At 71.8% G+C, this 54,686-nt stretch carries 51 protein-coding genes (1 of these 51 running past the window's edge); 35 read left to right on the top strand and 16 right to left on the bottom strand.

The genetic code is table 11. The features are described 5' to 3' along the window. Positions 1 to 270 precede the first annotated feature (270 nt). Positions 271 to 957, bottom strand: a complete 687-nt coding sequence (locus ACLQ29_RS31000) for a hypothetical protein (protein ID WP_425774914.1) — start codon at positions 955 to 957, stop codon at positions 271 to 273. Positions 958 to 1,026: 69 nt separating this feature from the next. Here ACLQ29_RS31000 and ACLQ29_RS30995 point away from each other — a divergent pair, with 69 nt between their 5' ends. Genes ACLQ29_RS30995 through ACLQ29_RS30985 form a run of 3 tightly spaced genes read left to right on the top strand, consistent with a single transcriptional unit; the run spans position 1,027 to position 5,425 of the window. Beyond that, positions 1,027 to 3,645, top strand: a complete 2,619-nt coding sequence (locus ACLQ29_RS30995) for a valine--tRNA ligase (protein WP_425774913.1) — start codon at positions 1,027 to 1,029, stop codon at positions 3,643 to 3,645. Next, positions 3,642 to 4,976, top strand: a complete 1,335-nt coding sequence (locus ACLQ29_RS30990) for a bifunctional folylpolyglutamate synthase/dihydrofolate synthase (RefSeq protein ID WP_425774912.1) — start codon at positions 3,642 to 3,644, stop codon at positions 4,974 to 4,976. The genes ACLQ29_RS30995 and ACLQ29_RS30990 overlap by 4 nt, the downstream gene beginning before the upstream one ends. Further along, positions 4,973 to 5,425, top strand: coding sequence for a DUF4233 domain-containing protein (locus ACLQ29_RS30985; protein WP_425774911.1), 453 nt, complete (start codon positions 4,973 to 4,975; stop codon positions 5,423 to 5,425). The genes ACLQ29_RS30990 and ACLQ29_RS30985 overlap by 4 nt, the downstream gene beginning before the upstream one ends. 66 nt (positions 5,426 to 5,491) lie before the next feature. Here the strand turns inward: ACLQ29_RS30985 and ACLQ29_RS30980 are convergent, their stop codons facing one another. Beyond that, positions 5,492 to 6,982, bottom strand: coding sequence for a VOC family protein (locus ACLQ29_RS30980; protein ID WP_425774910.1), 1,491 nt, complete (start codon positions 6,980 to 6,982; stop codon positions 5,492 to 5,494). 141 nt (positions 6,983 to 7,123) lie between these two features. Between ACLQ29_RS30980 and ndk the strand changes: the two genes are divergently transcribed. After that, positions 7,124 to 7,549, top strand: a complete 426-nt coding sequence (ndk, locus tag ACLQ29_RS30975; RefSeq protein ID WP_393375664.1) for a nucleoside-diphosphate kinase — start codon at positions 7,124 to 7,126, stop codon at positions 7,547 to 7,549. 77 nt (positions 7,550 to 7,626) lie between these two features. On the opposite strand, the gene sigJ is transcribed toward ndk, so the two are convergent. Beyond that, positions 7,627 to 8,502, bottom strand: a complete 876-nt coding sequence (sigJ, locus tag ACLQ29_RS30970) for an RNA polymerase sigma factor SigJ (protein WP_425774909.1) — start codon at positions 8,500 to 8,502, stop codon at positions 7,627 to 7,629. Then, positions 8,499 to 8,939, bottom strand: coding sequence for a carboxymuconolactone decarboxylase family protein (locus ACLQ29_RS30965; RefSeq protein WP_425774908.1), 441 nt, complete (start codon positions 8,937 to 8,939; stop codon positions 8,499 to 8,501). The genes sigJ and ACLQ29_RS30965 overlap by 4 nt, the downstream gene beginning before the upstream one ends. A gap of 518 nt (positions 8,940 to 9,457) precedes the next feature. On the opposite strand from ACLQ29_RS30965, the gene ileS reads away from it, so the two are divergent. Together ileS and ACLQ29_RS30955 are read left to right on the top strand one after the other, a co-directional pair. Further along, the gene (ileS, locus tag ACLQ29_RS30960; RefSeq protein ID WP_425774907.1) at positions 9,458 to 12,604 is read left to right on the top strand and encodes an isoleucine--tRNA ligase; all 3,147 of its coding nucleotides are present in this window, start codon (positions 9,458 to 9,460) and stop codon (positions 12,602 to 12,604) included. Positions 12,605 to 12,700: 96 nt separating this feature from the next. Then, positions 12,701 to 13,390, top strand: a complete 690-nt coding sequence (locus ACLQ29_RS30955) for a lysophospholipid acyltransferase family protein (RefSeq protein ID WP_425774906.1) — start codon at positions 12,701 to 12,703, stop codon at positions 13,388 to 13,390. Between the two features lie 76 nt (positions 13,391 to 13,466). On the opposite strand, the gene ACLQ29_RS30950 is transcribed toward ACLQ29_RS30955, so the two are convergent. Next, positions 13,467 to 14,150 carry a hypothetical protein gene (locus ACLQ29_RS30950; RefSeq protein ID WP_425774905.1) on the bottom strand — a complete coding sequence of 228 codons (684 nt, stop codon included), beginning with the start codon at positions 14,148 to 14,150 and terminating at the stop codon, positions 13,467 to 13,469. A gap of 25 nt (positions 14,151 to 14,175) precedes the next feature. Between ACLQ29_RS30950 and ACLQ29_RS30945 the strand changes: the two genes are divergently transcribed. From ACLQ29_RS30945 to ACLQ29_RS30890, 12 genes are all read left to right on the top strand, one after another. Beyond that, entirely contained in the window at positions 14,176 to 14,550 is a 375-nt protein-coding gene (locus ACLQ29_RS30945) for a hypothetical protein (RefSeq protein ID WP_425774904.1), read from the top strand. 416 nt (positions 14,551 to 14,966) lie between these two features. Continuing rightward, positions 14,967 to 17,015 carry a TIGR03960 family B12-binding radical SAM protein gene (locus ACLQ29_RS30940; protein ID WP_393375647.1) on the top strand — a complete coding sequence of 683 codons (2,049 nt, stop codon included), beginning with the start codon at positions 14,967 to 14,969 and terminating at the stop codon, positions 17,013 to 17,015. A gap of 256 nt (positions 17,016 to 17,271) precedes the next feature. Then, positions 17,272 to 17,712: a hypothetical protein gene (locus tag ACLQ29_RS30935; RefSeq protein WP_425774903.1), complete on the top strand. Its 441-nt coding sequence runs from the start codon at positions 17,272 to 17,274 to the stop codon at positions 17,710 to 17,712. A gap of 10 nt (positions 17,713 to 17,722) precedes the next feature. Continuing rightward, complete coding sequence (locus tag ACLQ29_RS30930; RefSeq protein WP_425774902.1) at positions 17,723 to 19,186, top strand: WXG100 family type VII secretion target; 1,464 nt, start codon at positions 17,723 to 17,725, stop codon at positions 19,184 to 19,186. A gap of 10 nt (positions 19,187 to 19,196) precedes the next feature. Continuing rightward, positions 19,197 to 20,642: a type VII secretion-associated serine protease mycosin gene (gene mycP / locus ACLQ29_RS30925; protein ID WP_425774901.1), complete on the top strand. Its 1,446-nt coding sequence runs from the start codon at positions 19,197 to 19,199 to the stop codon at positions 20,640 to 20,642. 148 nt (positions 20,643 to 20,790) lie between these two features. Continuing rightward, positions 20,791 to 21,603 (top strand): TIGR03936 family radical SAM-associated protein, encoded by an 813-nt coding sequence (locus ACLQ29_RS30920; RefSeq protein WP_393375639.1) that lies wholly within the window; start codon positions 20,791 to 20,793, stop codon positions 21,601 to 21,603. Between the two features lie 131 nt (positions 21,604 to 21,734). Continuing rightward, positions 21,735 to 24,815 (top strand): Rne/Rng family ribonuclease, encoded by a 3,081-nt coding sequence (locus ACLQ29_RS30915; protein WP_425774900.1) that lies wholly within the window; start codon positions 21,735 to 21,737, stop codon positions 24,813 to 24,815. A 117-nt stretch (positions 24,816 to 24,932) separates the two neighbouring features. Beyond that, positions 24,933 to 25,424, top strand: coding sequence for a hypothetical protein (locus ACLQ29_RS30910; RefSeq protein ID WP_425774899.1), 492 nt, complete (start codon positions 24,933 to 24,935; stop codon positions 25,422 to 25,424). Between the two features lie 166 nt (positions 25,425 to 25,590). Then, entirely contained in the window at positions 25,591 to 25,905 is a 315-nt protein-coding gene (gene rplU / locus ACLQ29_RS30905) for a 50S ribosomal protein L21 (RefSeq protein ID WP_007464063.1), read from the top strand. An 11-nt stretch (positions 25,906 to 25,916) separates the two neighbouring features. Next, positions 25,917 to 26,171: a 50S ribosomal protein L27 gene (rpmA, locus tag ACLQ29_RS30900; protein WP_007464062.1), complete on the top strand. Its 255-nt coding sequence runs from the start codon at positions 25,917 to 25,919 to the stop codon at positions 26,169 to 26,171. A 93-nt stretch (positions 26,172 to 26,264) separates the two neighbouring features. Beyond that, positions 26,265 to 27,734: a GTPase ObgE gene (gene obgE, locus ACLQ29_RS30895; RefSeq protein WP_425774898.1), complete on the top strand. Its 1,470-nt coding sequence runs from the start codon at positions 26,265 to 26,267 to the stop codon at positions 27,732 to 27,734. A gap of 70 nt (positions 27,735 to 27,804) precedes the next feature. Continuing rightward, entirely contained in the window at positions 27,805 to 28,254 is a 450-nt protein-coding gene (locus ACLQ29_RS30890; RefSeq protein WP_425774897.1) for a GNAT family N-acetyltransferase, read from the top strand. Between the two features lie 121 nt (positions 28,255 to 28,375). On the opposite strand, the gene ACLQ29_RS30885 is transcribed toward ACLQ29_RS30890, so the two are convergent. Continuing rightward, entirely contained in the window at positions 28,376 to 28,867 is a 492-nt protein-coding gene (locus ACLQ29_RS30885) for a DUF4383 domain-containing protein (protein WP_393375623.1), read from the bottom strand. A gap of 230 nt (positions 28,868 to 29,097) precedes the next feature. On the opposite strand from ACLQ29_RS30885, the gene ACLQ29_RS30880 reads away from it, so the two are divergent. Genes ACLQ29_RS30880 through ACLQ29_RS30870 form a run of 3 tightly spaced genes read left to right on the top strand, consistent with a single transcriptional unit; the run spans position 29,098 to position 31,032 of the window. Then, positions 29,098 to 29,919: a hypothetical protein gene (locus ACLQ29_RS30880; RefSeq protein WP_425774896.1), complete on the top strand. Its 822-nt coding sequence runs from the start codon at positions 29,098 to 29,100 to the stop codon at positions 29,917 to 29,919. A gap of 31 nt (positions 29,920 to 29,950) precedes the next feature. Further along, on the top strand, positions 29,951 to 30,418 hold the full coding sequence (locus ACLQ29_RS30875) for a phage holin family protein (protein ID WP_425774895.1): 468 nt from the start codon (positions 29,951 to 29,953) through the stop codon (positions 30,416 to 30,418). Then, on the top strand, positions 30,415 to 31,032 hold the full coding sequence (locus ACLQ29_RS30870) for a DUF3618 domain-containing protein (protein WP_425774894.1): 618 nt from the start codon (positions 30,415 to 30,417) through the stop codon (positions 31,030 to 31,032). The genes ACLQ29_RS30875 and ACLQ29_RS30870 overlap by 4 nt, the downstream gene beginning before the upstream one ends. Before the next feature lie 138 nt (positions 31,033 to 31,170). Here the strand turns inward: ACLQ29_RS30870 and ACLQ29_RS30865 are convergent, their stop codons facing one another. Then, positions 31,171 to 32,253 carry a glycosyltransferase gene (locus ACLQ29_RS30865; protein WP_425774893.1) on the bottom strand — a complete coding sequence of 361 codons (1,083 nt, stop codon included), beginning with the start codon at positions 32,251 to 32,253 and terminating at the stop codon, positions 31,171 to 31,173. A gap of 135 nt (positions 32,254 to 32,388) precedes the next feature. Beyond that, positions 32,389 to 33,633 (bottom strand): cytochrome P450, encoded by a 1,245-nt coding sequence (locus ACLQ29_RS30860; RefSeq protein ID WP_425774892.1) that lies wholly within the window; start codon positions 33,631 to 33,633, stop codon positions 32,389 to 32,391. 160 nt (positions 33,634 to 33,793) lie between these two features. Between ACLQ29_RS30860 and ACLQ29_RS30855 the strand changes: the two genes are divergently transcribed. Beyond that, positions 33,794 to 34,195 (top strand): hypothetical protein, encoded by a 402-nt coding sequence (locus ACLQ29_RS30855; protein ID WP_425774891.1) that lies wholly within the window; start codon positions 33,794 to 33,796, stop codon positions 34,193 to 34,195. Between the two features lie 58 nt (positions 34,196 to 34,253). Here ACLQ29_RS30855 and ACLQ29_RS30850 read toward each other — a convergent pair whose 3' ends face one another. Further along, on the bottom strand, positions 34,254 to 34,472 hold the full coding sequence (locus ACLQ29_RS30850) for a DUF397 domain-containing protein (RefSeq protein WP_334510463.1): 219 nt from the start codon (positions 34,470 to 34,472) through the stop codon (positions 34,254 to 34,256). A gap of 69 nt (positions 34,473 to 34,541) precedes the next feature. Here ACLQ29_RS30850 and pepN point away from each other — a divergent pair, with 69 nt between their 5' ends. Then, positions 34,542 to 37,058 carry an aminopeptidase N gene (gene pepN / locus ACLQ29_RS30845; protein ID WP_425774890.1) on the top strand — a complete coding sequence of 839 codons (2,517 nt, stop codon included), beginning with the start codon at positions 34,542 to 34,544 and terminating at the stop codon, positions 37,056 to 37,058. 184 nt (positions 37,059 to 37,242) lie between these two features. Here the strand turns inward: pepN and ACLQ29_RS30840 are convergent, their stop codons facing one another. Beyond that, positions 37,243 to 38,457, bottom strand: coding sequence for an FAD-dependent oxidoreductase (locus tag ACLQ29_RS30840; protein ID WP_425774889.1), 1,215 nt, complete (start codon positions 38,455 to 38,457; stop codon positions 37,243 to 37,245). Between the two features lie 152 nt (positions 38,458 to 38,609). Next, positions 38,610 to 39,359, bottom strand: a complete 750-nt coding sequence (locus tag ACLQ29_RS30835) for a PadR family transcriptional regulator (protein ID WP_425774888.1) — start codon at positions 39,357 to 39,359, stop codon at positions 38,610 to 38,612. Positions 39,360 to 39,721: 362 nt separating this feature from the next. Here ACLQ29_RS30835 and nadD point away from each other — a divergent pair, with 362 nt between their 5' ends. The 5 genes from nadD to ACLQ29_RS30810 all read left to right on the top strand — a co-directional run bounded on the left by nadD (position 39,722) and on the right by ACLQ29_RS30810 (position 43,172). After that, on the top strand, positions 39,722 to 40,318 hold the full coding sequence (nadD, locus tag ACLQ29_RS30830; RefSeq protein ID WP_357378495.1) for a nicotinate-nucleotide adenylyltransferase: 597 nt from the start codon (positions 39,722 to 39,724) through the stop codon (positions 40,316 to 40,318). Between the two features lie 110 nt (positions 40,319 to 40,428). After that, positions 40,429 to 40,836: a ribosome silencing factor gene (gene rsfS / locus ACLQ29_RS30825; protein ID WP_393375596.1), complete on the top strand. Its 408-nt coding sequence runs from the start codon at positions 40,429 to 40,431 to the stop codon at positions 40,834 to 40,836. Then, positions 40,833 to 41,492 (top strand): histidine phosphatase family protein, encoded by a 660-nt coding sequence (locus tag ACLQ29_RS30820; RefSeq protein ID WP_425774887.1) that lies wholly within the window; start codon positions 40,833 to 40,835, stop codon positions 41,490 to 41,492. The genes rsfS and ACLQ29_RS30820 overlap by 4 nt, the downstream gene beginning before the upstream one ends. 48 nt (positions 41,493 to 41,540) lie before the next feature. After that, entirely contained in the window at positions 41,541 to 42,395 is an 855-nt protein-coding gene (locus ACLQ29_RS30815; protein ID WP_425774886.1) for a DegV family protein, read from the top strand. 3 nt (positions 42,396 to 42,398) lie between these two features. Continuing rightward, the gene (locus ACLQ29_RS30810) at positions 42,399 to 43,172 is read left to right on the top strand and encodes an SDR family NAD(P)-dependent oxidoreductase (protein WP_393375590.1); all 774 of its coding nucleotides are present in this window, start codon (positions 42,399 to 42,401) and stop codon (positions 43,170 to 43,172) included. Positions 43,173 to 43,200: 28 nt separating this feature from the next. On the opposite strand, the gene ACLQ29_RS30805 is transcribed toward ACLQ29_RS30810, so the two are convergent. Then, positions 43,201 to 43,422, bottom strand: a complete 222-nt coding sequence (locus ACLQ29_RS30805) for a GntR family transcriptional regulator (protein WP_425774885.1) — start codon at positions 43,420 to 43,422, stop codon at positions 43,201 to 43,203. A gap of 659 nt (positions 43,423 to 44,081) precedes the next feature. Between ACLQ29_RS30805 and ACLQ29_RS30800 the strand changes: the two genes are divergently transcribed. After that, positions 44,082 to 44,456, top strand: coding sequence for a VOC family protein (locus ACLQ29_RS30800; protein WP_425774884.1), 375 nt, complete (start codon positions 44,082 to 44,084; stop codon positions 44,454 to 44,456). 121 nt (positions 44,457 to 44,577) lie between these two features. Here ACLQ29_RS30800 and ACLQ29_RS30795 read toward each other — a convergent pair whose 3' ends face one another. Both ACLQ29_RS30795 and ACLQ29_RS30790 read right to left on the bottom strand, forming a co-directional pair. Further along, positions 44,578 to 44,781 carry a hypothetical protein gene (locus ACLQ29_RS30795; RefSeq protein ID WP_425774883.1) on the bottom strand — a complete coding sequence of 68 codons (204 nt, stop codon included), beginning with the start codon at positions 44,779 to 44,781 and terminating at the stop codon, positions 44,578 to 44,580. 50 nt (positions 44,782 to 44,831) lie between these two features. Further along, complete coding sequence (locus ACLQ29_RS30790; RefSeq protein WP_425774882.1) at positions 44,832 to 45,155, bottom strand: hypothetical protein; 324 nt, start codon at positions 45,153 to 45,155, stop codon at positions 44,832 to 44,834. Positions 45,156 to 45,686: 531 nt separating this feature from the next. On the opposite strand from ACLQ29_RS30790, the gene ACLQ29_RS30785 reads away from it, so the two are divergent. From ACLQ29_RS30785 to ACLQ29_RS30770, 4 genes are all read left to right on the top strand, one after another. Continuing rightward, positions 45,687 to 46,502, top strand: coding sequence for a helix-hairpin-helix domain-containing protein (locus ACLQ29_RS30785; protein WP_425774881.1), 816 nt, complete (start codon positions 45,687 to 45,689; stop codon positions 46,500 to 46,502). A gap of 44 nt (positions 46,503 to 46,546) precedes the next feature. Beyond that, positions 46,547 to 48,922 (top strand): ComEC/Rec2 family competence protein, encoded by a 2,376-nt coding sequence (locus ACLQ29_RS30780; protein ID WP_425774920.1) that lies wholly within the window; start codon positions 46,547 to 46,549, stop codon positions 48,920 to 48,922. A gap of 192 nt (positions 48,923 to 49,114) precedes the next feature. After that, the gene (gene holA, locus ACLQ29_RS30775; RefSeq protein ID WP_425774919.1) at positions 49,115 to 50,095 is read left to right on the top strand and encodes a DNA polymerase III subunit delta; all 981 of its coding nucleotides are present in this window, start codon (positions 49,115 to 49,117) and stop codon (positions 50,093 to 50,095) included. Continuing rightward, complete coding sequence (locus ACLQ29_RS30770; RefSeq protein ID WP_425774880.1) at positions 50,092 to 50,511, top strand: hypothetical protein; 420 nt, start codon at positions 50,092 to 50,094, stop codon at positions 50,509 to 50,511. The genes holA and ACLQ29_RS30770 overlap by 4 nt, the downstream gene beginning before the upstream one ends. A 132-nt stretch (positions 50,512 to 50,643) precedes the next feature. Here the strand turns inward: ACLQ29_RS30770 and rpsT are convergent, their stop codons facing one another. Both rpsT and ACLQ29_RS30760 read right to left on the bottom strand, forming a co-directional pair. Continuing rightward, positions 50,644 to 50,910 (bottom strand): 30S ribosomal protein S20, encoded by a 267-nt coding sequence (rpsT, locus tag ACLQ29_RS30765; RefSeq protein ID WP_357077052.1) that lies wholly within the window; start codon positions 50,908 to 50,910, stop codon positions 50,644 to 50,646. Between the two features lie 219 nt (positions 50,911 to 51,129). Then, positions 51,130 to 52,071, bottom strand: coding sequence for a phosphotransferase family protein (locus ACLQ29_RS30760; RefSeq protein WP_425774918.1), 942 nt, complete (start codon positions 52,069 to 52,071; stop codon positions 51,130 to 51,132). Positions 52,072 to 52,177: 106 nt separating this feature from the next. Here ACLQ29_RS30760 and ACLQ29_RS30755 point away from each other — a divergent pair, with 106 nt between their 5' ends. Both ACLQ29_RS30755 and lepA read left to right on the top strand, forming a co-directional pair. Then, positions 52,178 to 52,714, top strand: a complete 537-nt coding sequence (locus ACLQ29_RS30755; RefSeq protein WP_425774879.1) for a DUF4240 domain-containing protein — start codon at positions 52,178 to 52,180, stop codon at positions 52,712 to 52,714. A gap of 114 nt (positions 52,715 to 52,828) precedes the next feature. After that, a protein-coding gene (lepA, locus tag ACLQ29_RS30750; protein WP_425774878.1) for a translation elongation factor 4 crosses the window boundary here: on the top strand, positions 52,829 to 54,686 show its 5' portion. 20 nt of this gene lie beyond the right edge of the window; the window shows 1,858 of its 1,878 coding nt (coding positions 1-1,858); it begins with the start codon at positions 52,829 to 52,831; its stop codon lies beyond the right edge, outside the window.

Below are 54,686 nucleotides of genomic sequence, written 5' to 3'. Positions count from 1 at the left end.
AGGGTGTGGGAGAGTAGGACGCCGCCGGACAATCTTTCAGATAGGGCCACCCCCAACGGGGTGGCCCTATCTGCGTTTGCCCCACGTGTCGGTTGGTCAACTCGGGATCATTGAAACGGCGGTGTCCGCGGCCGCTTGACACCCCGACATCAGCAAAGCTGAGTCGATTACCGCAGCTTGGGCGCCGGCGGTCCCGGGCGAGGCCGGGGAGGGTCCCGGGGGACGGTACGGGCGGTCCCGGGCGAGGCACGGGCGGCCGGTGGGGTCGGGTCAGTCGCGGGTCTGCATGTCCTTGCGGAGGTCGTGGAGCAGGGTCCCGGCGTCGGTGACCGACCTGGCGGGGAACATCGCCATCACCACGCTGCCGTGGTCGGCCCACCCGCACACCGCGAAGTCACCACCCTCGCCGCTCGTGCTGCCGCACTTCAGCACGCCGCCCAGGTCACCAGCGGGCATCTCGCGGAGGCCGCTCACCGCGCCGGTCTCGTCCGACAGGAGGCGGAACAGGCTCTCCAGGTCCCGCTCGGGCTGCCAGAGCAGCGTCGTGCCGCCGAAGATGAGCACGGAGCGCTTCTCGTCGGCCGGGTCGCGATAGACGGTGCCGAAGCTGCGGTCCAGTTCGATGTCCGCCGCCAGACCGCTGCGCAGGTAGTCGGCCGTGCTCTTCGCTCGATCGCTGTCGTCCCGGGTCAGGCCGGCCACCTGTGGGGGCGAGGCGATCTCGGTTTCCTTCTGCTGCGCCACCCGCCACCCGGCGACGCCCAGCACGCCGGCGCCCGCCAGGCCGACCACCAGCGCGATCGTCCAACCGATCTTGCGTCGTCTCGACCAGCCGCCCACGCGCTCGTCGGGGTCGCCCCCGGAGTCCCGGGTGCTCAGCTGGATCGGCTCTTCGGTCAGCTCGACCGGCTCGCGGCCGCCGTCGCGCGACCGCTCGGTGAGATGTGCGTCGGACATAGCCGACACCGTACGCGAACCACAGGTGGCGCACGTCAGGTCCGCGGAAGCCCTCCGTAGACTTGTCAGGTGACCGAGAGACTGGATGCCCGACGCCCCGACGCCCCGACCCTTGCCGGCCAGTACCAGCCCGGCGAGGTAGAGCAGCGACGGTATGAGCAGTGGGTAGCCGCTGGGCACTTCCGGGCCTCCGCCGACAGCGACAAGCCCCCGTTCGCCATCGTCATCCCGCCGCCGAACGTCACCGGCTCGCTGCACATGGGCCACGCGTTCGAGCACACGCTGATGGACGCGTTGACCCGGCGTAAGCGGATGCAGGGCTTCGAGGCGCTGTGGCTGCCGGGCATGGACCACGCCGGCATCGCCACCCAGAACCTGGTGGAGCGTCAGCTCGCCGCCGAGGGCCTGTCCCGACACGACCTCGGCCGGGAGAAGTTCGTCGAGCGGGTCTGGCAGTGGAAGGCCGAGTCCGGCGGCGCGATCCTGGGGCAGATGCGACGCCTCGGCGACTCCGTCGACTGGGACCGTGAGCGTTTCACCATGGACGAGGGGTTGACCCGCGCCGTCCAGACGATCTTCAAGAAGCTCTTCGACGAGGGCCTCATCTACCGGGCCAACCGGATCATCAACTGGTGCCCGCGTTGCCTCACCGCGCTCTCCGACATCGAGGTCGAGCACACCGACGACGACGGTGAGCTGATCTCCATCCGCTACAGCGACGAGGTCGTGGTGGCCACCACCCGGGCCGAGACGATGCTCGGCGACACCGCCGTGGCGGTGCACCCGGACGACGAGCGCTACCAGCACCTGATCGGCACCGAGGTCGAGCTGCCGCTGACCGGCCGCCGCATCCCGATCGTCGCCGACGCGCACGTCGACCCGTCGTTCGGCACCGGCATGGTCAAGGTGACCCCGGCGCACGACCCGAACGACTTCGAGATCGGCCAGCGGCACGATCTGCCCGCGATCACCGTCATGGACGAGCGCGGCGTGATCACCGTGCCCGGCCCGTTCGAAGGGCTGGACCGGTTCGAGGCGCGGCCCGCCATCGTGGCCGCGCTGCGCGAGCAGGGTCGGATCGTCGCGGAGAAGCGGCCGTACGTGCACGCGGTCGGGCACTGCTCGCGGTGCAAGACGACAGTCGAGCCGCGGCTGTCGTTGCAGTGGTTCGTCAACACCGGGCCGCTGGCCCAGGCCGCCGGCGACGCGGTGCGCGACGGTCGGGTCCGCATCGAGCCGGCCGAGCTGGCCAAGCGCTACTTCGCCTGGGTCGACAACATGCACGACTGGTGCATCTCCCGCCAGCTGTGGTGGGGGCACCGGATCCCGGTCTGGTACGGCCCGCAGGGCGAGATCGTCTGCGTCGGTCCGGACGAGCAGCCGCCGACCGGCGACGGCTGGCGGCAGGACGAGGACGTGCTCGACACCTGGTTCTCCAGCGCGCTCTGGCCGTTCTCTACGCTCGGCTGGCCGGAGCAGACCCCGGACCTGGCCAAGTTCTATCCGACAAGCGTCCTGGTCACCGGCTACGACATCCTGTTCTTCTGGGTCGCCCGGATGATGATGTTCGGCCTGTACGCGATGGACGGCAAGCAGCCGTTCGACGTGGTCGCCCTGCACGGGATGGTCCGCGACGAGCACGGCAAGAAGATGTCCAAGTCGTTCGGCAACGTCGTCGACCCGCTGGACTGGATCGACCGGTTCGGTGCCGACGCCACCCGCTTCACCCTGGCCCGGGGCGCGAACCCCGGGCAGGACGTGCCGGTCAGCGAGGAGTGGTGCCAGGGCTCCCGCAACTTCTGCAACAAGCTCTGGAACGCCACCCGGTTCGCCCTGATGAACGGCGCGCACACCACGGGTGACCTACCGCCCGCCGAGCGGCTCTCCACCGTCGACAGGTGGATCCTGTCCCGGCTGGCGCACGTCACCGCCGAGGTCGACGAGCAGTTCGAGGCGTACGAGTTCGCCAAGGTGTGTGACCTGCTCTACCACTTCGCCTGGGACGACGTCTGCGACTGGTACGTGGAGCTCAGCAAGCCGGTGCTCGCCGAGGGCGGTGAGCGGGCCGAGATCAGCCGCCGGGTGCTCGGGCACGTGCTGGACCAGTTGCTACGGCTGCTGCACCCGGTCATCCCGTTCGTCACCGAGGAGCTGTGGGTCGCGCTGACCGGCGGCGAGACGGTGCAGACCGCCGCCTGGCCGGTTGCCGACCGGTCGCTTGTCGACGACGCCGCCGAGGCCGAGCTGGCCAGTGTGCAGCGCGTGGTCACCGAGATCCGACGGTTCCGCTCCGATCAGGGGCTGCGCCCGACCCAGCGGGTGGCCGCCCGGTTGGACGGGCTGACCGGGGCGGGCATCGACGCCCACGAGCCGCTGATCCGTTCCCTGGTCCGGCTCGACCCGGCCGGCGACGATTTCCAGGCCAGCGCCACGCTGGCCATGCCCGGCGCCGTCGGTGTCGCGTTGGACACCCGGGGGTCGATCGACGTGGCCGCCGAGCGGGCCCGGCTGACCAAGGACCGCGCGGCGGCCGAGAAGGAGGTCGCGCAGGCTCGGGCGAAGCTCGACAACCCGGCCTTCATCGGTAAGGCCCCCGAGCCGGTGGTCGCGAAGATCCGCGACCGGCTCGCCACCGCCGAGGCCGACCTGGTCCGGATCGACGCTGCTCTGGAGACACTTTCCTCGTGACCGACCGTACCGATTTCGCCGCCGTCGAGGCCGAGCTGAACGCCCGTGGTTTCACCCGCATGGTCTTCGAGCTGGACCGGATCGAGTCGCTGCTGGACCTGCTCGGCAGCCCACAGCGGGCGTACCCGGCGATCCACCTGACCGGCACCAACGGCAAGACCTCCACCGCGCGGATGATCGACTCGCTGCTGCGGGCGCACGGGCTGCACACCGGCCGGTACACCAGCCCGCACCTGGAGACCGTCCGGGAGCGGATCAGCCTGGACGGGGAACCGGTGAGCGAGGAGCGGTTCGCGGCGGTGTACCGGGAGATCAAGCCGCTTGCCGAGCTGGTGGACGCGCGGTCGGACGAGCCGCTGACGTACTTCGACATGACGACCGCATTGGCGTTCGCCACGTTCGCCGACGCGCCTGTCGACATCGCGGTGGTCGAGGTGGGCCTCGGCGGCGCCGAGGACGCCACGAACGTCATCCAGGCCGGGGTCTGTGTGATCACCCCGATCGGGCTGGACCACACCGAGTGGTTGGGTGACACGCTCCAGGACATCGCGCTGGCCAAGGCCGGCATCATCCACCCGGGCGCCACGGTGATCGCCGCCGCGCAGGAGGAGGAGGCAGCCCGTCCCCTCCTCGATCGCAGCGCCGAGGTCGGGGCCACCATCGCCCGGGAGGGCGCCGAGTTCGGCGTACTGGGTCGGGCGGTCGCGGTCGGCGGTCAGGTGCTCAGCCTGCAGGGCCTGGGCGGCGTCTACGACGACGTGTTCATTCCCCTGCACGGCGCCCACCAGGCGCAGAACGCCGCGGTGGCGCTTGCCGCGGTGGAAGCGTTCCTGGGTGCCGGGGCCCGACGCCAACTCGACGTCGAGACGGTCCGGGAGGGTTTCGCCTCGGCCAGTTCCCCGGGTCGACTGGAGCGGGTCCGCAACGCGCCGACGGTCCTGCTCGACGGCGCGCACAACCCGCACGGCATGAAGGCCACCGTCACCGCGCTCCAGGAGGAGTTCGCGTTCAGCAAGCTGGTGGCGGTTGTCGGCGTACTCGCCGACAAGGACGCGGAGGCCATGCTGGAGCTGCTGGAGCCGGTGGTCGACCAGGTGGTGGTCACCCGCAACAGCTCGCCACGGGCGATGCCGACCGAGGAACTCGCCGCGCTGGCCGCCGAGATCTTCGGCGACGAGCGGGTGGACTCGGCCGAGGAGATGCCGGACGCCATCGAGCTGGCGGTGGCGCTGGCCGAGGAGAACGTCCCCGGCGAACTCAGCGGGGTCGGGGTGCTGGTCACCGGGTCGGTGGTGACGGTCGCCGACGCTCGTCGGCTGCTGAAGCGATGACCGACCCGGAGCGGGACCTCCACGCCACCGGTGACCCGGCCGACCAGGGCGTCACCGGCTCGCCGGCTGATCAGAGCGCGCCGCCGGAGGAGCCCGTCGCCGGGCAGCCTCGACGCTCCGGGTTGCGCAACCCGGAGCGGGCGGTCCGCGGCCTGGGCGCCGGCACACTCAGCCTGGAGGCGCTGGTGCTGCTGCTGGCGATCCAGCCGATCCGCGTGGTCGGCGGTGATCTCGGTGGTGCCGCCATCGGTGCCGTGGTGGCACTGGCGGTGGTCGCCATCGTTCTCGCCGGCATGATGCGCCGCGCCTGGGCGTGGCACGCCGGCACGGTGCTCCAGGGCCTGCTGCTGTTGGGCGGCCTGCTGCACTGGTCGCTACTCGGCCTGGGCATCATCTTCGCCCTGGTCTGGGCGTACGCGCTGCACGTCCGGCGGGTCATCCTCGGCTGACGCCGGACCGGTCAGCGGCCCGGCGGCACGGCCCGGGTCAGGCCTCGGCGCGTTCGCGCCACTGGGTCAGGCCTCGGCGCGTTCGCGCCACTGGGTGAGGGCGATGCCGTGGCCGTCCGGGTCGCGGAACGCCGCCGCCCACACCTCCAGCTTCGAGCCCCGGTTGACCACCCGGGGCGCGTACGTGAATCGGACGCCCGAGCCGCGTAACCGTTCGTACGCCGCTTCGATGTCGTTGACCTCGAGGTTGACGTGCACCAGCCGGCGGCTGATGGGCGCGGCTCCGGTCACCTCGCGCAGGACGAGCCGGGTCGTGCCGGAGGCGAGTACGGCGTTGCCGGCGCCCTGGTCGACCTCGGTGAAACCAAGCACGTCGCGGTAGAAGTCGAGCGACCGGGACAGGTCGGTCACCAGCAGGGTGAGACCCACCCCGCTGATCGGCGCGGCCGGGTCCGCAGCCGCATCCCCGGCCAAGCCGAAGATCGCCTCGTCCAGTTCCGCGTCGGTGACGGTCTCCCGCGCCGCCCCGACCGGGGAGGGATCGTCCAGCGGAAGATCCAGGGGGTCCAGCGGGTCGGTCGCGCCCGGACCGGACCGCTGCGCGGGCGGCGGGTCGGCGAACCGGTCGTCGGCCGGGGGCGCGTCGAACCGGTCGGCAGCCGGCATCTCGGTGCGGTCGGCAGGCGGCGCGTCGAACCGGTCGGCAGGCGGCATCTCGGTCCGGTCGGCCTCGGGTAGGTCGGTCCGGTCGGCGGCGGGCTCGTCGAACTGCTCCTCGGCGGGCGGGCGCGGCGCAGGGGTGGCCCGCCGCGGCAGCCCGCTCTTGGCCTGCTGCTCGACGAGGACGCCCTCCAACACCACGGGGCCGCCCGGACTCTGGTGCATCACCACGTGCTCGCGCTCCTCGGACCTGCCGCCCGGGTCGTCGCGCACCGGGTCGGGGCGGACCGGATCGGGGCCGAGCGGGTCCTGGAACCGGTCGCCCAGTGGGTCGCCGAAGTCGTCCCGGAAGTCGTCGTCCGAGGGCCGGTCGGCCCACGGCGGGGCATCCTGCTGGATCAGCACGTCGTCCATGGCCTCGGCCTCGGCGAACTCCGGCGGGAGGTCGGCGACGGCGGCGGCGGTCTCGGCGTGGGTGGGCACCTCGTCCCAGAGGACCTTCACGTGCCGCTGGTCGTCCAACGCGACCCGGATCGGCAGGGTCTGGCCCAGCGACGGCCACTTGGAGACCGGCACCCTCGGCTCGATGATCTTCTTGGACCGGGGTGGCAGGCCGGGCGCGTCGAGCACCAGTTGCAGCTCGCAGCGGCCGAACGCGTACTGGGTGGGTGGTTCGGAGGCGCTGTGCACGTGCCCGACACCCACCACCCAGGTGCGCCCGCCACCGCGGACGGTCGCCAGCGCGATCGCCAGCACCAGCAGGGCGACCCCGAGAGCCACGATGGCCCAACTGGTCATGCCCAGCCCGAAGAGGACGACGAAGGTGGCCACGGTGCCCAGCACCGTGCCGACCAGCTTGCGTACCGGCGCGATGGGCCGGTTCCCGCCATTCGCCACAGTGGACCTCCCGGGGTCAGGGCCAGGCTAGGCCGGATCGGCCACCGGGCGAAAGACCGGCCGCCGCGCCGGCGCCGGGACCGGGTCGCTACGCTGACCGTACCGATCCCGAGCGTTCAGCGTGCACAGGAGGAACCCAGCGTGTCCAGCAACAGCCCGGATGAGCGCAGCCTCGTTCTGATCAAGCCCGACGCGGTCCGCCGTGGCCTGGTCGGCGAGCTCCTCTCCCGCTTCGAGCGCAAGGGGCTGCGGATCGACGCGATGGTGCACCGGACGATGGACGCCGCGCTCGCCGACGAGCACTACGCCGAGCACGTCGACAAGGCGTTCTACCCACCGCTGAAGGACTTCATGACCAGCGGTCCACTCGTCGCGCTCGTGCTCTCCGGAGACCAGGTCATCGACGTGGTCCGTGGGCTGGTCGGGGCCACCGACGGGCGTCGGGCCGCCGCCGGCACCATCCGGGGCGACCTGTCGCTGTCCAACCGGGAGAACCTGGTGCACGCCTCCGACTCGACGGACAGCGCCAAGCGCGAGATCGCGCTCTGGTTCCCCGAGCTGGGCTGACACTCCCCGAGCTGAGCTGAGCTGAGCTGGGCTGGGCTGACGCGACCCGTCCGGGGCTGGCCGCCGGCACCGGGGGTTCAGTCGGCCGGCGGCACTTTCGTCGGGTTACCGACCACGTAGATCCCGGTGATCCGTCCGTCGGCCGCGGCGATGGTGAGCGTGTACCGGCTGCCGTCCGCACGGGTGATCAACACCGCGGGTTCCCCGTTCAGCTCGATCGGCTGCACGGTCATGGGACGGCCCGGGCCGTAGATCCCGGCGTAGAACCTGGCGATCCGGTCCGCGCCGGTGACCGGGTTGCGGGCGGCCCGGACCCGGCCACCGCCGTCGTTCCAGGCCGTGGCGTCCGCCGCGACCAGGCCGGTGAGCCTCGCCAGGTCACCGTCGCGGGCGGCGGCGAGGAACGCGTCCAGCAACCGTTCCCGTTCGGCCCGACTGGCGGTGAAGCGCCGCTGTTCCTGATGGATCCGGGTGGTCGCCCGGTGGTGGAGTTGGCGACAGTCCTCCGGGGTCCGGTCCAGGATCTCGGCGATCTCGGCGTACGGGACGTCGAAGGCTGTGTGCAGGACGTACACCGCCCGTTCCGGCGGGGTGAGCCGCTCCAGGACGTGCAACAGGGCGGTGGAGAGCGAGTCGCGCAGCTCCGCGCGGTCCAACGGTCCGAATGGCGAGGGCGCGGTCGGCACCGGCTCGGGCAGCCAGGTGCCGACGTACGTCTCGCGGGCCGCCTGCCGGGCCCGCAGTCGGTCCAGGGCCAGCCGGGTGACCACCCGGGACAGGTACCGGCGCGGTTCCTCCACCGCCGACCGGTCCACGCCGTGCCAGCGCAGGTACGCCTCCTGGAGCACGTCCTCCGCGTCGTGCCGGCTGCCGAGCAGGCGGTACGCGAGCCCGAGCAGCATCGGCCGGTGCGCCTGGAGCGCACCGGCCGCGTCTGATGCCGCAGTGGTCATGCGAGGGCTGGAGGCTCCAACCGCATGGTCACCCCGATCCGGTTCCACACGTTGATTGTGGCAATCGCGAGGACGAGATCGGCCAGTTCCTTCTCCGACCAGACCTTCGCGGCGGCGTCCCACACCTCGTCCGGCACGCCGTGCTCGCCGAGCCGGGTGACGGCGTCGGTGAGATCCAGCGCGGCCCGCTCCCGTTCGTCGAAGAACGGCGACTCCCGCCAGGTGGCCACCGCGAACAGCCGTCGGCTCGACTCACCCTTGGCGAGCGCGTCCTGGCTGTGCATGTCGACGCAGTACGCGCACCCGTTGATCATCGACGCTCGCAGTTTCACCAGCTCAAGCACCGTCTGGTCGACGTTCGACTGGACGTACTTCTCCAGCCCCATGACCGCCTCGTACGCCTTCGGCGCCACCGCGCCGGGATTCATCCTCTGCATGGCTACCTCCCCTGATCGGTTGGACACCAACACGACGGACCAGCAGGGGCGAACCGTGACAGCCGAGCCTGTGACCCCGGTCATGCCCCGACCAACCCCCAACCCCGGCCCACCCCGCCCACCCTTCAGTCCGTTGATCATGAGGTTGTCGTCGCGACACGCCGGAGCGGACAGCGCTAACCTCATGATCAACGGGGCCGGGCCGGGGGGTTGGGCCGGGGCGGTTGGGTGGTGGGGTTGTTGGTCGGCGGTGTGGCGGTGGGCGGGTCTTGTATCGTTGGGCCTCGTACGGCGATGACCCGGCTATCACCGGTGAGCCTCCGGAAGAACGGCCGGGTGACCGGCCCAGTAGAACCGGACGGGTGCGGCCCGTCACAGCCGGTAAATGAGCGGGCGGTCGATCGTGACCGCCAAGCGGGGTGGTACCGCGGATCACCCGGGCGCGCCGTCGAGGCGTACCCGGAGGTTCGTCCTCGCAGACCCACGTTGAGTGAGCTGCATGAGGAGAGCGACCCCCGATGGCCTATCCGTTGCACGACCCGACCGCCGCCGGTGTCCCGGCGAGCCCGGACCTGCCCGCGGTCGAGCGCCGGGTGCTGGAGCACTGGACGGCCGACAAGACCTTCGAGGCCAGCGTCGAGGCCCGCCCGGCTGGCGACGACGGCAAGAACGAGTACGTCTTCTACGACGGCCCGCCGTTCGCCAACGGGCTGCCGCACTACGGTCACCTGTTCACCGGGTACGTCAAGGACGTGGTGCCGCGCTACCAGACCATGCGCGGGCGGCACGTCGAGCGGCGCTTCGGCTGGGACTGCCACGGCCTGCCCGCCGAGGTGGTTGCCGAGAAGCAGCTCGGCATCACCAGCAAGGCGGAGATCATCGACCTGGGCGTGGCCCGGTTCAACGAGGCCTGCCGCACCTCCGTGCTGGAGTTCACCCAGGACTGGGAGCGGTACATCAACCGGCAGGCCCGCTGGGTCGACTTCGCCAACGACTACAAGACCCTCGACCTGGACTACATGGAAAGCGTCATGTGGGCCTTCAAGACCCTGCACGACAAGGGTCTGATCTACGAGGGCTTCCGGGTGCTCGCGTACTGCTGGCGCTGTGAGACGCCGCTGTCGAACACCGAGACCCGGATGGACGACGTCTACCGCGACCGGCACGACCCGACGTTGTCGGTGTGGTTCGGGCTGACCGCCGACGAGTCCGCGCCGGAGCTGGTGCGGGGGCCGGTCAAGCTGGGCGTCTGGACCACCACGCCGTGGACCCTGCCGTCGAACCTCGCGCTCGCCGTCGGCCCGGACATCGAGTACGCGGTGCTCGAACGCGACGGCGAGCGCTACGTCGTGGGCGCCGCGCGGCTGGCCGCGTACGCCAAGGAGTTGGACGGATACGAGCTCCTCGGCACGGTGTACGGCCGGGACCTGGCCGGACGCCGCTACACCCCGCTGTTCGACTTCCTGGTCGAGCAGGCCGGCGACAACGCGTACCAGGTGCTCGGCGCGGAGTTCGTCACCACCGAGGACGGCACCGGGATCGTCCACCTGGCCCCGGCCTTCGGTGAGGACGACCAGAACGTCTGCAACGCCGCCGGCATCCCCACCATCGTCACGGTGGATGACCACACCCGGTTCACCGCGCTGGTCCCGCCGTACCAGGGTGAGCAGGTCTTCGACGTCAACAAGCCGGTGATCCGGGAGTTGAAGGAGCGGGGGGTGGTGCTCAAGCAGGACACCTACACCCACTCGTACCCGCACTGCTGGCGCTGTGACACCCCGCTCGTCTACAAGGCGGTGTCCTCGTGGTTCGTCGCGGTGACGCAGTTCCGGGACCGGATGGTCGAGCTGAACCAGGAGATCAACTGGACGCCCGGTCACATCAAGGACGGCTCGTTCGGCAAGTGGCTGGCCAACGCCCGGGACTGGTCGATCAGCCGGAACCGGTTCTGGGGCTCGCCGATCCCGGCGTGGAAGTCCGACGACCCGAACTACCCGCGCCTGGACGTCTACGGCTCGCTCGCGGACATCGAGCGGGACTTCGGCGTACGCCTCAGCGACCTGCACCGGCCGGCGGTGGACGACCTGGTCCGCCCCAACCCGGACGACCCGACCGGGCAGTCGATGATGCGCCGGGTGCCGGAGGTGCTGGACTGCTGGTTCGAGTCCGGGTCGATGCCGTTCGCCCAGGTGCACTACCCGTTCGAGAACGCGGACTGGTTCGAGCACCACTACCCGGGTGACTTCGTCGTCGAGTACATCGGGCAGACCCGCGGCTGGTTCTACACGATGCACGTGCTGGCCACCGCGCTGTTCGACCGCCCGGCGTTCCGCAACTGCCTGAGCCACGGCATCCTGCTCGGCTCGGACGGGCGCAAGATGTCCAAGAGCCTGCGCAACTATCCGGACGTCTACCACGTCTTCGACGCGTACGGCTCGGACGCGATGCGGTGGATGCTGATGTCCTCGCCGGTGTTGCGCGGCGGCGACATGGCGGTCACCGAGGCGGGCATCCGCGACGCCGTCCGCCAGGTGCTGCTGCCGCTGTGGAACGTCTGGTACTTCTTCACGCTCTACGCCAACGCCGACGGGCACTCCGCGCGCCGGCGCACCGACTCGACGCACCTGCTCGACAGGTACGTGCTGGCGAAGACGAACGAGTTGGTCGCCACGGTCGGCGCGCAGATGGACGCGTACGACATCTCCGGCGCGTGCGCCACCGTGCGGTCCTACCTGGACGCGCTGACCAACTGGTACGTGCGCCGCTCCCGGGACCGCTTCTGGTCCGGCGACGTCAACGCGTTCGACACCCTCTGGACGGTGCTGGAGACGCTCTGCCGGGTGGTGGCGCCGCTCGCGCCGTTGACCGCGGAGGAGATCTGGCGCGGCCTGACCGGTGAGCGGTCGGTGCACCTGACCGACTGGCCGGAGGCGACCGAGTTCCCGGCCGACCACGACCTGGTCGCCGCGATGGACGCCACCCGGGCGGTCGCCTCGGCGGCGCTGTCGCTGCGCAAGGCAAAGGGGCTGCGGGTGCGGCTGCCGCTGTCCAAGCTGACCGTGGCCTCGCCGGCGGCGGAGCAGTTGCGCCCGTTCGCCGACCTGGTCACCGACGAGGTGAACGTCAAGGCGGTCGAGTTCAGCACGGAGCTGTCCGCGTACTGCGAGCAGGTGTTGACAGTGGTGCCCCGGGCGCTCGGTCCGCGGGTCGGTAAGCAGGTCCAGCAGGTGATCAAGGCGGTCAAGGCGGGCGACTGGGAGCTTGTCGACGGCGCCCCGGTGGCGGCCGGTGTCACCCTCGCCGAGGGTGAGTACGAGCTGCGCCTGGTCGCCGCCGACGCCGAGAACTCCGCGCCACTGCCCGGCGGTGAGGGTGTGGTGGTGCTGGACACCGAGGTCACCCCGGAGTTGGCCGCCGAGGGGCTGGCCCGCGACGTGGTGCGGGTGGTGCAGCAGGCGCGCCGGGACGCCGACCTGGACGTGTCGGACCGGATCGTGGTGTCGGTGTCGGCCTCCGACGAGGTACGCGCGGCGGTGGCCGGTTACCTCGACTTCGTGTCCGGGGAGGTGCTGGCCGACTCGGTGGACTTCGCCGAGGGGGTCGACGGCTTCGCCGGCGAGGTCGGCGACGGTGACCGGGTGACGGTCTCCGTCCGCAGGTCGTAGATGCGGCTGCGGACGCCTCACCACCTCCGTCCGCGGGGTGTGGAGGCGTCCGCTACCGTGACACCGCCTGTTCGCACCTGATCAGCCGGAGGACCAGTGCCCCTGCTCTACACCATCGGCAAGCTCGCCGTGGGGCCCACGCTGCGGTTGGCGTTCCGCCCGACCGTCGAGGGGCTGGAAAACGTGCCGAAGAGCGGCGGGGCGATCTTCGCCGGCAACCACCTGTCGGTGGCCGACGAGCTGTTCCTCGGCACTGTCGTTCCCCGGCACCTGGCGTTCTGGGCGAAGTCGGAGTATTTCAAGGGCGCCGGTGTGAAGGGTGCGATCTCCAAGTTCGTGCTCACCGGCCTGGGCGCCATCCCGGTGGAGCGGGGCGGCGGCCGGGCCGCGCTGTCCGCGTTCGACGCGGCGATCCCGGTGCTCGAGAACGGTGACCTGGTGGTGGTCTACCCGGAGGGCACCCGCTCGCCGGACGGCCGGCTCTACCGGGGGCGGACCGGCACGGTTCGGTTGGCGACCTCGACGGGTGTCCCGATCATCCCGGTCGGCATGATCGGCACGGACAAGGCGCAGCCCATCGGCGCCCGGGTGCCCCGCCCCGGCGCTGCCGAGATCATCATTCGGTTCGGCAAGCCGATCGACCTGACCGGACGGCCGACGGACCGCACCTCGTTGCGGCAGATGACCGACGAGATGATGAGCGAGATCCAGAAACTCACCGGCCAGGAGTACGTCCCCCGTTACGCCCCGCCGCGCGTGCACCCGGACCCCACCCGCGAGGCCTGACCCCCTACCCGGTCGACCAAGAAGTCCACCGCCTTCGTGGGGCGGGAGCCTTCCTGATCGACGCCGGGTGGTCGGTTCAGGCCTTGGGCTGGATGATCTGGGCGCGCAGGGTGGCCAGCAGGGCGGCGCTGTCGCCGACGGAGAGCCGGGTGAACACCGCGGTGGCGATGCTGCCGTAGTCGACGGAGGTGCAGACCACCACGTCACCGCCATCGGACTGGCCGACCGCGCATCGCTCGTGCCGGCCCCGCACGCCGGTGTCCACGCTCTGCGGGGTCTCCAGGCTGTAACGATCGGTGAGCCGGCTGATCTCGGCCTCCGCGTCCGACTCCGGGCTGAACCGGAAACCCGTACCGCCGAAGACCGTCACCTGCTTGCCACCCGAGGTGGAGTAGACACCGGCGAAGGTGCCCTCGGCCAGCAGGTGCTCGCTCCGTACCTCGTTCTCCAACTGCCGGGCGGCCTCCGTGCTGCGGCTGTCCTGACGCAGCTTCAGATCGTCCACCTGGGCGGGCAGCGCGGCCTGCACCGGGTACTGGGCTGAGATCGGGAACCCGTAGTAGGCGGGGCAGCCGCAACAGCAGGCCAGGGTGAGCAGCAGCAGCCAGGGCCAGCGACGACGACGACGACGGGCCGGCGCGGAACCCGTGGGGGCCTGCCAGCCCGGCGGCGGCCCCGCCGGTGGCGCCACGGGCGGCGCGGCGGACCGCTTGCCCCGGCGCTGCTTCGGCGGCGCGGGCGGCGGCGCGGGCGGCGCCATCGGCCGGGTCGGCATCCTGGGCCCGGTGGCCTGCGGTGGCCTCGGGGCGGCCGCCGGTGACACCGGGTGCGACCCGACCGAGCGAGCGGGCGGGCTGCTGGGCCACTGCCGGGTCGCCGGCGGCGTCGGATGCGGCATCGTCGGAGGTAGTGAGGGAAACGGCGGCAGCTCGGCGGAGGGCAGGTCCCAGCCGCCGGTGTCCACGCCGGCCCACGGGTCGACAGGCGTCTGGTGCTCCGGCGACCCCATCGGCATTGGCGCCGGCGGGGTCGGCTCGGCCGACTCGCCCCACACCGGTCGGCGCGGCAGCGGGGGCGGCACCGGCGCCGAGCCGCTCCACCTGGGCGCGGGGGCCTCCGGGGTGGTGGCGGGCTCGGACCGGCCCGAGGCCGCCGGCTGATCCGGGGACTGGGGCTGCGTCGGAGGCTCCGGCCGGTCCGGCGGTGATGGCTGGTCCGGCGGTGATGGCTGGTCCGGCGGTGGTGGCTGGTCCGGCGGTGGTGGCTGGTCCGGCGGTGGTGGCGGTCCCGGCTGGTCCGGCGGTGCCGGTTGGTCCGGTGCTCCCGGTTGCTCCGCTGGTCCCGGTTGGTCCGGTGGTGCGGGTTGGTCTGACGGTGCCGGCTGGTCCGACGGTACGGGTGGGGAGGCCGGCTGATCGGCGGCCGCCGGATCCCGGTCCGGCTCCACGCCCGGGGTGCTCCCGTCGGCCGGCCGTGCTCCCGGCTGGGGCTCGGGCATCGCGGCAATCTCCTCTCGCGCCGGTCCGAGGTTAGTACCGCGTCGCCACCGCCAGGCGGGCGCGTACCCTTGGGCATCATGAGTGCCCCGTCCACGACGCCGCGCGCGGCCGCGACCACCTCTCGCGACGACTCCAGCTCGGCGTCTCCGACGCCGAGTCGTGACCTGGAGCCGTCCGTCTGGTCCCAGCTCGAGCCGCTGCTGCCCCAGGTTTCCAAGCCCATCCAGTACGTGGGGGGCGAGCTGGGCGCGGTGACCAAGGACTGGGCCGCGGCGGCCGTGCGCTGGGCGCTGATGTATCCCGACGCGTACGAGGTGGGCCTGCCCAACCAGGGCGTGCAGATCCTCTACGAGGTGCTCAACGAGCTGCCCGACACCCTCGCCGAGCGGACGTACGCGGTCTGGCCGGACCTGGAGACGCTGATGCGCACGCACGGCGTGCCGCAGTTCACCGTCGACGCGCACCGGGCGGTGCGCGACTTCGACGTGTTCGGCATCTCCTTCTCGACCGAGCTGGGCTACACGAACATGCTCACCGCGATCGACCTGGCCGGCATCCCGATGCTGGCTGCCGACCGCACCGACGCCGACCCGGTGATCGTGGCCGGCGGGCACGCCGCGTTCAACCCGGAGCCGATCGCCGACTTCATCGACGCCGCGGTGCTCGGCGACGGCGAGGAAGCGGTTCTGGAGATCACCGCGATCGTCCGGGAGTGGAAGGCCGAGGGTTCCCCGGGGGGCCGCGACGAGCTGCTGCTGCGGCTGGCGCGCACCGAGAGCGTCTACGTGCCACGCTTCTACGACGTCGACTACCTCCCCGACGGGCGGATCCAGCGGGTCGTGCCGAACCGGGCGGACGTGCCGTTCCGGGTGCACAAGCGCACGACGATGGACCTGGACGCCTGGCCGTACCCGAAGAAGCCCCTCGTCCCGCTGGCCGAGACGGTGCACGAGCGGTACGCGGTGGAGATCTTCCGGGGCTGCACCCGGGGCTGCCGGTTCTGCCAGGCTGGGATGATCACCCGGCCGGTGCGGGAGCGGTCGATCACCACTGTCGCTCAGATGGTCCGCGAGGGCCTGGAGTTCTCCGGCTTCAACGAGGTCGGCCTGCTGTCGCTCTCCTCGGCGGACCACTCCGAGATCGGTGACATGTGCTCGGGCCTCGCCGAGCAGTACGCGGGCACGAACGTCTCGCTGTCGCTGCCGTCGACCCGTGTCGACGCCTTCAACATCGACCTCGCGCAGGAGCTGTCCCGCAACGGGCGGCGTACCGGCCTGACCTTCGCCCCGGAGGGCGGGTCGGAGCGGATCCGCAAGGTCATCAACAAGATGGTGACGAAGGAAGACCTGATCCGTACGGTCGTCACCGCGTACACCAACGGCTGGCGGCAGGTGAAGCTCTACTTCATGTGCGGCCTGCCCACCGAGACCGACGAGGACGTTCTCGAGATCGCGGAGATGGCCCACGAGGTGATCCGGGCCGGCCGGGCCGCGACCGGCTCCAAGGACATCCGCTGCACGGTGTCCATCGGCGGGTTCGTACCGAAGCCGCACACCCCGTTCCAGTGGGCCGCGATGGACCGTCCGGAGGTCATCGACCACCGGCTCAAGATCCTCAAGCAGGCCATCAACTCCGACCGCTCGCTGGGGCGGGCCATCGGCTACCGCTACCACGACGGCGAGCCGTCGCTCATCGAAGGGCTGCTCTCCCGTGGTGACCGCCGGGTCGGCTCGGTGATCCGCAAGGTCTGGGAGAACGGCGGCCGGTTCGACGGGTGGAGCGAGCACTTCTCCTACCAGCGTTGGGTGGACGCGGCGGCCGAGACGCTGCCCGCGTTCGGGGTGGACCTCGACTGGTACACCACCCGGCAGCGCGAGGAGCTGGAGGTCCTGCCCTGGGACCACCTCGACTCGGGCCTGGACAAGGACTGGCTCTGGCAGGACTGGCAGGACTCGTTCAGCGAGTTCGAGCAGGACGACTGCCGGTGGACGCCCTGCTTCGACTGCGGCGTCTGCCCGTCGATGGACACCGAGATCCAGATCGGCCCGACGGGCAAGAAGCTGCTGCCACTCACCCCGCTGGGCGGCAACGGCATGAAGGTTCCGGCCGGCGAGCACCCGGCCTGATCGACCCGCCGTGGGCAGCGCCGGCGGCGGTGACCCACTACTCTCCACACTCGACACGTCACCCGACGGGCCCGCGTTCGCGCGGGCCCGTCGGCATTTGTCGGGCTGCACGGCGCGCCACGGCCGGGCCCGCCTCGCCATCGACGAAAGCCGGCGCGACGTGGCGGCGACCGGGGCTGCCCCGACATGGTCAGACTCGATACGCTGCGTCTGACATGGACCGACCCGGCGGGTCGGGAACGGGGGAGGAAGCTCAATGGGGACCATCCCGCCGCCGAACACCGGCGATCTACAGGTGAGCGTCGAGGATCTGGACGCCGCCGCGGCGTACGTCGATCGACTGAAGCAGTACGTCGACGACACCATCAGTTATGAGATGGAGCGCGTCAAGGAACGGATGAAGGGCGACAGCAACAGCGCCCAGACGGTCCCGGGCGGCACTCCCTTCGGCGCGTACGAGGACGCCCGCATGCAGTGGCAGGCGCTGACCAAGTCCACGAGCAACATGGAGCTGCACCTCCAGACGCTCTCCCAGAAACTCGCCGCGCTCAAGCAGGGCACCGAGGAGATCGCCAAGGCGTTCCGGGACTCCGAGGCGCGCAACGCCGCCAACGGCAAGGAGATCGAGCGGCTGCTCGAGTCGGCGGCTCCGCCGCCCCCTGCCGGCGGCACGCCCACCTACCCGTACACGGCCTGAGGGGGACGTCATGGCTGGAGGAACCTGGGAGCGGTGCGTCCGCGAGGTGACGCTCTCCGCCGACCCGGAGACGGTCGGTTCGGTCGGGCAGGGGTGGGGAAACATCTCCTCCGGCCTGACGCAGCTGCGGGACGCGCTGGTCGGCCGTTCGTTCGTCGGCCCGATCGCGACCGGCCAGGAGCGCCCGCACGTCGGCGGCCTGCCCGGCATGCTCGCCGGTTGGAAGGGCAGCGGCGGCGACGCCTATCGCGAGCACCTGGGCGAGATCGGTAAGCAGGTCGAGGATCTGATCACCGACGCGACGAACGTCAGCGGCGCGCTGGGGCGGATCGAGCAGGACATCCGCGCGGCGGTCGCCTCGATCCCGGTCCCCCTGGGCGACGACTTCGGCATCAACGAGTGGAGCCTGCCCAACGGCACCGAGCTCGACGACGCCCGCGACGGCGAGAGCGCGTCGGGCTTCCTCGCCGCGCTGCGGAAGGACTACCAGAGCAACCCCGGGTCGTACGCCGACGGCGCGTTCCGCGACAAGGCCGACGACCTGGAGGCGACCATGAAGGTCGACGGCCAGGCGGGTGACCACAAGCGGGGTGGTTGGTGGGACACCAAGGACCACCTCGACAACTGGTACCGGGACAACCAGCAGGCGGCCAACACCGCGATGTCGCCGCTGCCCCAGGCGGTCTACACCGAGCGTCCGAAGCTTCAGGTGGGCGATCCGGGGCGCTATCAGGACGACTACCGACCCGACGATCGGGTGCCGCCGAAGGGCCGACCTGACATCGGTGGTGGTGGCGGTGGCGGCGGTGGCGGCGGCGGCCCGGACATCGGCAGCCGGTTGCCCGGCGGCGGCGCCGACTTGAGCGGTGGGCCGACGTCGGTCGGCGGCCCGTTCTCCCCGCCCCCGACAAGCGGATTCGGCGACGGCTCCTCCACCGGCGGCGGCTCCGGCGCGTTCACCCCTCCGCCCACCGGTTCGGGATATCCGGGTGTCGACGACGGCTACAGCACCGGTCTGGCCGGCGCCGCGCCCAGCGGCCTTGGCGCCGGATACGGCGGCGCGGGTGGCGGCCTCGGTGGCGCCAGCCTCGGTGGTGCCGGCGGTGGTTTCGGTGGCGGCGTTGGCGCGGGCGGTGGCATCGGGTCCGGTGGCGGTGGCCTGGGCGGCGCCGGCGTGGGCAGCATGGGCGGCATCCCCGGCATGGTGGGTGGCGGTAACGGCAAGGTGCCGCCGATGACGAGCGCGGCGAACGCGCTGCGCACCGCCGCCGGTGCGGGCGGCGCCGGCCTGGCGGGCGGCGCGCGTGGCGGTGCCGGGATGGGCGGCGCCGGGATGGGCGGCATGATGGGCGGCGCGGGCGGTGCCGGGCACGGCGGTGGTGGTGGTACGGGTTCGGAGCACTCGTCGTGGTTGACTGAGGACGACGATCCGTGGGGTCCTGGTGACGGGGCGACCCCGGGCATCCTGCGATGAGGACGGACGGATGACACTGAACGTCGGAGCGCTCCGGCCGGTCACGGCCTGCCTGCTGGTGGGGCTCCTGGTGCTGGGGGCCGCCCAGCCGGCGGCGGCGGCACCTCGGCGAGCCGAGCAGTGGTATGTGGACGAGCTCCGGATGGAGCAGGCGCACCAGCTGTCCACCGGGCGCGGTGTGGTCGTGGCCGTGATCGACAGCGGCGTCGACGCCAACCATCCGGACCTGAAGGGCCAGGTGCTTCCCGGCGGCCGCAGCGACGGCGGCAGCGGAGACGGACGGGTCGACGCGCAGGGGCACGGCACGCACATGGCCGGCATCATCGCGGCGACGAACGCCAGCCCCGACGGCGTGGACGGCATTGCCCCCGGCGCGAAGATCCTGCCCATCAGGCTGGACGACTCTGCAGAGGATGACGCGCCTTACAACGACGCGCTGGTCAGCCGCGGCATCCGGATGGCCGTCGACGGTGGCGCCAAGGTGATCAACATTTCACTGGGCAAGCCGTCGGCCGTCAGCCCCGAAGAGGTCAGTGCCATCCAGTACGCCTGGGAGCACGACGTCGTCGTGGTGGTCGCCGCCGGTAACATCGCCAACGGCAGCGTCAAGGTCGAGGCTCCCGCCAGCGTTCCTGGCGTGATCGCCGTGACCGGGACGACCCGGGGCGGCAAGTTCTGGTCCGGGTCGGTCCAGGGTCCCGAGGCCGTGGTCGCCGCACCTGGCGATGACATCTACAACGTCGGCCGTGACAAGGGCTACGGCTGGGGTGACGGCACCTCCGACTCGGCCGCGATCGTCGCCGGCATCGCCGCGTTGATCCGCTCGAAGTATCCGAACCTCGACGCCGCCAACGTGATCAACCGGATCATCCGCACGGCCCGGGACGCCGGTCCCGCCGGCCGCGACCCGCAGTACGGCTTCGGCCTGATCGACCCGGTGACCGCACTGAGCGCGAACGTGCCGCCGGTCGCCGCCAACCCGCTGCTCGACCCGGCCGTGGCACCCGCGCAGACGGCGCCCGCCCAGTCAGGGCCCGCGCAGACCGCGGACGCGGCCGAGGAGTTCGACGTCACCCAGCACGGCGACCGTGGCGGCCCCAGCGACCAGCAGGTGATGGTCATCGTCGTCGGCATCGCGGTGGCGCTGGCGCTGCTGCTGGGTCTGGTGGTGTTCCTGATCTGGAACCGACGTCGGTACCGTCGCGAGGCGGCCCTGGCGGCCGACGTACCGGACCACCTGCTCGACCAGGAGCCACCCGGCGGGTACGCGCCGCCGGGCGCTGGTTACCCCCCACCCGGCGCCGGTTACGCACCGCCGTCCGGTTATCCGCCACCTGCGGGGTACGCCCCACCCAGCGGTGGTTACCCCCCACCGTCCGGTTACGCGCCGCCGGGCTACGGCCCGCCGGGAGGGGCGCCACCGGCGCCCCCACCCGGGAGCGGTAACGGGTCCTGATCATGGTGGCCGGCTGGATGACCTTCGGGTCGCCCGGCCGGCCATCGGCGTTCCGGCAGGTGGTCATGGTGGTGTCGAACTGTTTGCACCGGTTCGTCGGTGCCGGACGACCGCCCCGGCTGCGTGCCGTCACGGGCCCTGCGCCAGGATGGTCGGACACGCAGGTACACCCGAGGAGCCCACGATCGCCAAGAAGCCTCAACCCGAGGGCGGCCAGGCACCGGTCGTCCAGCGCGTCCGCATCAGGTACGCCAAGCGCGGACCGCTGCGGTTCACCTCGCACCGGGACTTCGCCCGGGCGTTCGAGCGCGCGCTGCGCCGGGCCGCCGTGCCGGTCGCCTTCTCCCAGGGTTTCCACCCACACCCGAAGATCTCCTACGCCAGCGCCGCGCCCACCGGGGTGGCGAGTGAGGCGGAGTACCTGGAAATCGCTCTCCAGGCGGCTGTCGACCCGGAGCAGTTGCGGGCCGCTTTGGACGCCGCGCTCTCGCCGGGGCTGGACGTCCTGGACGCCGTGGTCGCCGAGGGGGGCAACCTCCCGGACCGGATCGAGGCGTCGCACTGGCACATCGAGTTGCCCGAGGTCGAGACCGAGGTGCTCCGTGCCGCGGTGGACGCCTTCCTCGCGGCGGACGAGGTGCTGGTGGAGCGGATGACCAAGCAGGGGAGACGCACCTTCGACGCCCGTGCCGCGGTGATATCTGTCGATGTCCTCACGCCAACGCCGACGCCTTCCGGGGTGCCGGCCGTACCGTGTGCGATACTCGAACTGGTCGTGCGGCAGGTCACCCCGTCCGTACGGCCCGATGACGTCCTTTCCGGCCTCCGCGTGGTGGCCGACCTGGAGCCGCCGGTTTCGCCGAGGGTGACCCGGCTGGCTCAGGGCACGTTGACCGCGCAGGGTGCGATCGTGGATCCGTTGGATGCGGACCGCGACGGGGCAGCCATCGTTGGGCACTGACCGACGGTCCGTGCTCTGGCAGGCAGACTTCGGCGGTCGCGCACCACGCGCGCCCGGCGGAAACACTTTTGCGGCGACCCTGCGTGGCAGCGCTCACCCGCGCCCGGGGTAGCCAGAACTGGAGAACGTCCATGCTCGAGAACGAGCCCGAGGGCGGCGAACGGACCGGTTCACAGCCGGCCGGGGAAACCGCCGACCAGAGCACCACGGCCGACGGCGCCGCCGTCGCGACCCCCACCACGGCCGTCGGTTCGGCTTCGGTGGAGCCGGACGGCGCGGAGAGCGCCGAGCCCGCCGCGCCGGTACGACGCACCCGGGCGACCCGGCGTCGCGCCGCCCCGCTCAGCCAGCCGGAGCAGACCGACGCGCCGGCCGAGGCGTCCACCAGCGAGTCCGCCAGTGCCGAGTCGCCGCAGGCGGAGGTCTTCGCCCCGATCTCCGGCGACCAGGACGTCGCGCCCAAAACCCCCCGGCGCCGGCGCAAGGCCACTCCCGTCGAGACGACCGCCGAGGAGCCGCTTGTCGCGTCCTCCGCGGAGGTGGCCCCGGCCGACGTGGTTCCGCCGGTCAAGGTGACCCGTACCCGGCGCAAGAAGGCCACCCCGGCGGCCGTCGAGGAGCCGCCCGCGGTCGAGGAACCGGTCGCCCAGGAGCCGCCCGTCGAGGAGTTGGCCGAGGAGCCGGTCGTCGCCGAGGAACCGGCGGCCTCCGACCTGCGCGAGGCCGAGGCCGAACTGAACGACATCCCGGGCGCGACCGCCGCCGGGTCGCCCTGGACCAGCGCCGGCGAGGTGTCGCCAGGTGTTGCCGTCTCCGGTGTGAAAGCTGAGCCGATCGAGCCGGTAGAGGTCGAGCCGGAGCAGCCGCGTACCCGTCGTCGGCGGGCCGCGCTCTCCGCGCCCACCGTGCTGTTCATGGCCCCCCAGCCGGACGCCGTGCCGGTGACCCGGCCGGTCGAGCCCGCTCCCGTCGCCGAGGAACCGGTGGTGGAGGAGGCCGCGGAGCCGTCCCGCCGCCGTCGGCGTGGTCGCCGCGAGGTCGAGCCGGTGGAGCCGGTCGAGGTGATCGAGGCCGAGGAGGAGCCGACCGAGGAGGCCGACGAGGCCGCCGAGGCGGACGAGGACGACGACGACAGCGCCGCCGCGCGCCGCCGCCGCCGGCGTGGTCGCCGAGGTCGGGGCCGGGGCAAGGGCGGGGCCGACGACGCCGAGGACGAGGAGTCCGAGGAGGCGGCGCAGGCCGACGAGGAAGAGACCGCCGAGGTCGAGGCCGAGGGCGACGAGGACGAGGAGACCGAGGGCGGGGACGGCTTGACGCGTCGCCGCCGGCGTCGTCGTCGCCGGGGCGCGGGTGACACGGAGGGTGCCGCCGACGACGGCGTACCGACCGTGGTCAAGATCCGCGAGCCGCGCCGGACCGTCGACGAGGTGCAGGGTGTGTCCGGTTCGACCCGGCTGGAGGCCAAGCGCCAGCGCCGCCGGGACGGCCGGGAGCAGCGGCGTACGCGACCGCCGATTCTCAGCGAGTCGGAGTTCCTGGCGCGCCGGGAGGCTGTCGATCGGGTGATGGCAGTCCGCCAGCGCGGTGACCGGACCCAGATCGCCGTCCTGGAGGACGGGGTGCTCGTCGAGCACTACGTCACCCGCAACTCCTCCGGCACCATGGCCGGCAACGTGTACCTGGGCAAGGTGCAGAACGTGCTGCCGAGCATGGAGGCGGCGTTCGTCGACGTGGGCCGCGGTCGCAACGCGGTGCTGTACGCCGGCGAGGTCAACTGGGACACCTCCGGTCTGGAAGGGCGGGCCCGCTCGATCGAGCAGGCGCTGCGCTCCGGCGACTCGGTGCTGGTCCAGGTCACCAAGGACCCGATCGGGCACAAGGGCGCTCGACTGACCAGCCACATCGCGCTCTCCGGCCGGCACCTGGTCTACGTGCCCAACGGCAACGCGTCCGGGATCAGCCGCAAGCTGCCGGACAACGAGCGCAAGCGGCTGCGGGACGTGCTCAAGAAGCTGGTCCCGGACGGCGCGGGCGTGATCGTCCGGACGGCCGCCGAGGGCGCCAGCGAGGACGAGCTGGCCCGCGACGTCAAGCGGCTGCAGGCGCAGTGGGAGGACATCCAGGCCAAGGCGGCCGAGGGCGGCGCCCCGGCGCTGCTCTACGGGGAGCCCGACCTGGTCATCCGGGTGGTCCGGGACCTGTTCAACGAGGACTTCCGCGAGCTGGTGATCGAGGGCGAGCAGTCGTACGACGTCGTCGAGTCGTACCTGTCGCACGTCTCGCCGGATCTCGTCGACCGGGTACGCCGGCACGTCGGCACGAGCGACGTCTTCGCCGAGTACCGGATCGACGAGCAGATCATCAAGGGCCTGGACCGCAAGGTCTTCCTGCCCTCCGGCGGCTCGCTGGTGATCGACCGCACCGAGGCGATGACGGTGGTGGACGTCAACACCGGCAAGTACACCGGCTCCGGGGGCAACCTGGAGGAGACCGTCACCCGTAACAACCTGGAGGCGGCGGAGGAGATCGTCCGCCAGCTCCGGCTGCGCGACATCGGCGGCATCGTGGTGATCGACTTCATCGACATGGTGCTCGAGTCGAACCGTGAGCTGGTGCTGCGCCGACTCACCGAGTGCCTCGGCCGGGATCGCACCAAGCACCAGGTCACCGAGATCACCTCGCTCGGCCTGGTGCAGATGACCCGTAAGCGGATCGGCGCGGGCCTGCTGGAGGCGTTCAGCGAGACCTGCGAGTGCTGCAAGGGTCGGGGCGTCATCATGCACACCGAGCCGGTTCCGGAGAAGGCACGCGCTGCCGGTGCCGCGGAGAAGGTCAAGGCTGTCGCCTCGTCGGTGGCCGCCGCCCCGGCCGCCGAGCAGGGCACCGCGTCGTCCCGTCGCCGGGCGCGCAAGAACGCCCCGGCCGAGCGGGCCGTGGTCGAGGTCGTCGACGTCGACACCGACACCGACACCAGCGCCGAGCCGGACGCCGACTACCAGGACACCATGGGCTACGACCTGTCCCGCTACGAGTCGGACACCGCCGCCGCGCCGGCGATCTCCGACAGTCAGCAGGGGGAGTCGGCCCGGCTGGCCGCGGCGGACGACCCGGACGCGCTCGCCGACGGCGAGGGTGACGAGGACAGCACCGAGGGTGGCGCCGGCCGCCGCCGTTCACGCCGGGGTGGCGCCCGCCGGCGGACGCGCCCCTGACCGCCTGACCGGCCAAGTGTTTGACGAGGTCCCTTCCCCGGCAAAGTGACGGGGGAGGGACCTCGCCGTGGTGGCCACTCCGGCCCAGGATCGGCCGTCCCTGGTCAGGAGAAGAAGATGCGTCGTCTGCTCGCCGTCACCGCGCTGATCGCACTGCTCTTCGACGCGGCCGGCTGCTCCGCCGACCGGCCGACGGGCGTGGGGTCCGATCCGGCCGCCGTGACGACAGGTGACACGGCCTCCGGGCCGAGCGGCAGGTCGGCAGGTGGTGCCGCCGCGGGCGTCGCCACGGAGGTCTGTGCCGCCGCCCAGCAGGCCAGCACCACAGCCGTCCGCACGTATGTGGCCGAGCTGGGCCAGTTGGTCGCGGCGGTCGGCGCCGGGGACAGCGACAAAGCCGAGGCCGCCCGCGGACGGGCCGAGGCGGCGTTGGCCGGCTGGCGGAGCGAGCTGCGCAAGCAGTCGGAGCGGGCCACCGATCCGCAGCTCAAGACACTGCTCACCGACCTCGGCACCGAGGTCGCCGCGCTCGGCGCCGACGTCGAGTCCATCGACGAGACCGAACTCGACAGGCTCCAGCAACGCCTCGACCAGCTCTGCGCGCGCTGACCAGGGCGGGCCGGTTTGGGGTCCGGGCCGGCGATGGCGTACTCTTGCCTGCGGCCCACCTTTGGTGTGCCGAGTTCCCGTGTGCCCACGCCGCCGTGCACTGCTACCCGGCGAGCCGCTGCGGGGACGACCGCCAGCAGCCTCAACGACAGGGAGTCCGCCTCCGATGTACGCGATCGTCAAGACCGGCGGCAAGCAGTACAAGGTCGCCGAGGGCGACGTGATCGAGGTCGAGAAGCTCACCGGTGCTCCCGGTGACGCGGTGAAGCTCACCGCGGTGCTCCTCGTCGACGGTGACGACCTGGTGACCGACGCGGCGAAGCTTGCCGAGGTCGCGGTGTCCGGCGAAATCGCCGCGCACACCAAGGGCCCGAAGATCCGGATCCACAAGTTCAAGAACAAGACCGGCTACCACAAGCGCCAGGGTCACCGCCAGCCGTTGACCCAGGTCAAGGTGACCGGCATCTCCAGCGGGAAGTAGGTCGTCCTCCAATGGCTCACAAAAAGGGTGCGTCCAGCTCGCGTAACGGTCGTGACTCCGCGGCCCAGCGACTCGGCGTGAAGCGCTTCGGTGGTCAGGTCGTCAGCGCCGGTGAGATCATCATCCGGCAGCGTGGCACCAAGTTCCACCCCGGTGACCTGGTCGGCCGTGGCGGCGACGACACGCTGTTCGCGCTGTCCGCCGGTGCGGTCCTCTTCGGCACCAAGCGCGGTCGCAAGACCGTCAGCATCGTTCCGCAGCAGTAGTTTTCCGGCTAAGCGGGCCGCGGACCTCCGGGTCCCGGCCCGCTTAGCTTTTTTCGAAGTGCGGGGTCGGACCTCGCTGGAAGGATTGACGCCGTGGCGACGTTCGTTGACCGGGTCGTTCTGCATCTGCAGGCCGGCGATGGCGGGCACGGCTGTGTCTCGATCCACCGCGAGAAGTTCAAGCCCTTCGGTGGGCCGGACGGCGGTAACGGCGGGCACGGCGGCAGCGTGTCCCTGGTTGTCGACCCGCAGGTCACCACCCTGCTCGACTTCCACTTCCACCCGCACGTCAAGGCCGACAACGGCAAGGGCGGCGCCGGGTCGAACCGGGACGGCGCCAACGGCCGCACCCTGATGTTGAAGGTGCCCAACGGCACCGTGGTGCAGACCACCGACGGCACCGTGCTTGCCGACATGGTCGGCGCCGGCACCACCTTCGAGGTGGCTCGCGGCGGGCGCGGCGGGCGGGGCAACGCGTCGCTGGCCAACGCCAAGCGCAAGGCCCCCGGCTTCGCCGAGCTGGGGGAGCCCGGTGACCAGCTGGACATCGTGCTGGAGCTGAAGAGCGTCGCCGACGTGGGCCTGGTGGGCTTCCCGTCGGCCGGCAAGTCGTCGCTGATCTCGGTGATCTCCGCCGCGAAGCCGAAGATCGCCGACTACCCGTTCACCACCCTCGTGCCCAACCTCGGCGTGGTCCGGATGGACAACCACACCTTCACCGTCGCCGACGTGCCGGGTCTGATCCCCGGCGCGGCCAACGGCAAGGGGCTGGGCCTGGAGTTCCTGCGGCACATCGAGCGCTGCGCCGTGCTGGTGCACGTGATCGACTCGGCGACCCTGGAGCCCGGCCGTGACCCGGTCGCCGACATCGACGCCATCGAGGCCGAGCTGAGCCAGTACGGCGGGCTGACCGACCGCCCACGACTGGTCGCCGTGAACAAGGTCGACGTGCCGGACGGCCGGGACCTCGCCGAGATCGTCCGCCCGGATCTGGAGGAGCGCGGCTACCGGGTGTTCGAGGTCTCCGCGGCCACCCGGGAGGGGCTCAAGGAGCTGACGTACGCGATGGCCGAGCTGGTCGAGGCGGAGCGCAAGGCCGCGCCGCCCGCCGAGCCGACCCGGATCGTGATCCGTCCGATCGCGGTGGACGACGACGGGTTCACCATCACCGCCGAGGCGGACGGCTCGTTCACCGTTCGCGGTGTCCGGCCGGAGCGCTGGGTCAAGCAGACCAACTTCGACAACGACGAGGCGGTCGGCTATCTCGCGGACCGGCTCGCCCGGCTCGGGGTGGAGGACAAGCTGGCCAAGGCCGGCGCGGAGCCCGGTGATCTGGTCCGGATCGGTGAGCGCGAGTTCGACTGGAAGCCGACGCTGTACGCCGGCGTGGAATTCGTACCCGGCAACCGGGGCACCGACGTCCGCCTGGAGGAGAAGTCGAACCGGCTCTCCGCGGCGGACCGGCTCGCGGCCCGCAAGGCTCGCCGGGTGCGATCGGCGGACGAGGTGGGCGCGGACTCCTCCGACGACGACGAGGACGCCGACGAGGGCGACGCCGAGTAGTCCGTTGCGCTCCGTGATTGGGTTGATTTCCGGAAACCTCCGCGAAATCCACCAGTTCTAGCGTGGGGTGATGCTGATCGAGTCACGGCCCGTCACCGATCCGGAGATCGCCGCCCTGGTCATCGCGCAGCAGCGTGAGCTGCGGACGGCTGATGGTGGGTTGGATGGGCAGGTCTTCGTCCCCCACGACGACGTCCGCTACCTGGCGGCGGTCGTGCACGGTCGGGCGGTCGCCTGTGGCGGGCTCCAGTCGATCGACGCCGAAACCGGCGAGATCAAGCGGATGTACGTCCGGCCCGCCTACCGGGGTCGGGGCATCGCCCGTCAACTGCTCGCCGCACTCGAGGAGTGTGCGTTCCGGCAGGGGCAGTCGGTGGTCTGCCTGGAGACGGGCACCTACCTGCCGGCCGCGATCGCGCTGTACACCTCGTGTGGCTACGAACAGATCCCGGTCTACGGCGAATACGTGGGCAACCCGTACAGCGTCTGTTTCGCCAAGCGACTGCCGGTCGCGGCCTGACGGCCGTGCCGCCGCTCACGCCCCGGTGCTGGCGTGCGCGACGGTCACCGGCTTCCACTCGGGTGAGGCGTGCTGGCGCAGGACGATGCCGCGCGGGACCGGAGAACCCCAAAGCTACAGGTCAGTGCCGATCGGCCGGGTTGTCCAGACGCCCGCCGGTGCCCGCCTGGTTCGACAGCAGCAGCCCGAGCGCGAGCATCCCGAAGCCGAGTGCGAGGTGCAGCCAGTTGTCGGCGTCGTTCACCGGCAGGATGTTCGCCCCGCTCTCGGCGTCGACAGCCTCGATGCCCAGGCCGTACAGCCAGAGCGCGAGATAGCTCGCCCCGCCGGCGGCCAGGAACACGCGGGCGCCGGCGACGCTGCGGGCCAGCACCAGGCCGACCAACCCGTAGAGCAGGTGTACCGCGTTGTGCAGGATCGACACCTGGAACAACCCGAGCAGTCGCGCGTCCGAGTGGTGTCCGGCGAACCTCAGCTCGCCGTAGTCGGTGGTGATGCCGGGGACGAAGCCGAGAACGCCGATCAGCAGGAAGACCCCGGCGACGACCAGTGCGGCCACCTGGACCCGGGGTCGTGGACCCGCCCGTCGGCCACCTCGCACGTCTCGTGCCATCGCTGCCCCCTCCGTGGCTCGGCGAGCCCTCGCGAACCGCACTGTCCGCAGCGGCGACATGACGCAGCCCGACGATCCTCCATTTTGAAGTCGATCCAGCCGGCCGCGCAGAGAAATGCACGAAGAAGTATGGAAGGCAGAACCGAGGGTAGGTGAATGGTCAGCGGTCGCGGCAACGCACCGCATCCCCCAGCACAACCGCGACGACTTTTTCGAGCGGAAGGGAAATCATGTCTTACGATCTTTCATCTACGTCTTCCACGTACGGGCAGGATTCGACGAACGGCGGCGGCGTCCGCGACCAGGTGCGCCACGTCGGCTCCGAGGCCGCGCAGGCTGGCGGCGCGGTCGCCCAGACCGCGAAGGAGCAGGGCACCGAGGTCGGCCGCGAGGCGGCCCGGCAGGCCCGCAACGTGTACGGCGAGGCCCGCACCCAGCTCGCCGGCCAGGCGGGTGAGCAGCAGCGTCGGGCCGCCGGCGGGCTGCGCTCGCTCGCCGCCGAGATGCGCTCGATGGCCGAGCAGGGTGGTCAGGCCGGCCCGGTGACCGAGCTGGCCCGTCAGGCCGCCGACCGGGTGCACGGCGTCGCCGGCTGGCTTGAGCAGCGCGAGCCCGGCGACCTGATCACCGAGGTACGCGACTACGCGCGGCGCAACCCCGGCACCTTCCTGGTCGGCGCGGCGGTCCTCGGTGTGCTGGCCGGCCGGCTGACCCGAAGCGTCGCCGCCACCGGTGACGACTCCGGCAACGGATCCTCGTCCTACCGGGGCGCCGGGGCGTACGACCCGGAGCGGACCGCCGTCATCCCGACGCCGCCGCCCGCGCCCCGCGCGGTGCCGGACGCCGTCCCGCCGGGCGGCTACCTCGACCCGACCCCTGGCACGCGGACCGAGCCGACGTCCGGCGGTTACGCCGACCCGACGCCCGGCGGTTACGCCGACCCCAGCCGGGACGGCTACCCCGAGCACTCCGGCACCGGTCAGCCGCTGCCGCCGGTGCAGCAGACCGACCCGCTGCCGGGCGTTCCGTCCACCGGCACCCCTCGCCCGTGAGCCGCCGAGTCATCCGAAGGGAGGCGACGGCATGACCACGCCGACGCAGGGGTCCGGCCTGGGCTCCGGATACCGCCCCGACGCGGGTGCCCCGCACACCGCGGCGGAGGTGAAGGGCAGCTCGCTGGGTGACCTGATGCGTCAGGTCACCACCGACCTGTCGACGCTGATGCGCCAGGAGGTCGAGCTGGCCAAGGCCGAGATCCGCCAGGAGGGCAAGAAGGCGGGCAAGGCCGCCGGGCTCTTCGGCGGTGCCGGCTTCGGCGGCTACATGGTGGCGCTCTTCGTGTCCATCGCCGTGTGGCAGTTCCTGGACAACGTCATGGACTCCGGCCTGGCCGCACTGATCGTGGCCGTCATCTGGGCCGCGATCGGCGCCGTCCTCTACTCCATGGCGAAGAAGAACGCCCAGCACGTACGCGGGCTCAAGCAGACGAACGACAGCGTGCAGCGGATCCCCGACGCGCTCAAGCCGCACCCGGAGGGAGTCACCCGATGAGCACCGATCCCGATCAGATCCGCCGGGAGATCGAAGCCACCCGTAACAGCCTCAGCTCCGATGTCGACGCGTTGGCGTACAAGGTCAGCCCGAGCCGCATCGTCGACGACCGCAAGCAGCGGGCCCGTTCCGCTCTGCAGAATGTGAGGGACAAGGTCATGGGAACCGCGTCTGACCTCGGCCACGGCACCGGCCAGGCGGCCCACTCGGTGGGCGACCGCGCCTCGTCGGCGGCCTCCAGCGTCAGCGACGCCGCGCACAGCGCACCGCGGGTGATCCGGCAGAAGTCCCAGGGCAACCCTCTCGCCGCCGGTCTGATCGCGTTCGGGGTCGGCTGGCTGGCCTCGTCGCTGATCCCGGCGTCCCGCCGCGAGCAGCAGGCCGCGACCCAGCTCAAGGAGCGGGTCGGCGAGCACAGCGGTGCGGTGAGGGACAAGCTGGGGGAGGTGGCAAGCGAGTTCAAGGAGGAGCTGCGCGAGCCCGCCCAGCAGGCCGCCCAGTCGGTGAGGTCCACCGCCCAGGACGCCGTGCACGCGGTCAGGGACGACAGCAGGTCGGCCGCGCACGACGTCAAGGACCAGGCCCAGCAGGCCCGGCACCAGGTAAGCCCGTGACCGCACCACCCCACCACCGCGACAGCTCGCGGCCACCATCCCGGTGACCGCGAGCTGTCCCACCCCGCCCCGCCCAGCCACGCCCCGCCCCGCCCGCCCCCGCCTCGCCGATCTTGCAGTTTCTGTCGGGGGTTTGTCCTATTGTGGGCCGTCTTGTCGCGACAGGAAGTGCAAGATCGCGCGGGTCAGTGGGTGGTGCGGGGCGGGGTTGGCAGCTCGGCGGATGTGGGTGTCGCCGTAGCGGACGCCGCCGCGCAGGAACCGCTGGGCTACCGCCAGCCAGCCGCACACACCGCGCTCCACCAGCCAGAGTGGGGCCGCCAGGGCCGTGGTCGGCGGAAACACCCGGTCACCACCGGCGCGACGACGACCCGCCTCGGCCAAAACGACCACCCCGGCCGCCGCGCCGAGCAGCAGCCGGGGCCGGCGTGCCGCGACCGCCGCCGCCAGCCCCGGCAGGACCGCGAGCGCGGTCAGCAGGCGAGCCGGCTGGGCCAGATCGTCGTACGCCTGACGGACCCGTTGGCCCCGGAAGTGCGCGGCATCCGGCGGCAGGCGGCGGACGTACAGCCAGGCCGGCCTGGCCTCGACACCGCCGTACCCGCGGACGGTACGGATCAGCTCAAGGTTCTCGAAGAGCACGTCCGGGTCGTACCCGCCCATGCCGAGGAAGGTGCTGCGCCGAACCGCGAGGGTGCCCGGGTAGTCGTCCCCGAGCGCCCGATTGAGCAGCGTCCGGCCGGTGTCCCACCAGGCGTGCCAGGGCAGCGGGTCGAAGTAGTTCTGTGGCCGTACCAGGTCGACCCGGCCCAGCAGCCGGTGCACGGCGGTCAGCCCGGCCCCGTCGTACCGGACGTCGTCGTCGGCGATCACCACGTGCTCGTGGCCCGCCGCGCGCACCCCGGTGCGTACGCCGATCACCTTGCCGTTGAGCCCGCGGGCGGTGGCGTCGGGTTGGAGGTGTCGGACCAGCCCTCGCCAGGCGTCGGCGTGCCGCGCGAACAGGTCCGGCGCGGATCCGTCGACCACGATCACCTCGACCCGCTCGGCCAGCCACCGCAGGTAACCGGTCAGCTCGGCCAGGCCGGTGTCGGCGTGCCAGCGCAGCGGCAGCACGTACGTCATCGGCAGGTGGACCGGCGACGCAACGGCGCGGTCGCTGTCGACGCCCCACCGGCGCGCGGCGCGCCGGGCGTCACCAGGTGGACTGAACAAGGACATCGACGTGCCTCCTCGCCAGGACAGTGGTGAACCGGCGGTTGAGCAGCGCCTGCCCGCATTCCCGCCGATCAAACGGACACGTCGTTCCGACTGCGGCGCTGGCCGGTCACTCCCGAACGATCGGCGAGGCGGAGGTCAGGCGCGCCGAACGTCGCCGAGAGTCAGACCGAGGGGCGGCAGCGCCGGCATCCGGTGCAGGTCCAGGGCGAGATCCTGGACGGGTACGTCGTAGCGCATGGCGCTGGTCAGGTTGGTGACCGCCCGTTTCACCAGGTCGATGGTGATCCACTCGCCCGCGCACCGGTGTCCGGCGAAGTGGTCACCGCCGCCCTGCGGGATCAGCTCGAACGGGTCCACGCGTCGGTCGGCGAACCGCTCCGGCCGGAACAGCTCCGGCTCCGGCCAGAGGGCCGGGTGGTGGTTGGTGCCGTACAGGTCGAGCAGCACCCGCCGGCCCCGGGGAAAGTGGTGGCCCTGCCAGTCGAAGGAGCGCCGGACCCGGGCCGCCGCGATCGGGAAGAACGGGTAGTAGCGGCGTACCTCCTGGACGAAGTTCTCGGTGGCCTGGTCGTCGTCGCGGACCCGGTCCCGCCAGCCCGGATGGTCGTGCAGGGCGAGCGCGGCGAACGCCATGTACTGGTCCACGGCGACCACCGGCCGCAGCACGTTGAGCAGCTCCACCGCCGCGATCCGCCGGGGGAGGAGCTGGCCCCGCCGGTCCCGGTGCTCGGCGATCACGGCCAGGGCGCTCCCGGGCGGCGCCGGGAAGAGACCGACCCGGGTCCGTTCGATCAGGCCGGCGAGCCAGCGTTCGGCGCGGTGCCGGGCGAGCCGTCCCCGCCAGTGCCGGGGGCCGACCACCGCCGGCCCCTCGATCATCGCGTGCAGGTCGACGGCGCGTCGCTCGACCTGCGACGTGGGCAGCGGCACCCCGGCCCAGGCGCAGACCACGCTTGTCAGCAGGCGGCCCAGCTCGTCGTAGAGCGGCAGCGGCCCGGCGGCCTCCCACGCGGGGATCCGGGCCCGCCACTCGTCGTCGAAGAGCTGGCCGAGGCGCTGGATGGCGGCCGGCGTCATGATCGACATGAACATGGCCTTGCGGTCGGCGTGCTCCGGCCCGTCCAGCCCCTGTACGCCCCGCCGCCCGGTGAGGGTCCGTTGCACGCGCAGCGGCATGGCAGTCGCGCGTTGGAAGCGTTCGTTGTCGTAGAACAGCATCGCCGCTGGCCGGCCGCGCAGGCAGATGGTCGGGGCGAGCAGGATCCGGGTCTGGAAGACGTCGCTGCCGTACCGCTCGCAGCGCGCGCCGATGAACCGGTAGCCGGCGCGGAGCAGGGCGAGGGTGCTGTCCGGGCTGCGGTCGACAGGCATTGTCGCCATCGGGTCTCCTCACGCGCGGGTGCGGCCGGTCACCACCGGCCGGGTGCGGGTACCCCCCTCGCCGCCGCTGAATCCCCGCGCCGACGGCACGCCGGCTGGCCCCTCCCAGGAGCGGTGGAACCTGGTTTGCTGCTGGTGGGGCAACCACGGGGAGGGGCGGATGCGCGACAACACATCGCCGCACTGGCGGCAGCGGCGCACGGTCGGGGCACTGGGCGGAGGCCGTGACGGGCGGCCACTGATCGGGCCTCCTCGGCGGCCCGTCCGGCCGCACCGGTTCTTCACCGTGCACCTGGGCTTCACCGCGCCCACCGTGGTCGAGGCCCGCGAGCTGGCCGTGGCGTACGCGGAGGCGTTGACCCTGCTCCGCCCGGAGGTGGCGCTCGGCGCGGCGGCCCTGTCGCCGGCCGACGCCTGGCAGCGGGCCGAGCGGCTGTTCTGCGGTGCGGTCGGCCCGGACGGCGAGCGCTGCGTCGACGTGGCCGATCATCCGGGCTTCCACCACGCCCCGGGGCCCGGCGGTCTCGGTTGGGGCGACGGCGATGGCCCCGCCCGTGGCTGACCGCCGACCCGGGGCGCTGGTCCCGGGTCGGCGGGCCACCGCACGGTGGCGGGCGCGATCAGTCCAGGTCGAACTCGCCGTCCTGTGCGCCGGCCACGAACGCGTCCCACTCGGCCTGCGTGAAGACCAGCACCGGCCCGTCGGGCTCGGACGAGTTGCGCATCCCGATCAGGTCGTCGACGAAGGCGACCTCGACGGCGCTGTCGGAGGTGTCCCCTTCGGCCCGCTGCCAGACCGCCCGAGAGAGGTCGAAGTCGCCCTTGGGGTGCTGCGCCATTGTTCTTTCCTCCAGTGCCGAGGGTCGTGTGGTGACCGGGTGTCGATCCCCATCGGGCAGGATAAGCGGATGCCGAGCCTGACCCGTGTAGAGGCGACCGCGCGTGGCGCGGCGATTACTGTCGAGTCCTATCAGGTGGACCTCGACCTGACCGGAGGCGCGGAGGTGTTCCGCTCCCATGTCGAGATCCGGTTCCGGGCGGCTCCCGGCACCGCGACCTTCGTCGAGCTCAAGCCCGCCAAACTGCTTGCGGTACGCCTCAACGACCGCGACCTCGACGCCGGCCTGCTGACCGACAACCGGCTGCGGCTCACCGACCTGGCCGCGGACAACACGCTTGTCGTCGAGGCGGAGATGGCGTACTCCAACGCGGGCGAGGGGATGCACCGCTTCGTCGATCCGGCCGACGGCGAGACCTACCTCTACGCGGTGAGCTTCCTCGACAACGTGCAGCGCATCTTCGCCGCGTTCGACCAGCCCGACCTCAAGGCACCCGTCGTCCTGTCGGTGACCGCGCCGCCGGAGTGGACGGTCTCCGGCAACGCCGAGGTGGCTGCCACACCGGCCCCGGGCCGCTGGGAGTTCGCCCCCAGCGCGCCGCTGGCCACCTACTTCTTCTCGCTGATCGCCGGCCCCTACCACGTGCGGCGCGCCGAGCACGACGGCGTGCCGCTGGGCATCTACTGTCGCCGGTCGCTCGCCGAGCACCTGGACGCCGACGCCGAGGAGATCTTCACCGTCACCCGGCAGTGCCTGGACCGGTTCCACCAGCTCTTCACCGAGCGCTACCCGTTCGGCAAGTACGACCAGGCGTTCGTGCCGGAGTTCAACGCCGGCGCCATGGAAAACCCCGGCATCGTCACCTTCCGCGACGACTACGTGTTCCGCTCGGCGGTCACCGACACCCAGCGCGAGCTCCGGGCCACCACGATCGCCCACGAGATGGCGCACATGTGGTTCGGCGACCTGGTCACCATGCGCTGGTGGGACGACCTGTGGTTGAACGAGTCCTTCGCCGAATACCTGGGCACCCGGGTCACCGCCGAGGCGACCCGCTTCGACCAGGCCTGGACGACCTTCGCCATGCGCCGCAAGGCCTGGGGATACGCGGCCGACCAGCGGCCCTCCACCCACCCGGTCGCCCCTCCGGAGGTGGCCGACGCCGACGAGGGCCTGCTCAACTTCGACGGCATCTCGTACGCCAAGGGCGCCAGCGTGCTGCGGCAACTGGTCGCGTGGCTCGGCGACGAGGCGTTCCTGGCCGGCCTGAACGCGCACTTCGCCGAGCACCGCTTCGGCAACGCCACGCTCGCCGACCTGCTGGTCAGCCTCTCCACCGCCAGCGGCCGGGACCTGTCCGGTTGGGCCGAGGTGTGGTTGCGCCGGCCGCAGGTCAACACCCTGCGCGCCGAGGTCACCGTCGACGCCGACGGCCGCTACGCCGAGGTGGCCGTGGTGCAGACCGCGCCGGAGTCCCACCCGGTGCTGCGCCCGCACCGCATCGGCGTGGGCCGCTACGCGGCGGACGGCACGGTGCGGCGCGACGACCTCGACATCGACCCCGCGGTCGACGGCGGCCGGACGGTGTTGGGGGCGTTGGCCGGCACGCAGGCGGCCCGGCTGTTGCTGCTCAACGACGGTGACCTCACCTACACCAAGGTGCGCCTGGACCCGGCGTCGGCGGAGGCGGTCGCGCTGATGCTGCCCCGCCTGGCCGACCCGCTCACCCGCGCGCTCCTCTGGGGTGAGGCACTGGACGCGGCTACCGACGGGGAGCGACCCGTCGCCGGCCTGGTCGACCTGATGGCCGTCGCGCTGCCCGCCGAACCCGAAGTGATCATCGCGGAGGACGTGCTCACGCTCAGCCGGTCGTTGGTGGACCGCTACCTCGATCCGTTGGCCCGGTCCGCGGCGCTGGCCCGGGTCGCCGGGGCGTGCCAGCGGCTGCTCGACGGCGCGCCGGCGGGGCAGTCGTTGCAGTTGGCCGCCGCGCGGGGATGGATCGCCGCGACCGCCGACACGGACCTGCTCGTCGGCTGGCTCGCCGGCCGGGACGTGCCGGCCGGGCTGCGGGTTGACGCGGAGTTGCGCTGGGCGGTGCTGCGCCGGTTGGTGGTGCTGGGTGCGGCGGGCGAGGAGGAGATCGCCGTCGAGGCTGCCGCCGACAACAGCTCCACCGGCGCGGAACGGGCCGCTGGCTGCCGGGCCGCCCTGCCCGACCCGGCCGCGAAGAAGGCGGCCTGGGACATCATCGTGCGCGACACCGCGCTGTCCAACCGGCTGCTGGAGGCGACCGCCGAGGGGTTCTGGCAACCCGAGCAGGCCGAGTTGACCGCCGCGTACGTCGAGCGGTACTTCACCGACATGCCGGCGGCCGCGCGTCGGCGTACCCCGTGGACGGCCGACCGGGTCGCGAAGCTGGCGTTTCCCCACTACGCCGTGGCGCAGCCGACCCGGGAGGCGGCCGCGGCGCTGCTGGCCCGCGACGACCTGACCCCCGGCCTGCGTCGGGTGGTCACCGACGCCGACGACGACCTGCGCCGCGCGCTTGTCGCCCGCACGGCGGTGGCCGCCGCGGCGGCGTAAGGCTGGTGCGGCGCGGCGGCGGTGCCGGTGGTTGGGCGCCGCCGCCGCGCCTCGCTGCGCGCGTGATCCACTCGACGACAGGAATAGCGCGGGGTCCGGGACGGTTCGACACCCCGATTTCCCGGACCCCGAGTCGATCAGCAAGGGCTACCGCGATCGGCAAGGGCCACCGCGCACCCGTAGCTCAGCGCGCCGCGAGTTCCGCCGTGACCGGTGCGTCCCAGTCGATGACGTACCGCTGCTCGTGGGCGATCGTCTTCTCCGGGTCCAGCACCGTGCGCACCATCAGCGGCATCAGCAGCGGCATCAGCGACCGGGCGACCGGCCCCGGCGCCTTGGCATGGTTGATCCGGGCCGCGCGTGCGGCGACCTTCTCCACCCTGGCCCGGCGCAGCCACACGTACGCGTCGAACGCCGCCGCCACGTCCGGCAGGTCACGCAGGCAGCGGGCGAGCTGCACCGCGCTCTCGATGGCCAGCGAGGCGCCCTGTCCGGAGCTGTTCGACGGCGCGTGCACCGCGTCGCCGACCAGCACCATCCGGCCCCGGTGCCAGTGCGGCACGGGCGGCATGATCTGCAACGAACCGGCCACCTGGAGCCCGTCGGCGTCGCTCGTCGCCATGAGCTCCCGGCCCGGGTCGTCGTCGCCGTAGCTGGTACGCAGCGTCTCCCACCACTGTCGCGCCGGCACCGCACGCGCCTCGACGAGGCTCATCGGCCGCTGCTGCGGCAGGTTGGCACCCCACCGGGTACCGCCGCCGGGCTCCGGCCAGTACAGGTAGTAGCCCCGTTGCCCGAACGCGAACGTCATCGTGCCCGGCTCGACGTCCACCTCATGCCGGGCGACCGCCTCGAAGCTGAGCAGGCCGGTGAACCGGGGGCCGGGCGCGGCCGGGTCGATGAGCCCACGAACGGTCGACCGGATGCCGTCGGCACCGATCAGGACGTCGGCGGTGGCGGTGGTGCCGTCCTCGAACCGGGCCGTCACGCCGCTGTCGGTCTGCTCGGCGTCGACGAGCCGTTTGCCGTACGCGAAACCGACGCCCTCGGCGACCGCCCGGTCGTGCAGCGCCCGGTGCAACTCGGCCCGGTGCACCACCCGCAGCGGCGGCACCCCGGCCAGCGTGGGCAGGTCGATGCGGCGTCGACCGACCGCCATGACGCTGCGCGTGATCGGGGTGGCGATCGCCGTCACCGCCTCGTCCGCGCCGACCAGGCGCAGGGCCGCCACACCGTTGGGCGCGAGGGCGAGGGTGCCACCGATGCCGCCGGCCCCGCTGGCCGTGGCGGGGTACGCCTCGTAGACGGTGGCGGTGATGCCGGCCCGGTGCAGTGCGAGTGCCGTCACCGGTCCGGCGATGCCGCCGCCGATGACGATCGCGGTTCGTACCGTGGTCATGCTCTTCTCCCTGGGGTGTGTGGTCGCGTGCGACCGACCTGGGAGGGAGCCCGGCTATCCTCTGGTTGCCGCTTCGGGCCGGGTGCCTTCCCAGGTGTCGGTTCGAGGTAAGGGCTCCGGCGGGGTGTTGGCGCACCCCGCCGGAGCCGTCTTCAGTCGGCTTCCCGGCTGCTGGCTTTCGGCGTGGTGGGTTCGACGCCGGCGTTCTCGGCGTTTGGCCTCGGGGTGCTGGAGGTGGCGGCGCTCTCGGCGTCGGCCCTCGGGGCGGTGGTTCTCTCGGACAACTCGGTCAGCTCCGCGGGCATCTCGCCGGTCTCGTGGTAGGCCCGCCAGGTGTCCAGCCCCGGATAGCTGCCCGAGGTCAGCTCGGCGAGCAGCCCTCGCAGCCAGGCGGCCTCCGCGTCCCGCAGGGCCAGGTCGTACTCCGACTCCACCAGGAACAGCCGCGGAACCTCCCGCAGGTGGGCGTGGAGTGTCTCGCGGTCCCGCCGGAGCGCGTCGTCGAGGAGGCCGAGCCGCTGACGGAGCAGGTCGGTGGCCTCGTCGGGATGCAGGGCGGCGAGGACCGACAACCCCGCCCGGAAGCGGGGATGCTCGGCCATCGGCGTGGAGACCAGTTCGCGGGCCCAGTCGACAAGCTCGGCCCGCCCCGCGTCGGTGATCCGGTAGACGGTGCGTTCCGGGCGTCGGCCCTCGCGAACGCTCTCCACCGCGTCGATCAGGTGGTGCTTGTCCAGGTTGCGGATCACCGTGTAGAAGGAGCCCCACTTGAACTCCATGTCCTGGTCCTTGCCCCAGGCACGCAGTGCGGTGGCGATCTCGTACGGGTGCATCGGCCGCTGGACCAGTGCGGACAGCACGGCCAACGCGAGCAGGTTGCTGACCTTACGCCGCTTCGGCACGATGCCCTCCGGACTCGCTCGCTTCCAATTACTCGTCCACGAGTATATGCACACGAGTAACCCAATCGCGATCCCGCGCGTGCCGTGACCGCCGCGCGCTGTGATCTCGCGCGCCGCGACCCTGGCGCGTTGATCGACTCGGTTTCCTTGAGGTCGGGGTGTCCGGGTCGGTGTGACGCACCGGTTTCCTGAACGGCGAGGTGACCACCGCTGTAGGGGAGCGCCTTTCCGGTATGTCGCGGTGTCCCGCCGGGCCGGGGTGGGGCGCTCGACCGGGCCGGGGTGGGCGCTCGCCTGGGTTGAGATGGGGCCCTCACCCGGGGCGGGGTGGTTGGTCCCGGCGGTCGGCCTACGATCATCGGGTGGAGGAAGATATCCGGCGGATCGGGATCATGGGTGGCACCTTCGACCCGATCCACCACGGCCACCTCGTCGCGGCCAGTGAGGTGGCGGACCGCTTCGGCCTGGACGAGGTGGTCTTCGTCCCGACCGGGCAGCCGTGGCAGAAGGCCGACGAGCCGGTCAGCCCGGCCGAGGACCGATATCTGATGACGGTCATCGCCACCGCCTCCAACCCTCGCTTCCAGGTCAGTCGGGTCGACATCGACCGCAGGGGGCCGACCTACACGGTCGACACGTTGCGCGACCTCCAGGCCGAGTACGGCCCCAAGGTGCAGCTGTTCTTCATCACCGGCGCGGATGCCCTGCAACGGATCCTGTCCTGGAAGGATCTGGACGAGATCTTCGAGCTGGCCCACTTCATCGGGGTGACACGGCCCGGCTTTCCGCTTACCGACAAGCACCTTCCGGCGGACACCGTCAGCCTGATCCAGGTGCCCGCTATGTCCATCTCGTCCACGGACTGCCGCGCGCGGGTGGCCCGAGGTGAGCCGGTCTGGTATCTCGTGCCCGACGGTGTGGTGCAGTACATCGCCAAGCGAAGCCTCTATCAGCGCTGACCACACCGGATTTCGGCCGGTTTGTGCGTCTAACCGACCGAAACTGCGCGGTCGGGGCGTCGCCGGGTATGAGACGCTTGGAGGATCGCACGCTTGATCGAAGGAGAACGGTGACAGTTTCCGAACGCGCCCACGAGCTGGCAATGGCGGCAGCCCAGGCCGCCGCCGACAAGAAGGCGCAGGACATCGCGATCATCGACGTCGGCGACCAGCTCGCCATCACCGACGCGTTCGTGCTCGCCGCTGCCCCCAACGAGCGTCAGGTGCTGGCCATCGTGGACGCCATCGAGGAGAGCCTGCTGGAGCTGCCGGACAAGGCCAAGCCGGTGCGGCGCGAGGGCGAGCGTGGTGGCCGTTGGGTGCTGCTCGACTACGTCGACATCGTGGTGCACGTCCAGCACACCGAGGAGCGCGAGTTCTACGGGCTCGACCGCCTCTGGAAGGACTGCCCCACCATCCCGTTCGTCGATCGCGACCTGGTCGAGGCCGACGCCAGCGGGTCCGCCGCCGCCGAATGACCCGACTGATCGTCTGGCGGCACGGCAACACCGACTGGAACGCCGCCAACCGCGTCCAGGGGCAGACCGACGTACCCCTCAACGAGCTGGGTCGCGACCAGGCCCGCGCCGCCGCGCCGCTGCTCGCGGCGCTGCGGCCGGACGCCATCGTGGCCAGCGACCTGAGCCGCGCCGTGGAGACCGCCGCCGCGCTCGCCGCGTTGACGGGGCTTCCGGTGCGCACCGACGCGAGGCTGCGCGAGCGGCACTTCGGTCAGTGGCAGGGTCTGCACCTGACCGAGGTCGCCGAGCGTTTCCCCGAGGAGTACGCCCGCTGGCGGGCCGGCGACCCCGATCCGGGTGCGGATCTGGAGCCCCTGCACGACCTCGGCGAGCGGGTCGGCGCCGCGCTGCGGGAAGCCGCCGACGCGGCGCCGGGCGGCACTGTGGTGATCGCCACCCACGGGGGCGGGTCCCGGCAGGGCATCGGGCACCTGCTCGGTTGGGACACCGGCGTGCTGCGCACCATCGGTTCCCTGGCCAACTGCCACTGGAGCGAGCTGCGGCACGACGACCGCGCGCCGGCGATCGGGCGTCCGCAGGACGTCCGTGGCTGGCAGTTGCGGGCGCACAACGTCGGCCTGGTCACCGCTCCGGTAGCCGTCGACGCGATCTGAGCGCTCGCGCTTCGGCGCTGGGGGTCTCGATCGGCTAGCGTGCCGGGCATGCCCGTCGCGGTCGTCCTCGACTCCACCGCCTACCTTCCGCCTGAGCTGTTGCGGGCGCACCGGCTGACGGTGGTCCCGTTGACGGTCGTGCTCAACGGCGCGGAGGGGCTGGAGGGGGTGGAAACCCAGCCGGCCGATGCCACCGTGGCGCTGAGCGCCCGACGGGTCACGGCCACCACCTCCCGCCCGGCGCCCGACCAGTTCGCCCGGACGTACCGTCAACTGCTCGACGCCGGCGCGGACGGCATCGTCTCGGTGCACCTCTCCGCCGCGCTGTCCGGCACGGTTGAGGCCGCCCGCCTGGCCGCGGCCGACCTGGACGGCCGGGTCGAGGTCGTGGACAGCCAGTCCGCCGGCATGGGGCTGGGCTTTCCGGCAATCGCGGCCGCCACCGCCGCCGAGGTCGGCGTCGACCTCGCCGGGGTACGCGACGCGGCGCTCGCCGCGGTCGCCCGCACCACGGTCTTCTTCTACGTCGACACGCTGGAGTTCCTCCGCCGAGGCGGCCGGATCAACGCGGCCGAGGCGCTGTTCGGCACGGCCCTGTCCGTCAAGCCGATCATGCACATGCCGGACGGGGCGATCGTGCTGCGCGAGAAGGTCCGCACCGCCAGCCGGGGGGTGGCCCGGCTCGTGGACCTGGCCGTCGAGGCGGCCGGGGACGACGACGTGGATCTCGGGGTGCATCACCTGGCCGCGCCGCAACGGGCCGAGGCGCTGCGGACCGCGCTCACCGAACGCCTCGGTGACCGGCTGCACGACACGTACGTCTCCGAGGCGGGCGCGGTCGTCGCCGCGCACGCCGGCCCGGGGCTGGCCTGCGTGGTCGTCCACCGCCGACCGGAGCACTGAGCCGTGCCCACGTCGTGTGTGGTGACCGGCGGTGGCCGCGGTGTCGGCCGGGCCGTGGTGGAACGCCTGGTGGCGACCGGTGCCACGGTCGTCGTGTTGGAGCGCGACGCCGATGCGGCCGACTGGTTGACCGGGCACCCGGCCGCCGACCGACTCGTCGCGGTGTTCGGGGACGCCGCCGACGAACGGGTGGCCGAGCATGCCGCCGAGCTGGCCGAACGCGCGGCGCCCCTGACCGGCTGGGTGAACAACGCGGCGGTGTTCCGCGACGCCGCGCTGCACTCGGCATCGGCCGACACGGTCCTTGACCTGATCGGGCTGAACCTGCGCCCGGCCGTGGTCGGCGCGGCGGTGGCCGTCCGCCGGTTCCTGGCCCGCGCCGCCGGCGGCGCGATCGTCAACGTCTCGTCGCACCAGGCCCGCCGGCCCGTGTCAGGCGCCCTGCCGTACGCGACGGCGAAGGCCGCGGTGGAGGGGCTGACCCGGGCACTGGCCGTCGAGTACGGGAAGTACGGCATCCGGGCCAACGCGGTCGCGCTGGGCTCGATCGCCACCGAACGGCACACCGAATTCCTGGCCGCGCAGGAGCCCACCCAGGCGGAGTGGATCGACGCCGAGCTGAATCGGCTGCACCCGGTGGGCCGGATCGGGCGGGTCGACGAGGTGGCCGAGGCCGTCGCGTACCTGCTGTCACCGGCGGCGAGCTTCGTCAACGGGGTGGTCCTGCCGGTGGACGGGGGACGAGCCGTGCTCGGCCTCGACCCGGAGGCCCGCTGACGGCGGATCGTTCGTGCCGATCAGATGTCTAACTGTCGGCGACGAAGACGCCCTGCCCCTGCTGACCGTAGACCAGGTCCCGCTCGTGCAACTCCTTGACGGCCCGGTAGGCCGTGGAGCGTGCCACGTTGTAGAGCTCACCGATCTCGGACACCGATGGCAGTTGTTGGCCCGGTGGGTATTCGCCCGAGCGGATCTTCTGCTCGATGTCGTCCGCCACGCGGCGGTAGTGCGGCGGTCTCGTCGGCATGATCGATTCTCCTGGACTTCAGCAGAGATCATGTTTCCAGCCCGGTTGCGATCGAGACAAGGCGACAACACGGCAAAGTGGAGATAGTGAGAACTTGACTACACTGAGACAGTGGATACAGTGAGACTGTGATCGGATGCTCCTGGACTTCAGCACTCCTGAGGTGTCTGGTCTGCCCGCCCCGAGGTTCCCTCCGGGCGGGCTACTTCGGGACTCGCGAGAGGCGTCGACCATGCCAATCGACGAACCGGTATCCGCGGCGACCCAACTGTTCATGGCTCATCGCGTACTGAATGCTCACTGGACCCGGGCAAACGACCGCCCCTGGCGGGTGGGCGGGTGCCTTGAGTGCCGAGGACGCAACGACTGCCGACAGCTTGATTGGGCGGTCGAGCTTATGGCCGAAGTCGCCTCGGTGATGTTCCAGAAGCGGTGAATATCCGGACAGGGGCGCTGTGTTAGCCTCCGTGCGCGCCCCAGATGGGCCTACCCCCCGGAGGTTCTGGCTACTTCAGCCACCACGCCGAGATCGACGCGATGTGCGCGTCTCTCGTGCGGGATCCGGGGCGTCGGTGCCCTCGGGGCTTCGTCATCGGTGTGGCTGGGTGAACGCTGTGGGCCTCCGGTCGGGTCAACGGATCGACCGGAAGACGGTACGCATGACAGTCACGTTCAACCACACCATCATCGCTGCCAAGGACAGGAACGCGTCGGCCGCGTTCTACCGGGAGTTGTTCGAGCTGCCCGAGGCGCCGTCGTGGGGGCCGTTCGTCAACATCGTGCTGGACGGGGGTGTGTTGCTCCAGTTCGCCGAGCCACCGGTGGACATCCAGATGCAGCACTACGCGTTCCTGGTCGACGACGAGCTGTTCGTACGGTGCCTGGCGTTTGTCGAGGGACGCGGCATCACCTACTGGGCGGATCCGCAGCTGAAGCGCGAGGGGGAGACCAACACCGAGCACCGTGGACGGGGCTTCTACTTCTTCGACCCGGCAGGGCACGCGATCGAGATCATCACCCGGCCGTACCTGTAGCGACCGAGGTCGGCGGCGGCGCACCCGCTCGTCGAGGAGGGTGTCGGCCCTGGTGCGCATTCCACCGGGCCGGCACCACCCGCCCTACGGTCTGTGCCTCTGGCTGCCCTCCATACCGGGCTCAGGACCGCCTCTTCCTGGTCCAGATGACGTAGACGGCGCAGGCGATCAGCATGAGTACGGCGATGGTGGTCCAGGCCCAGCGGGCGAAGTGCTCGTCGGCCACGAACGCGCGGATGCCGGCCAGGACGGCGAGCGCCAACGGGCCCAAGCCGAACCACTCGGAATGCTCGGAGAAGGTCAGGTCTCTCAGCGCCTGCCTCATGTGGCCAGTCTAGGTAAGGACGGCCCGGACCACTCACATCGATACACGCCTTAGAACGCTTCGTCGGCCACCCCGCTGTAGCCGCGTAGTCCGTGCTGCCGAGCCAGCTCGTAGATGTCGTCGAGATGGCCGAGCATCCTTACCGGAAGGGTGAGTAGCACGTACTTCGCCGCGTCGTCCGGCGCGTCGACGAGGTCGTGTTCGGTCGGTTCGAGGACGTCCACCAGATCGGGCCAGCGCGACAACAGCTCGCCTCGGAAGCGGGTGACGTCGGGGTGCGGTTGGAGGACGTCGGTCTCGCCGTCAGCCAAGCCGTCGTAGATTCCGCCGGGGTCGCCCACGCCGACCTTCCAGAATGCGAAATCACTGCTCACGATGATGCTCCCCGACTGCTAGGACGGTGACCGGTCACTCCGGCCAGCTGCGATCATGGTGCGGTGAGTAAATGATTTCAGGTCGGCGTTCTGGCACTTGTGCTGGTCCGCCGTAGCGGCCTTGACGTCCCAGCACTCGACCAGCCAGTCACCCGGGCCAGCCGGGACATCTCGCTGCGGGACGCGTTCGACCCGGACGCCGACCGACGACGGCTCCTGAGCCTGGCGGCGAGCCACGCAATGGCAATGCCCGACTGAGACGGCGTACCCGGGGGCCTGGGGGCTGTAGCAACTCGTCAGCCTCCCTGCCGAGCCTCGTAGGAGGGGGTCACCTGCGCCGTGGGGTCTGCGCTCTCGGCCGTGCGTACGGGGTCGACCAGCAGGAAACCCGGCAGCGAGAACCGGGCACCCACCTTCTGAGACCGTTAGCAGATTTGTGCGTGATCAGGGCGATGTCCACAGTGGCGTCGGTTATCCACAGGACGGCGTCGCCACACCCCACCGTCTTCGCCGTCGCCATAGCGTCGCCCTGTGTCACACGACGAGGAGACCGAGGTGCGCCAGCGCCTGCGCCGGCTGACGGACGCACCGCTGGACGTGTCGTCACCCCCGGCAGGGGCAACGCTCGTGGGCGCACCTCTGGCTGGGTTGCTGTCGCCCCGGGCCGGGGCGCCGATGGCGGAGCCGGACGCGGCCGTACCCCTTGCCGTGGAAGGCCCGGTGGCCCCGCGGCTGTCCGGGCCGGGCGCGTTCGACCCAGGGCGACGCGGTGTGCGGGCGCTGGCTGTCGTCGCGGCGGTGGTGGTGCTGGCCGCCGCCGGATGGGCCTGGCGGTCCCGGCCGCACGCCGAGCCGGTCGCGCCACTGGGCAGCGAGGCCGTAGCGGCCACTCCGGCGGGCGACCCCAGCGCGTCCGGCTCCGGTGAGGTGGTGGTGGCGGTCGCCGGCAAGGTCCGCAAGCCCGGGTTGGTGCGGTTGCCGGCCGGTTCTCGGCTCGCCGACGCGGTGCAGGCGGCCGGTGGTCCGCTCCCCGGGGTCGACGTGGCGCTGCTCAACCCCGCCCGCAAGGTCACCGACGGCGAGCTGATCGTGGTCGGGGTGACGCCGCCGCCGGTGCCGGGCGGACCGGCGGCGGGCGGTGCGACACCGGCCACCGGACCACTGAACCTCAACACCGCCACACTGGCGCAGCTCGACGCGCTGCCCGGCGTCGGGCCGGTGCTCGCCCAGCGAATCCTCGACCACCGGGACCAACACGGCGGGTTCAAGGCCGTCGGTGACCTGCGTCAGGTCGATGGGATCGGCGACGCACGGTACGAGCAGCTCAAGGACCTGGTGACGGTGTGAACCGCCGCCCTGTCACCGGCAACCCGTCGCCGCCGGACGGCTCCGTGACCGGTGCCGACAACCAGACCTCGCCACCGGATCTGCGGCTCGCCGGGCTGGCCGTGGCCGCCTGGCTCACCGCGCTCGCCGGCCTGCATCTCGGCACCCGCTCGCTTCTGCTGGTGGCCGGGGTCGCGGCGATCCTGACCACGTGCGGCGCCCTGCACCTGCTCGATCGTCTCGGCCGCCCGCGGGCCGCCGCGCGCCGTTACGGCTGGATCGCCGTCGCGGTCGGCCTCGGTGTGGTCTGCGCGGGGGCGGCCACCGCAGCCCGGCTCGCCATCCGGGACGCTCCGCCGATCCGCGCCCTGGCCGAGCAGCGCGCTCTGGTCACCGCCGAGGTGGTGGTCCGGGACGATCCGCGCCCGATCCGTTCCGCCGGTCGGCCGGGGATGCTGCTGGTGCCGAGCGAGCTGATCCGGCTCACCGGCCCGGACGGTCGACGACTCCACGCGTCGGTGCGGCTGCTCGTGCTTGCCACCGACCCGGCCTGGCGTGGGCTGCTGCCCGGGCAGCGCGTCACCACCGCCGGTCGGTTCGGCGTCCCCCGCGGTGGTGACCTCACCGCGGCGGTGCTCAGCACCAACGACCCGCCCGAGCGGCACGGCGCGTCCTCCTGGCCGCAGCGTGCGGCCGGCAATCTGCGTGCCGGGCTGCAACGGGCCTGCGCGCCGCTGCCCGACGACCCGGGCGGGCTGCTGCCGGGGCTGATCGTGGGGGACACCAGCCGACTGCCACCCTCCGTCGAGGAGGACTTCCAGGCCACCGGAATGACACACCTCAATGCCGTTTCGGGGAGCAATGTCGCCATCGTGGTGGGTGCGGTGTTGTTGCTGGCCCGGTGGGGGCGGGCCGGTCCGTGGCTGGCCGTCGGGCTCTGTGGGATGGCGCTCGTGGGCTTCGTCATTCTGGTCCGCCCGTCACCGAGCGTCGTACGAGCCGCGACGATGGGGGCGATCGGGCTCGCCGCGCTTGCCGCCGGTCGTCCCCGCGCCGCGCTGCCCGCGTTGGCCGCCGCCGTCACCGTGCTGGTGCTGGTGGACCCGGAGTTGGCCGGGGATCCCGGGTTCGCGCTCTCCGTGCTGGCCACCGGTGGCCTGCTGCTGCTCGCCGCACCCTGGCGGGACGGGCTGCGTCGGCGGGGCGTGCCGCCCGGCCTGGCGGAGGCGCTGGCCGTGCCGGCGGCCGCGCAGTTGGCCTGCGGGCCGGTCGTCGCCGGCATCTCCGGCACGGTCAGCCTGGTCGCGGTGCCGGCCAACCTCCTCGCGGTGCCGGCCATCGCGCCCGCGACCGTGCTGGGCGTCCTCGCGGCGATGGTGTCACCGATCTGGCCGCCGGGTGCCGAGTTCCTCGCGTGGCTGGCGAGTTGGCCGGCCTGGTGGCTGGTGGTCATCGCCCGCCATGGCGCCCGGCTGCCGGGCGGCACCCTGCCCTGGCCCGGCGGCGTGCCGGGGGCGCTGCTGCTGACCGTGGTGACAGTCGCGCTGCTGATCGCGGTGCGCCGCCCCCTCGTGCGCCGACTGGTGGCGGTCGTCGGCGTCGCCTCGGTGCTCGGCGCGCTTCCGGTGCGGTTGGTGTTCGCTGGCTGGCCGCCGCCGGGGTGGGTCGTGGTGGTCTGCGCGGTGGGCCAGGGCGACGCCGTGGTGTTGCCGGTCGCCCCCGGTCGGGCGGTGGTGGTCGACGCCGGGCCGGAGCCGGGTGCGGTGGACGGTTGCTTGCGTCGGCTCGGCGTACGCGAGGTGCCGCTGCTGGTGGTCAGCCACTTCCACGCCGACCACGTGGGTGGGGTGGCCGGGGTGTTCCGGGGGCGACGGGTGGGCGCCGTGCTGACCCCGTCCTCGACTGATCCGGAGAGCGGCCGGGACCTGGTCCGGGCGGCGGCGACCGCCGGGCGGTCCGCGCTGCTCACCACCGTGGCCGGTGCGCGTCACCCGATCGGGGGCGTCGACCTGCTGGTGCTCGGCCCGCCGTACCCGCTGGCCGGCACCAGGTCCGACCCGAACAACAACTCACTTGTGTTGCGCGCCACGGTGGGCGGGGTGCGGATCCTGCTGCCCGGTGACGCGGAGACCGAGGAGCAGCACGCGCTGCTGACGCGGGCAGCGCCGGGGCACCTACGGGCCGACGTGTTGAAGGTCGCCCATCACGGGTCGGCGTACCAGGATCCGGCGTTCCTCGATGCGGTGAGACCGGCCGTTGCCCTGGTGCCGGTGGGCGCCGGGAACACGTACGGGCACCCGAATCCCAGTCTCCTCGCTCGGCTGAGCAGGGGCGGCGCCCGAGTGTTGCGGACCGACACCGACGGCGACCTGGCGGCTGTCCGGGCGGGACCTGGCCTGGCAGTCGCCCGCCGGGGGATACCACCAGGCAGGCAGTCCTGACGATCGAGGCCCCTGCATCCAGGATTCGGCGCGATCCTGCGGGCGGGCCCGCAGGATCCATGGGGCGGCCCGGTCGGGCGATAAGCGGAATAAAGAGGCAACTGTGATGAATGTCGGGATTTGCGCTGAGTGCGGGCTGCGCCGACCAACCAGCGAATGAGCAGGCACGATCCCGACGTGGGCCGTGCGAATATGGGCGGCGTGACCGCCGCCAACCTCGCCCCCATTGTGCTCGTCCTCGGTGACGAGGAGTTACTCGCCACGCGCGCGGTCACCGAAGCTGTCGCGAAGGTTCGCAGTGTCGACGCCGAGGTGGACGTCCGCGAATACCAGGCCTCGGCGCTCACCGTCGGTGAGATCGCCGAGATGCTCAGCCCTTCGCTGTTCGGCGGGAGGCGGCTGCTGATCCTGCGTTCGGGCCAGGACGCCCGCAAGGACCTGGTCGCCGCGCTGCTGGCGTACGCCAAGAACCCCGACCCGGACGTCCACCTGCTGGTGCTGCACCTGGGTGCCGCCAAGGGCAAGGCGTTCGCCGACGGGCTGCGGGCGGCCGGCGCGGCTGTCGTCCCGGCGGCCAAGCTCAAGGGACACCGCGACCGGGTGGCCTTCGTCCGTGACGAGATCCGCCGGGCTGGCGGAAAATGCACCGACGACGCCGCCGAAGCACTCATCGCGGCGGTCGGCAACGACCTGCGTGAGCTGGCCGCCGCCTGTTCCCAGCTGATCGCCGACACCGACGGGCGGATCAGCGCCGAAACGGTGAGCCGCTACTACCGGGGTCGGGTCGAGGTGACCGGCTTCACGGTGGCCGACGCCACAATGGTCGGCGACGTGCCGGCGGCGCTTGAGGCGCTGCGCTGGGCCCTGCATGTCGGGGTCGACCCGGTGCCCATCGCCGACGCCCTGGCCGACGGGGTGCGCACGGTGGCCCGGGTGGCGTCGGCCGGGCGGGGCAACGCGTACCAGCTCGCCAGCAGCCTCGGCATGCCCGCCTGGAAGATCGAGCGGGCGCAGCGGCAGGGGCGCGGCTGGACCCCGGAGGGCCTGGTCCGGGCCATGCAGGTCGCCGCCGAGTGCAACGCCGCCGTCAAGGGCGGCTCCGACGACCGGGCGTACGCCCTGGAGCGGGCGGTCTTCTCGGTAGCGGCAGCCCGGCAGGGCGGCATCAGGTGACGGGGACGAACCGCCCGGCGTGGGCCACTCTGGCCGTCGACGAGGAGCGCTATCGGCCGCTCTACGCCCGACTCCTGGGTCTGCGGTTCGTCAACCCCGGTGGCGTGCTGTGCTTCCTCTTCTTCGAGGGCACCATCGCGCTGGCCGTGCTGCTCGCCCTCGCCGAGTTGGTGACCTGGTGGGCGGTACTGGTGCTGCCCGTCGTGGTGGCGGCGATGGTCAAGCTCAACGACATGGTGGCCGCGATCGTGGTCCGGTCGGCCGCGCTCGTGCCCGAGCAGGAACGGGATCGGTTTCGCCGGCAGATGGAGCCGGTGGTCGGCCGGGCCCAGGTGGAGTGGATCTCGCACAGCGTCAGCGGCGTGGTGATCACCGCCGACCCGGCGCCCACCCGCCGCGCCGACCCGTCCCGCTGAGCCCGACCCGCAGGGTCGAACCGACCCTGTCGGGTTGAGTGGCTGCTCCACGGACACGATGCCGGCCTGCGGACACACGGAAGCCCCGGGCCGAGGCCCGGGGCTTTCCGAATCAGTCTGACGGTGAAGTCGTCAGGCGGAGAGCGCACCCACGCGCTTCGCGATCGCGGACTTGCGGTTCGCGGCCTGGTTGGAGTGGATCACGCCCTTGCTGACGGCCTTGTCCAGCTTGCGAGAGGCGTCCAGCATGAGCGCGGTGGCCTTCTCGACGTCACCGGCCTCGGCAGCCTCGTGGAACTTCCGGACGGCGGTCTTCAGCGACGACTTGACCGACTTGTTGCGCAGCCGGGCCTTCTCGTTCTGCCGGTTGCGCTTGATCTGGGACTTGATGTTCGCCACGCGACAGCCTCGTCTTGATAGCTCGGGTTGGTCAGCTTCTGCGCGAGATGACGAACATGCGTCATCGCTGCGCGAAGAGCCAGGTTACCAGGTCGCCCGGGACGAGCCAAAACGGCTCGGTCCTCGTGCGGACGGACCCGGCCCGTCGGGCACCACATTACGCCCTCGGCCCCCGCGAGGGCTCACCGCCAAGCCGCCCTATCGCCAGGCCAGGCCAGATCACCGCCAGCCCTGCCGGTGTGACAGCCAGTCGAGTGACTGCTCACCGCTCCACCGCTGGTGGGCGGGCAGGTGTGGTGAGGCCGTCGGGGGTGCCGCCGCGGCGCCGGTGAGGTAGTAGCCGGCCAGTGCGGCCAGGGTGGCGTCCAGCGCGTCCGGGGGCGCACCCACCGCCGCCGGGTGCGCGGCGAAGAGTCGGTCCGCGTCCAGGCCGCTGGCGTACGCGGTGAGCAGCAGGCCGGCCAGGTCGAACCAGGCCGGTCCGGAGCAGACCCAGGTCCAGTCGCAGAACCAGGCTCGGCCGTCCGCGTCGATCAGCACGTTGTCGACCCGCAGGTCGCCGTGGAGCAGGCCGGTCGCCCCGTCGGCGTACCGGGGGAGACGGGACTCCAGCGCCACCAGCTCGGTCAGCCGGCCCCGCGCCGGCGCGGGCAGTGGTGGGGTCGGCTCGCGCCCGGCGGCGACCTCCTCCCACCAGAGGATGTCCGAGCGGGCCAGGTCGGCCAGGTGCGGCAGGCCGAGCGCGGTCAGCTCGACCGGCGGGTCGGCCAGGGCGGCGGCGACCTGCGCGTACCCGGCGAGGGTCGCGTCCAGCTCGGCGGGCACCCAGGGCAGGCGTGGGGTGTGCCCGTCGACGGCGTCGGTGCACAGCACGAACCAGCCCGCCGCCGACAGGGTCCACCGGGGGCGGGGCGCCGGCAGGTCGACCGGCAGCCGGTCGAGGATCGCGGCCTCTCGGGCGTACCAGTCGACCAGATGCGGTTGTTCGGCGGCGGGTGCCGCCTTGACGAAGGCCCGGCCACCGTCGGCGGTGTCGAGCACGGCGGCGAAGCCGCGGGTGAAGCCCGCGCCGGCGACCCGGGCGGCGACCACGGGCGCGCCCAGCCGGTCGGCGACCGCGGCCCGCAGCGCCGCCGGCAGCGTCGGCCACGACGGGCGCATCGCGCTCGCGTGGTAGGGCACCGGCGGCAGCGGGGGAGGGGACACCACACCATGCTGCCCCGGGGTACGTGCGCGACGCGCGGCGACACTGCCAGACTGCCAACCCATGAGGACCGAGGACTTCTGGCAGCTGATCGACGAGGCTCGGGCCGGCGGTGGGGGAGAACCCGGGCCGGTCGCCGCGCGGGCCGTCGCGCTGCTCGCCGAGCGCGACCCGGAGGACATCGTCGGGTACGCCCGGCACCAGACGCGGGTGCTGGCCGCCTCGCACAAGGCGGACCTGTGGGGCGCGGCGTACCTGATCAACGGTGGCGCCTCGGCCGACGGCTTCGAGCACTTCCGGGGCTGGCTGATGACCCAGGGACGGGCGGTCTTCGCCCGCGCGGTCACCGAACCGGACTCCCTGGCCGAGGTGCCCCAGGTGCGGGCGGCCTCGCTCAGCGGCGAGGAGTTTTCCGCCGAGCAGATGCTGTCGGTGCCCTGGGACGCGTACCGCAAGGCCACCGCCACCGAACTGCCGGCGGACCGCGACCCGGTGCGGACGCCGGACCTCAACGACTTCTGGGACTTCGACGACGAGGAGGAGGCGCGTCGGCGGTTGCCGCGACTCGCCGCGCTCTTCGTCGAGCCGCCGCTGGAGTGAGGGCCGCGGGCCGATCCGTCGCCCGCGCAGTGGGCGTACCCCGGCGGCGTGGGAACATAGAGGGGGTCGGCGGCGCGCCGGCCTGTTCACGTCAGCCGACCAGAACGGACCGCTGTGCCACCGAAGCTCGATCCCGGCGCGAATGCTCCTGGTTCCACCGACCCCGGTCGCATCCGGAACTTCGGCATCATCGCCCACATCGACCACGGGAAGTCGACCCTGGCCGACCGGATGCTGCAGCTCACCGGCGTGGTCGACCCCCGGCAGATGCGCGCCCAGTACCTGGACCGGATGGACATCGAGCGCGAGCGCGGCATCACCATCAAGAGCCAGGCCGTCCGCATGCCGTGGACCATCCGCGAGGGTGAGCGGGCCGGCGAGCACGCGGTGCTCAACATGATCGACACCCCGGGGCACGTCGACTTCACCTACGAGGTGTCCCGGTCGCTGGCCGCCTGCGAGGGCGCCGTGCTGCTTGTCGACGCCGCGCAGGGCATCGAGGCGCAGACCCTGGCCAACCTCTACCTGGCGCTCGAGAACGACCTGCGCATCATCCCGGTGCTCAACAAGATCGACCTGCCGGCCGCCCAGCCGGAGAAGTACGCCGAGGAGTTGGCCCACCTGATCGGCGGCGACCCGGCCGACTGCATCCGGGTCTCCGGCAAGACCGGTGAGGGCGTCCCGTACCTGCTCGACGAGATCGTCCGGCAGTTCATCCCGCCGGTCGGCGACGCCGCGGCGCCCGCCCGGGCGATGATCTTCGATTCGGTGTACGACGTCTACCGCGGCGTCGTCACGTACGTCCGGGTCATCGACGGCCGGATCAGCGCCCGGGACCGGATCAAGATGATGTCCACCGGCGCGGTGCACGAGCTGCTGGAGATCGGCGTCATCTCACCCGAGATGGTCAAGGCCGAGGCGCTCGGCGTGGGCGAGGTCGGCTACCTGATCACCGGCGTGAAGGACGTCCGGCAGTCCCGGGTCGGTGACACCGTCACCATCAACAGCCGGCCGGCGGCCGAGGCGTTGGGTGGCTACAAGGACCCGAAGCCGATGGTCTACTCCGGCCTCTACCCGATCGACGGGTCCGACTACCCCAACCTGCGTGAGGCGTTGGACAAGCTCAAGCTCAACGACGCCGCCCTGGACTACGAGCCGGAGACCTCCGGCGCGCTCGGCTTCGGCTTCCGCTGCGGCTTCCTCGGCCTGCTCCACCTGGAGATCATCCGGGAGCGACTGGAGCGCGAGTACAACCTCGACCTGATCTCCACCGCGCCCAACGTCGTCTACCGGGCGATTACCGACGACGGCGAGGAGATCGTCGTCACCAACCCGAGCGAGTACCCCACCGGCAAGATCGCCGAGGTGTACGAGCCGGTCGTGCGCGCCACCGTGCTGACGCCCAACGACTACGTGGGCGCGGTGATGGAACTCTGCCAGGGCCGCCGCGGCACCCTGCTCGGCATGGACTACCTGTCCGCCGACCGGGTGGAGCTGCGCTACACGCTGCCTCTCGCGGAGATCATCTACGACTTCTTCGACCAGTTGAAGAGCCGTACCAAGGGCTACGCCTCACTCGACTACGAGCCCTCCGGCGAGCAGGCCTCCGACCTGGTGAAGGTGGACATCCTGCTGCACGGCGAGCCGGTGGACGCGTTCAGCGCCATCGTGCACAAGGACAAGGCGTACAACTACGGCGTCACCATCGCCGCCAAGCTGCGCACCCTGATCCCGCGCCAGCAGTTCGAGGTGCCGATCCAGGCGGCCATCGGCAGCCGGGTCATCGCCCGGGAAACCATCCGGGCGATCCGCAAGGACGTGCTCGCCAAGTGCTACGGCGGTGACATCAGCCGTAAGCGCAAGCTGCTGGAAAAGCAGAAGGAAGGCAAGAAGCGGATGAAGATGGTCGGCCGCGTCGAGGTGCCGCAGGAAGCCTTCATCGCCGCCCTCTCCTCCGACTCGGGCGACGGCA

Origin of the sequence: Micromonospora sp. DT228, assembly GCF_049841595.1 — a bacterium.
GTDB lineage: Bacteria > Actinomycetota > Actinomycetes > Mycobacteriales > Micromonosporaceae > Micromonospora.
The sequence above is the reverse complement of the archived record's forward strand: the minus strand, read 5'-3'. Positions and strand labels throughout refer to the sequence as shown.

Excerpts from the sequence above, each read along its gene's own strand:
- ACLQ29_RS30840 (WP_425774889.1), bottom strand. The coding sequence starts at position 38,457 with ATGACCACGGTACGAACCGCGATCGTCATCGGCGGCGGCATCGCCGGA.
- ACLQ29_RS30760 (WP_425774918.1), bottom strand. The coding sequence starts at position 52,071 with ATGCGCCCGTCGTGGCCGACGCTGCCGGCGGCGCTGCGGGCCGCGGTC.
- pepN (WP_425774890.1), top strand. The coding sequence starts at position 34,542 with ATGCCGAGCCTGACCCGTGTAGAGGCGACCGCGCGTGGCGCGGCGATT.
- ACLQ29_RS30930 (WP_425774902.1), top strand. The coding sequence starts at position 17,723 with ATGGCTGGAGGAACCTGGGAGCGGTGCGTCCGCGAGGTGACGCTCTCC.
- ACLQ29_RS30880 (WP_425774896.1), top strand. The coding sequence starts at position 29,098 with ATGTCTTACGATCTTTCATCTACGTCTTCCACGTACGGGCAGGATTCG.
- ACLQ29_RS31000 (WP_425774914.1), bottom strand. The coding sequence starts at position 957 with ATGTCCGACGCACATCTCACCGAGCGGTCGCGCGACGGCGGCCGCGAG.
- ACLQ29_RS30855 (WP_425774891.1), top strand. The coding sequence starts at position 33,794 with ATGCGCGACAACACATCGCCGCACTGGCGGCAGCGGCGCACGGTCGGG.
- ACLQ29_RS30860 (WP_425774892.1), bottom strand. The coding sequence starts at position 33,633 with ATGGCGACAATGCCTGTCGACCGCAGCCCGGACAGCACCCTCGCCCTG.
- ACLQ29_RS30910 (WP_425774899.1), top strand. The coding sequence starts at position 24,933 with ATGCGTCGTCTGCTCGCCGTCACCGCGCTGATCGCACTGCTCTTCGAC.
- ACLQ29_RS30850 (WP_334510463.1), bottom strand. The coding sequence starts at position 34,472 with ATGGCGCAGCACCCCAAGGGCGACTTCGACCTCTCTCGGGCGGTCTGG.
- ACLQ29_RS30950 (WP_425774905.1), bottom strand. The coding sequence starts at position 14,150 with ATGGCGCCGCCCGCGCCGCCGCCCGCGCCGCCGAAGCAGCGCCGGGGC.
- ACLQ29_RS30920 (WP_393375639.1), top strand. The coding sequence starts at position 20,791 with ATGGTCGGACACGCAGGTACACCCGAGGAGCCCACGATCGCCAAGAAG.
- ACLQ29_RS30885 (WP_393375623.1), bottom strand. The coding sequence starts at position 28,867 with ATGGCACGAGACGTGCGAGGTGGCCGACGGGCGGGTCCACGACCCCGG.
- ACLQ29_RS30800 (WP_425774884.1), top strand. The coding sequence starts at position 44,082 with ATGACAGTCACGTTCAACCACACCATCATCGCTGCCAAGGACAGGAAC.
- rplU (WP_007464063.1), top strand. The coding sequence starts at position 25,591 with ATGTACGCGATCGTCAAGACCGGCGGCAAGCAGTACAAGGTCGCCGAG.
- ACLQ29_RS30795 (WP_425774883.1), bottom strand. The coding sequence starts at position 44,781 with ATGAGGCAGGCGCTGAGAGACCTGACCTTCTCCGAGCATTCCGAGTGG.
- ACLQ29_RS30865 (WP_425774893.1), bottom strand. The coding sequence starts at position 32,253 with ATGTCCTTGTTCAGTCCACCTGGTGACGCCCGGCGCGCCGCGCGCCGG.
- ACLQ29_RS30820 (WP_425774887.1), top strand. The coding sequence starts at position 40,833 with ATGACCCGACTGATCGTCTGGCGGCACGGCAACACCGACTGGAACGCC.
- ACLQ29_RS30875 (WP_425774895.1), top strand. The coding sequence starts at position 29,951 with ATGACCACGCCGACGCAGGGGTCCGGCCTGGGCTCCGGATACCGCCCC.
- ACLQ29_RS30755 (WP_425774879.1), top strand. The coding sequence starts at position 52,178 with ATGAGGACCGAGGACTTCTGGCAGCTGATCGACGAGGCTCGGGCCGGC.
- ACLQ29_RS30805 (WP_425774885.1), bottom strand. The coding sequence starts at position 43,422 with ATGCCGACGAGACCGCCGCACTACCGCCGCGTGGCGGACGACATCGAG.
- rpmA (WP_007464062.1), top strand. The coding sequence starts at position 25,917 with ATGGCTCACAAAAAGGGTGCGTCCAGCTCGCGTAACGGTCGTGACTCC.
- sigJ (WP_425774909.1), bottom strand. The coding sequence starts at position 8,502 with ATGACCACTGCGGCATCAGACGCGGCCGGTGCGCTCCAGGCGCACCGG.
- holA (WP_425774919.1), top strand. The coding sequence starts at position 49,115 with ATGGGCGGCGTGACCGCCGCCAACCTCGCCCCCATTGTGCTCGTCCTC.
- ACLQ29_RS30870 (WP_425774894.1), top strand. The coding sequence starts at position 30,415 with ATGAGCACCGATCCCGATCAGATCCGCCGGGAGATCGAAGCCACCCGT.
- ACLQ29_RS30915 (WP_425774900.1), top strand. The coding sequence starts at position 21,735 with ATGCTCGAGAACGAGCCCGAGGGCGGCGAACGGACCGGTTCACAGCCG.
- ACLQ29_RS30985 (WP_425774911.1), top strand. The coding sequence starts at position 4,973 with ATGACCGACCCGGAGCGGGACCTCCACGCCACCGGTGACCCGGCCGAC.
- ileS (WP_425774907.1), top strand. The coding sequence starts at position 9,458 with ATGGCCTATCCGTTGCACGACCCGACCGCCGCCGGTGTCCCGGCGAGC.
- ACLQ29_RS30940 (WP_393375647.1), top strand. The coding sequence starts at position 14,967 with ATGAGTGCCCCGTCCACGACGCCGCGCGCGGCCGCGACCACCTCTCGC.
- ACLQ29_RS30965 (WP_425774908.1), bottom strand. The coding sequence starts at position 8,939 with ATGCAGAGGATGAATCCCGGCGCGGTGGCGCCGAAGGCGTACGAGGCG.
- ACLQ29_RS30935 (WP_425774903.1), top strand. The coding sequence starts at position 17,272 with ATGGGGACCATCCCGCCGCCGAACACCGGCGATCTACAGGTGAGCGTC.
- ACLQ29_RS30890 (WP_425774897.1), top strand. The coding sequence starts at position 27,805 with ATGCTGATCGAGTCACGGCCCGTCACCGATCCGGAGATCGCCGCCCTG.
- mycP (WP_425774901.1), top strand. The coding sequence starts at position 19,197 with ATGACACTGAACGTCGGAGCGCTCCGGCCGGTCACGGCCTGCCTGCTG.
- ACLQ29_RS30815 (WP_425774886.1), top strand. The coding sequence starts at position 41,541 with ATGCCCGTCGCGGTCGTCCTCGACTCCACCGCCTACCTTCCGCCTGAG.